Source organism: Catenulispora yoronensis (assembly GCF_039531695.1).
GTDB classification, from domain to species: domain Bacteria; phylum Actinomycetota; class Actinomycetes; order Streptomycetales; family Catenulisporaceae; genus Catenulispora; species Catenulispora yoronensis.
Genome location: NZ_BAAAQN010000075.1, coordinates 1 through 54,513 on the forward strand (window position 1 = coordinate 1; position 54,513 = coordinate 54,513).

The window sequence follows — 54,513 nt, forward strand, 5'->3', positions numbered from 1 at the left end:
GCGGGCGTCGGCGTGGGCGGCGCCGGCGGCCCGGGCGGCCCGGGCGGCCCGGGCGGTGCGAGTGCCGCGGGTGCCGCGGGCGTGCCGATCGGAGCGGGCGGGCCGGGTGGACCCGGCGGGCAGGCCGGGTCGGGCGGGCGGCCTGGCGCCCCGGGCAATGGCGTGGCCAACGGCTACGGTGCCCAGGGCTCGGCGATGGAGGCGCCGTGGCGGCCTTCCGTCGACCTCGGCGCGACGGGTCGCAGCGGCCCGGGGGCTGCTGGGGGGCCGGGTGGCGCGGGCGGTCCGGGCGGTCTGGGCGGTCTGGGAGGTCCGGGAGGTCTGGGCGGGCGCGGCCCCGGGGGGCCGCCGGTCCAGTGGACGAAGAAGGAGCTCAAGGACCCGATCGGCCGTCGTCTGATGCGGGCGGTGGTCGGGCTGGTGCTGGTCGGCGCGGTGGTCGGGGCGGCGGCGGTGGTCGGGCTGAAGATGCGGGACAAGAAGCCCACGACGCCGGTGCGGATCACCGGGATCTCGGTCCACAACCAGAATCCGGTGCAGCCCACCGGGATCTGCGACACCACGGTCGACATGGTCGCGGCGTTCACGACGAACGGCGGCACGGGCACCGTGCGCTACGAGTGGGAGATCCCGGCGAACAACAACCAGACGCAGAAGGTGGCCGGGTCGCAGCCGATCAGTGGCACGTCGCCGCTGATCCACCTGGACTGGCGGCTGCATCTGAAGGCCAGCGGGACGGTGACCGCGAAGTTCCGGATCACCAACCCGGAGGAGGTCATGGCGCCGGGGACGGACAGCGCGAGCTCGGGCGACTTGAAGTATCAGTGCCCGTAGCTGGAGCTGGAGCTGGAGCGCAGAGGTAGAGGTTGGGTGCGGCTTGGCCACCGCACCCCGTCACCGCACTCTGATGACCGCGTACATCCCCTCCGCCGCGTGGTATCCGCACTGGAACGGATAGTCGCCGGGCTGCGTCAGCTTCAGGCTCATCGTGGTCTGGTCGCCTCCGGCCAGCTGCGGGATGCCGGCGGCGGACTCGCCGGGGCGGGGGCTGCCGTCCTCGGACAGGGTGTGCGGCACCGTGCCGGTGTTGCGGAACGTGATCTCGACCGTGCCGGGCGCCGCCTCGATGATCGAGGGGTGGTACCGCAGTGAGTCGTCGGCGGTGACGGTGATCCGCTGGATGCCGTCGGCGCCGAGGACGGCGCGGCCGGTGCCGCCGCTGCCGATGTCGGCGGGGAGCGCGGCGGCCGAGGCCGTGGCGGCGGTCGCGGGTCCTGACTGGGAGGTCGACCCCGGCTCCAGCAGGGCCTGCCCGAGGTAGCCGCTGCCGGAGGCGGCCGGGAGCATCGCGAACAGGGCGCTGGTCTCGTGCTTGGTGAAGCGGTTCAACGCGTCCATGTTCTTGGTCAGCCGCTGCTGGACCGGGATGAAGCCGGTGGTCGGATCGGCCTGCCAGGCCAGGAACAGCAGGCCGGCGTCCGGCTTGCCATCGGGGGTGAGCCCGTCGTGGTAGCTCAGGCCGCGGCGCAGCATCGCGGCGCCGCCGTTGGTGGCCGGGGCGGCCAGGCGGATGTGGGCGTCGCCGCGGACGGCGAGCGAGCCGTCGGGGTTCTGGGCTGCGAGGTTCACCGGGGTGTGCTCGGCGCCGCCGGAGAGCGGGGCACCGGTGTCCTTGCGCCGTCCGATGACCTTCTCCTGCTCGGCGGTGGTCTGCGCGTCCCAGGAGTCCAGCAGCATCCTGATACGGCGGAAGACCAGGTAGGAGCCGCCGCGCAGCCAGGCGGCGTCGGCGTCCGCGGCGACGTAGACCTTGCGTTCGAAGTCCGGCTGCGCGGCGGTCGGGTTGTTGGTGCCGTCGAGCTGGCCCATCAGGTTGCGGCCGGTCGAGGCCGGGTCGGGGGCGGAGCCCGGGGCGCGGGTGAAGCCGGACATGCTCCAGCGCGGCTTGGCGGTGCCGTCGGCGATCCGGGTCAGCGTCCGCAGGGCGTGGAAGACGACCAGCGCGTCGTCGGCGGCCAGGACCACGCCCAGATCGCCGTCGCCGCGGGCGGCGTCGAGCTGCTCGGTGCCGAACGTCGGGAGCGGCGCGAGCTGGGCCGGCCGGGCCGCCGGGTCCACGCCGGCCTTGCCGAACAGCGAGGGGCCGAAGCCGATCGTGACGGTCAGCGAGCACGGGCCGCTGCCCTGGGCGACGCCGTCGTCGGTGGTGGGCGCGCGCCCGGCGGTGAGGTCGGCGACGGCCGCGGTCCACGCCTTCATCAGGGCTTTGAGCTGCTCGCGGGTGGCACCGTCGACGAGGTCGAAGGCGGCGACGGTGCCGTGGGCCTGCTGCCGCGCCGGGACCGAGATGCCCGCCTGGTGCGGGAACGGCACGGCGACGGTGGCCAGGCCGAGCTCGGCGACCAGGTCGCCGACCGGGGCGGCGGCCTGGCGGCGGTCGTCGAGGAGCAGCGCGGCGCCGGCGGCTCCGGCCGCGACGCCGCCGACGCTGGTGGCGCCGGTGGTGAGGAAGGAGCGGCGGCTGGGGCCGGAGGGTGCTGTGGTTGGCGATGGCTTCGCACCAGAACCAGAACCAGAACCAGAAGCAGAACCAGAAGCAGAAGCAGAAGCATCAGAGCCAGAGCCAGAAGCATCAGAGCCAGAGCCAGAGCCAGAGCCAGAGCCAGAGCCAGAGCCAGAGCCAGAGCCAGAGCCAGAGTCGGAACCGGAACCGGAGCCAGGACCGGAGCCAGAGCCAGAGCCAGAGTCGGAACCGGAACCGGAGCCAGGACCGGAGCCAGAGCCAGAGCCGGAGCCGGAGCCGGGACCGGAGCCAGAGCCGGAGCCAGAACCGGAACCAGGACCGGAGCCAGAGCCAGAGCCAGAGCCAGAGCCGGGACCGGAGCCAGAACCGGAACCAGGACCGGAGCCAGAGCCAGAGCCGGAATCAGTGCCAGCGCCAGCGCCAGAGCTCAAGCTAGAGCCCGAACTGAAGCTGGAATCGGAGCTAGTCTCCGACCCTGCCGCCGAACCCGGCGCCGCCACCACCCGCCCTGGCCGCGTCTGCCGCAGATACACCGGCAGCGCCGCCGCCAGTCCGAACCCGACGCCCGTGATCACCAGCACCAGCACCTGCGCGAGCGTGATCCCCCAGGCGAAGGGTGCCGTCGAGCTCCACAGCACGCTGAGGTCCGGTACTCCGCTCGCTGCCGCGATGAGTAGGCCGGCGCCGGCGGCTAGCCAGCGGGCGCCGACTGAGTTGCGGCGTCGGGCCAGCAGGCATACCGCTCCCAGTGCCGCTGTCCATGCCGCGAGCTGGACCGCGTTGCCCTTGAAGAAGGCTGCGACCGGCCCGTCGGCGACGTCGGCTGCGATGCCGGCTGAGTGCAGCACATCTGCTGCGACCAGGCCCAGCGTTACCCACAGCGTCCAGCCGCGTAGGCACAGCCAGAGCGCCACCCCGGCTGCCAGTACCACGCCGGTCAGCCGCAGTGCCTTCGACGGTCCCGGTTGCCAGCGGAGCTTGCCGTCGGCGGTGATGGTCTGGCCGTCGTGGTGGAGGGTGATGCGCCAGGTGCTGATGTCGTGGGGCTTGGCCGGTGCGGATTTCACCGCGGGTGGTGGGGTGGTCGACATCCAGTGGATGCGGTGGTCGTGCCATCGGTAGATCGGGGTGTCGGCGACCTTTTTCCAGATTGGGGTCGCGTTGGGGTCTACGCCTGTCGGGACTGGGGATTTGGCCCAGCGGTCGTTGTTCAGGTAGGTCGCGGGGGAGTTCGTGTTCGTGTAGGTGCCGGTGGGTCCTACCTTCAGGTAGGGCTCGCCGACGTAGCCGTCTACCACGACGTCGGTGCCGGAGTGGTTCTCGACTTCGAGTTTGGCGCCGTTCTCGACCACCTTCAGGGTCAGGCCGGGGACTGACGGGGTGAGGGGGCCCAGGGTGGTGACGTAGTTCGAGGCGCCGGAGCCGCCCACGGTGTGGGCGGAGGCCGCGCCCGCCGTCGGGCCGGCGAGGGTCGCGAAGGCGAGTGCGGCCACGGCGGTCAGGCGGCGGGCGGTGGTGCGGAGCATCACAGGGTTCTCGCTTACTTGCTCACGTCGAGGTCTACTTGCTCACGTCGGCGTCTACTTGCTCACGTCGACGTTCAGGATGACGGTGGCCTGGTCGATGTCGGTGGTCCGGACCGTCACCAGGACCTGCCACTTGCCGGCCATCGGCAGGACCGCGCCGGCGCCGGTGTAGTGGCCTGGGCCGGTGACGTCGAGCTTGACCGGCAGTGGTCCGAGCTGCTGGGCCGGTAGCGCCAGTGAGGCGGTGACCTCGGGGACCGACTCCGCCGCGCCGTTCTTGTCCAGGACGTAGATGTGCAGTGTGTCCTGGCCGACGCCGGCCGGGTCCAGGGTGATGTTGACGGTGCCGGAGCCGTTCGCGGAGCCGGTGTCGAACGGGGAGGTGGCGCTCGCCGGCTTGGCCTTCTGCGGGGTGTCGGCGGCCGGCTGCGACTCCACCAGCAGCGCCGTCACCGCCAGCACCACGACCGCCAGGCCGAACTCGGCCGCGACCGAGCGGCGCAGGCGGGCCAGGTCCGGCGTGGTGGCGGCCAGGATGCGGCGGGCCAGGAAGCCCAGGGACAGCAGGACCAGGAAGATGCTGGACTTGATGATCAGCAGCCGGCCGTAGTCGGTGTTGAACAGCGAGTCCCAGTGCCGGACCTGCCGCCAGCCCTGGTACACGCCGGTGGTTGCCAGCACGCAGACCGCGACGAAGGCCGTCGTGGAGAAGCGCCGGACCACGGTGAGCCGCTCGTCGGGTTCGAGCTCGCCGGCGCCGCCGAGGATGGCGACGGTCAGCGCGGTCAGGCCGCCGACCCAGGTGGCCATCGCCAGCAGGTGCAGGACGTCGGCGGGCAGCGCCAGCGCCACCTGGGAGCCGGTGCCGGAGTGGTCGGCGATCGACCAGGTCACCGCGAGTGCCACGGCCAGGGCCGCGGCCAGTGCGCCGACCACCTGCCGGGTGCGGACCACGGCCTCGGTGAGGCGGGTCGCGATCCAGGACACCAGCACCCCGACGCCGCCGAGCAGGATCAGGCGCCAGGCCAGCGCGCGGCCCAGGCGGGTGTGGAGGGTGGCGCGCAGCACGTCGACGTCGAAGGCCCGGCCCAGGCCGAAGCCCCCGGCGTAAGGGCCCTGCAACAGCAGCGCGAAGACGGTCCCCACCAGCAGCACGAACCAGCCGCCGCCGATCAGGCGGCGCAGGCGGACGTCGCCGGCCAGCTTCGGCGCGAAGGCGATGAGCAGGAACGCGCCGCCGGCCATGGCGGCGAAGCCGAGGTAGGCCAGCCAGCGGGCGACGCCGAACAGCAGCCCGACGGTGCGGTCGCCGCTGGGCGCGGCCTCGGCGCCGCCGGAGTTCGGGGTGGAGCGGGTGCCGACGGAGAAGGTGAACGCGCCGCGCACCGGGTGCGAGTCCGCGGAGATGACGCGCCAGGAGACGACGTAGGTGCCGTCCTTCAGGCCGCCGCGCAGCGGTACCGAGGCGGTGTCCGGCTTGCCGTCCAGGTGCTCGGCCGAGCCGACCTCGGCCTGCGTGCCGTCGGGCGCGAACACGCGCAGCGCGCCGAGTTGCAGCTCGACGGGCTCGCTGAAGGTGATGCTGACGCGGTCCGGGGCGGTCTGGAGCAGGGAGTTGTCGGCCGGGGTGGTCGACACGACGGTGGCGTGCGCCGAGGCGGCCGGTGCGGCGGCGACCGCCCAGAGGCACAGGGCCGTGGTGAGGAGGGCTATGAGGCGGTGGCGGAATCGGCGCTTGCGAACAGAGCCGGCCGCCATGCCCGTACGTCTTGCCGCAACAGGTCTCACTGCCATCGCCGCCTTCACCGGTCCATACCGCCTTCAGAGTCTCCGGACGTCGCAGGACAGATCTCGATCGCCGGTGTGCCCGCCATCCCCGCCATCCCTGCCGTCGCCGCCATCCCTGCCGTCACTGCCCGGCACCGCCTTCGTCGTCCCCGGGCGCCGCGGCGCCGATCCCGATCACCGGCGCGTCGACCGTGATCGGCTCCGACTTCGCGAACCGGAAGGTCAGCCGCACCGTCGTGCCGGGCTTCAGAGGGCCCGGGTCGTCGATCATCAGGTGGTTGGCGCCGGGGGAGAAGTCCAGGCGGCCGCGGGCCGGGATCGGGGCCGCGGCCAGCGCCACCATCTTCGGGCCGTTCGTGGTGTGCATCGACGCCTGCCCGGCCGAGGCGGTGACCGCGGTCAGGGTGTCGTCGGCGCGGCCGGAGTTGCCGATGCTGAAGTAGGCCGCGGCCTCGGCCGGGTTCGCCGGTTCGCGGACGTAGGCGTCCCGGACCGCGAGCTTCGCCGTGCCCGCCGCCGCGTCGCCGCCCGACCACAGCAGCAGGGCCGCGCCCGCCGCCAGGACCGCCACCGGGGCCGCGACCGCGCCGACCTTCAGCGCCGGCCTCATGTCAGCAGCGCGATGTCGTGGGCGATGTCCTTCGCGGTCACGCCGGAAAGCCACACCACGTGCGCCACGCCGTCGGTGCCGAAGGCGTTGACCTGGGTGCCGTGGTCGACCTCGATCTTGCCGTCGGCGCCCTTCTTCGGCGGTTCGACCGGCGTCGCGGCCAGCCTCGCGGCGTCGTCCACCTGCTGCACCGTGCCGGTCAGGCCGATGAAGGAGGGGTCGAACTTGGACAGCCAGTCCTTGATCACCGGGCCGGTGTCGCGCTCCGGGTCGGTGGTGACGAACACCACCTGCACCTTGGCGCGCTTGTCCGCCGGGGTCAGGCGCAGCGCGGCGGCCACGTCGGCCATCGTGGTGGGGCACTCGTCGGGGCAGTGCGTGTAGCCGAAGTAGACCAGCGTCACCTTGCCCGCGGCGTGCGCCTTCAGGTCGTACGGCTTGCCGTCGACGTCGGTCAGCGTCACCGGCGGGATCGGCGTGGGGATGCCCAGCTCGGTGCCCTTGTACTTGGACGCCGGCTGCTGGACGTTGGAGACCGAGGCGACCTCCTGGGACGGGCTGGCGCAGGCGGCGCTGAACACGGCCAGCGCCCCGGCGGCCGCGGCCGCCGGGACGAGGCGCGCGATCCGGGCGGATCGCAGCATCATGGTTGTTCTCTTTCCGGAGTGACGTGCGGGATCAGGACCCGCTGGGGTGCTTGCGGCGCAGGGCCACGATCGCGGTGCCGAAGCCCAGCACGCCGACCACGAGGCCGGCGATGCCCAGGATCCGGGCCGTGCTGTCGCTGTCGTCGGCCTTGGCGGAGTCCGAGGACCCCGACAGGGCCACCGACGGCGAGGAGGACGGGGCCGACGGTGCCGCCGCCGACGGGGAGGCCGCCGCTCCGGCGGACCCGGTGGCCCCGGCCGGCGTCAGGTGCAGCACCGGCGCCGGGTGGTCGGCCTCCTGCCCGGCCGGCGGGACGTCGATCCAGCGCACGACGGTGCCGTCGGAGTAGGTCTGCAGCGCCTTGAACACGATCTGGTCGGTGTCCGTCGGCAGCGGCCCGAGCGAGACGTCGAACTCCTGGAACTGGCCCGGGTCGATCTTGCCCCCGGTCCAGACGATCTTCGTCACCGCCTGCGTGACGTCGCCGTCGTCGGTCTTGATCGGAGTGGCCAGGGCGCTGGTCGTGGCGGTCGCGGTCCAGCCCGGCACCGGCTTCACCGACACCGAGGCGATCGGGTGGTCGGTCGGCAGGTCGACCTCGACCGAGGTGGTGGACTGGTCCTTCTCCTCGTTCGGCACGCGGAAGGACACCTTGGTGTAGGCGCCCTGCTGCGCCGTGTTCGGGTTCACGGTGACGTGCGCGGAGGCCACCGCGGCCGCGGCCACGAGCGAGACGGCGGCGGTGGACAGCAGCACGGCGGTACGGCGCGCGCTGGAAGTCAGCTTCTTGGTCATGCTCATTCCAGGGTGAGGTCACGCGGACGCGCGTGACGGATCGATGACGGTCTGCGGCCGCACCGGTCCGGAACACAGCGCCGAGCGGGCCCGCGCATCACGGCGGACCCCGGTCCCGGGGGTGTGTCAGACGGCTGCGGCGGCGGTCATCGGCGGCCCGCGCCGGGCCAGGTCGAAGCGCAGAAGGCGGCCCGGTCCGAGGAGCCGGTCGGGGCCGGCGACGGCGGTCGCGGCCGGCCGGCGCGGCGGCGTCCAGCAGCCCGGCACCAGCGCGGCGGCCAGCAGCACCAGCGGGGTGATCAGGGCCAGCGCGAGCGCCCGGCCCAGCGACCACACGGCCGCCTCGCCGCGCCGCAGCCACCACGCGGCGGCCAGCGCGGCACCCGCGTGCGCGGCCCACATGCCGACCGTCATCGAGTGCTGCGACGGCGGCATGCCGGCGACGTGCGCCATCGCCTGGGCGACGCCGGAGGGCTCGTCGTGCCCGCACCACCAGTAGCCGCGGGCCGGCATGGCCATGGCCATCGGAGTGGCGTCGGCGGCCAGCTGCTGGGCGAACCCGAACAGGTGGTGCAGTCCGAACTGGACGATCCCCATCAGCACGAGGATCGTCGGGAGGCCGCATTCGCGCCGGGTGAACAGCTGCGCCAGCAGGAACACCGCCAGCCCGCCGACGAACACCGCCCACAGCGGGATGCTGCTCCTGGAGAAGGCGTCGTGCCCGAGGGCGCCGACCAGCACGCAGAGCGCCGCGAAGACCGCTGCGCGGGCTTCGCGCAGGGGCGGCGTCTGGACTGCCGCGGTGGCGGCGGCGTCGGCGGTGACAGGCATGGCATCAGACATGGTGCCAGGTGACCGGATTGTGCGCTGCGGTGGGGGTGCGGTCCGCGAACGGTGTGGCGGGCAGGAGCGGGGCACCGCGAGCGCGCCGGTGCCGGGCGGGGAGGAGGAACCCCAGGTGAGGGGATTGCGACGAGGCCGATGATCCTTGGCGGATAAACGTTGGTTTACCAACCCTGAGTGCCTGTTCCGATCCCGACCGTGCAAACACCTAGCGCGTGAACCGCGACAGTCCGCGAACCGTTGGCCCTATGCGCCCGCGCCCAGCCGCCGGTCCAGCTTCGCCACCGCGCGCCGCGTCGCCAGCCCCATCCCCGGCGCCATCGACCGCACCAGCGCCGCCGTCGCCAGGTTCGCGTCGAGCGCTATCGTCCAGATCAGCCGGGTGCCGCGCGCCGTCTCCAGCACGGCCCACTGCTCGGCCATGGCGCGGATGCCGGGCACCGTCGTGCGCTCGATCCGGTAGGCGAAGCGGGCCGGATCGTCCCAGGCGATGACCTGCTCGTGGAAGGCGACGTTGCCCACCAGGCGCACCCGCCGCCGGATCCCCACACCGTGCGGCCCGGGGCCGTGCTCGGCGGCGGACACCGCGCCGTACCAGTGCGGCAGCGCCTCGATGTCGCGGGCGACGGCGTCGAACACGGTCTTGGGCGGGGCCTGCAGCGTGCCGGCGAACGCCAGGCGCACGGGCGCCGCGTCCAGGAAGTCCAGGCCGACCGGGCGTGTGGTGAACATGGGCCTCAGCTTATGCGGCTGACCAGGAGCGCCCGGTCGTCGCCGGCGTAGGAGTCCCCGGGCAGGCGCATGAGGTGCCGGCACACGGTCTCCGGCGTCTCGGCGCACATCAGCTGCGCGGCCACGCGCAGCCGCTCCATGCCGTCCTCGATGTCGTCGCCGGGCTTCTCGATCAGGCCGTCGGTGTAGAGCACCAGGGTGTCCCCGGTGACCAGCGCGAACTCGGCGACCGGCCGCTGGTCGGTCTCGCGCACGCCCAGCGGCAGGCCCTTGGCCTGGTCCAGCCAGTCCGCGAGCAGCACACCGCCGCGGTCGGCGAGCAGAAGCGGCGGCGGATGCCCGGCCACGCTGTAGCGCACGGTGCCGCTGGAGCGCTCCAGTACCAGGACGCACGCGGTCGCGGTGGTCTCGTTCGGGAGGTAGGCCGAGACGAAGCGGTCCAGGCGATGCAGGATCTCGGCCGGGTCGGCGGTGTGCAGGGCGTAGGCGCGCAGGGCGTTGCGCAGCTGCGCCATCACCACCGCCTCGCCGAACCCGTGCCCGGCCACGTCGCCGATCACCCAGGCCACCGTGCCCGGCGTGGGCTCGAACACGTCGTACCAGTCGCCCCCGACGTTGTGGTGCCGGGCGGCCGGGATGTACTCGGCGGCCGTGGTCAGGCCTTTGACCTCCAGGATCGACGGCAGCAGCGAGCGCTGGAGGCGCTCGACGATGCGGGCGTCGTCGTCCTTGGGGGTACGGAGCTTGGGGCGTCCGGGCCCGGATGCCGCCGGCGTCGCTTCCTGCCCGTGCACGTCACCTCCTGGGTCCACGGGGGAGAATCATGATCACGCATGGAAATCCCAGTTCATCGCTGATCCCGGGCCCCGATTTTCATTGTGCAGGATCGACGCGGTGGCGCGCCGTGGCGCACGCCGTGATGAGACACGGCGCACTCCGCACGTCGCCGCCTGTCGCACTCAGAGTATTCCCCCGGTGACGCACTACGTAGTACGCCCAGGGGATTTCGTTTCGGAACGGCCCCGATTCTTACCGCGTTCACAGGCGTGGGAAGCTGGTGCGCGATGAAGTACCGGTTCCTCCTGCGCCCCTCCTGGCTCGCCGCGATCGCCGCGCTGAGCGTGCTCACCGTGGCCTTCGTCAGCCTGGGGAGCTGGCAGTTCTCGCGGGCGCACCGCAGCCACCGGCTCAGCGCCCAGGAGCTCGCCGCCCGGGTCACCCCGGTCCCGCTCGCGCAGCTGCTCAAGGACGGTTCCCCGGCCGACGGCGACGCGTTGGGCCATGCGGTGACCGTCGCGGGCGTGCTGGACGGCGCGCACCAGCTGCTGGTCCCGGACCGGCGGCTGCCGGACGGCCGGGTCGGCTACCTGGTGATCGCGCCGCTGAAGGCGGCGGACGGGACCGCGGTGGTCGTCAGCCGGGGCTGGACGGCGGACCCGCTGGCCCCGCCCCCGGTGCCGGACGGCCCGGTGACGGTGAGCGGCTGGCTGGCCGCCGCCGAGCCCGCCGACAGCGCCTCGGCGAAGGCCGAGGACGAGGCGGCGCGGGACGCGGCGCACCGGATCGCGACGGTCGATGTCGCGACGCTGTTGAACAAGTGGCCGTACACGTCGCTGGACCTGGTGTACGTCAACGCGCTGAGCGTGACGCCGGCGGACTCCGGCGCGGTCGCGGCGGGCCTCGCGCCGGTTCCGGCGCCGGTGCCGCCGAACAAGTCGTCGTGGTACGTGCTGAACCTCGGCTACACCTTGCAGTGGTGGCTGTTCGGGATCGTCGGGCTCTGGTGGTTCGGCAGCTATGTGCGGCGCCTCGCGAATCCGGTCGAGCCGGACGACGAGGACGAGGACGACGACGATGAGGACGAGAACGAGAACGAGATGGCCGCCGAGGACGACGCCGACAACGAGTACCAGGGCGACGCCGACCCGGGGATCACTCAGCCGCAGCCGTCTCCACCTGCGGTTCGCTAGCCTCCACCGGCTCGCTCTGGGCGGCCTTCGCGGCCTTGGCCGCCTGCCGCGCCTTCTTCGCCGCCGTCCGCTCCTGCGCCTCGGCCAGCAGCCGCTGCGTGTCCCGGACGACGATCCGCTCGTAGTAGAAGGCCAGGAACGGCACCACGCCCACGAGCATGATCAGGATGGTCCGGACCGGCTTGTAGCGGGCCCGCAGGCACAGGTCCAGGGCCACGATCAGGTAGACCATGTAGCCGTAGCCGTGGACGATGCTGACCGGCTTCTCCAGGGTCTTGTTGTGGGCCCACAGCTGCAGGGGGATGACCACGAAGGTGAGCAGCAGCAGCATGGTGCCGGTGAACAGCGCCATCACGCGGTAGCGGGTGATGGCGCCGGAGGTCAGCGTAGTCATCGTGGAGGCCTGTCCTGTTCCTGCCGATCGGGTGGCCGCTGTGCGGTTCCCCGCGAGCCTACCCGGCGGGTCTCGCCGCGCCCGAAGGCGGTCGCCACCGCGGCGGTCAGGGCGGCCGCCCCGGCGAGCGCGGCGAGCACCGGGCGGTACGCCGCGTCCGATCCCGGCAGCGCCACCAGCGCGACGGCGCCGGCGGTCAGCGCGGCCGTCCCGGCCAGCAGCGGAGGCGAGGCCAGACGCCGCAGCGTCGCGAGCGGGACGGTGACCGCGTCGATGAGCAGCAGGTAGCCGCACAGCAGCGCGGCGTCGACCGCGACCGCCCACAGCGGCGGCTGCTTGGTCGCCACCAGGGTCACGTACAGCGCGATCAGCAGGGTGTTGCGATGGACGGCGGCCAGCCGGTGCACCCGCATCGCGGCCACCACCGGGCGGCCGGCGTAGGGCTGCGCCAGGCCGGCGAACACCAGCGTGCAGAACACGAGCACCTCGACGTCCGTGCTCGACGGCGGCCAGTCCCAGAACGGGAGCCCGCTGCCCATCACCGCCATGGCGACGCCGTACAGGGCCCAGAACAGGCGGTTGGTGAGCACGCCTCCGGGCGCGGCGCCCGGACTCATCGGACCCTCCCGGCCAGCTGTGTCCGCGCCAGCGGCGCCAGCGCCAGATCCAGCGGGTCGACCCCGTCCCAGGACACCACGGGCACCCCCAACTCGCCGAGTACGAACCGCACCGCCTGGCGGTCCAGGCGCCAGACCCGGAGTGCCAGGGCGTCCAGGTGGTCGGCCTTCGGGCCGCCCCGGCCGCCGGAGCCGTAGCGGGCGCCGGAGCCGGACCGGCCGGCGCCCCTCATGGTGCCGCCCGGCTCGGGCTCGTGCGCCAGCACGTCCACGACCACCACCGGGTGGCCGCGGTCGGCCAGGTCCCGGATCGACTCCACGACCACCGGGTCCAGCAGCGGGCTGAACACGTACACCAGGGCGCCGCGCGGCAGCACCCGGGTGGGCAGGCGTCGCAGGCCGCCGGTCTCGTAGGTGAAGTCCTTGCGCAGGTCCATGACGGTCTGCGCGATGCGGTACAGGTGGGCGTTCCCCGATCCGGGGGAGAGCCACTGCACCCGCCCGGACAGCGTCACGACGCCGATCCGGTCGTGCGCCTTCAGGTAGGCCTGGGCCAGTCCGGCCGCGCCGCGCACCGCGATGTCGAGGGTCGAGCGCGGACGCAGGTCCTCGGTGACCGGGGGCTGCGGCAGGTCCGACAGGGCGTCGATGAGGACGACCGCCTCGGTGGCGCGTTCGGCCTCGAAGGTGTTCACCTGGAGCTCGCGCCGCCGGGTGGTGGCCGGCCAGTTGATGCGGCGCTGGCGGTCGCCGAAGACGTAGGGGCGCACGGCGATGAACTCGACGCCCTCGCCGGGGGTGCGGGCCGAGTGCTCGCCGAAGCGGTCCGGGAAGCGGTGCGGCAGCAGCACGGTGTCGTCCGGCGCCGGGACCGGGAACGCCTCGACCTCGCCGAGGTCGGCGTGCAGGGCGGCGACGCGCAGGCCGGCGGTGTCGTGGACGTCGATCGCCACCGCGCCCAGCGACCAGCGGCCCCAGCGCGGCACGAGCAGGCGCACGGTGATCACCGCGCCGGCCAGCTCCAGCGATTCCAGCCGCACGCCGGACGGGGCCGGCAGCGGGCCGAACTCGACGTCCTCCCGCGCGTGCGGTGCCAGGTACTCCTGGCGGGTCCAGCCGGCCGCGGCGTCGGCGGCCAGGCGGATGGTCGCGGTCAGCGTCTCGCCCTCGAAGCAGCGCCGGTCCGGCACGTCCACCTCGGCCCGGATCCGCGTGGGATGCGAGCCGCCGTTCACCGCCAGCATCAGCAGCGGCCCGGCCGCCAGCGGCACACACCACCAGGCGCCGAACACGACCGCCGGGATCAGCGCGCAGACGACGGCGGTCAGCAGGCGCATGGCCCGCTGGGACGGACGCCAGGTGACCGCGGGGGCCGGGGCCGGGTCCGGGGTCTGAGCCGGGTCGCGGCGGTCGGTGCCGAACCCGGAACCGGAACCGAGCCCGGAACCGGAGCCGAAGCCGGAGCCGAGCCCGGAGCCGAGCCCGGAACCGGAGCCGGAGCCGAGTCCGGAACCGAAGCCGGAACCAGGAGCGCCACTCACCGCCGCGTCGCGCCCTGGTTCGGGCCCTGGCTTCCGGCGGCGGCGCCGGCGGCACCGGCCGCGTCCTGCTGGCGGGGCAGAGTGCGGGGGGTCGGGGTGGCGGCGACCAGGGAGGCGATGACCTCGTCGGCCGACACCCGGCGGACCCACAGCTCCGGGCGCAGGCTGATGCGGTGGGCCAGGGCCGGCACCGCGACCGCCTTCACGTCCTCGGGCAGCACGTAGTCGCGGCCGGACAGCACCGCGCGGGCCCGGGCCAGCTGGACCAGGGCCAGGCCGCCGCGGGGGCTGGCGCCGACCTGGATCTGCGAGTTCGCGCGGGTCGCGTTGACCAGCGCCACCACGTAGTCCACGACGTCGGGCGCGACCTCGACGGTCTCGATCGAGGCCCGCATCGCCAGCAGGCCCGCGGCGTCCACCACGCGGTCCAGCTCGACCCGCTCGGCCCGGCGGTCCAGGCGGCGCAGCAGCATCGCGGCCTCGTCGGCCGGCGACAGGTAGCCCATGCGGACCCGGAGCAGGAACCGGTCGAGCTGGGCCTCCGGCAGCGCGTAGGTGCCCTCGTACTCGATCGGGTTGTCGGTGGCCAGCACCACGAAGGCCGGGTCCAGCCGGTGCGACTTGCCGTCCACCGACACCTGGCCCTCGGCCATCGCCTCCAGCAGCGCCGCCTGGGTCTTCGGGGGCGTGCGGTTGATCTCGTCGGCCAGCAGCAGCTGGGTGAACACCGGGCCGGGGCGGAAGACCATGTCGCCGTCGCGCTGGTCGTAGAACGGGGCGCCGGTGACGTCCGAGGGCAGCAGGTCCGGGGTGAACTGGATGCGGGTGAAGTCCAGGCCCAGCGCGGTGGCGAAGGACCGGGCCATCAGGGTCTTGCCCAGGCCCGGCAGGTCCTCGATCAGGACGTGGCCGCCGGCCAGCACGCCGAGCAGGACCAGCTCCAGGGCGGCGCGCTTGCCGACGACGGCCTTCTCCACCTCGTCCAGCACGGCGAGCGCCTGGCGACAGGCCTGCTCGGGGGTCAGCTCGTCGGTCATCCCGTCTCCTTCGATCCTTCGGTCGGTGCCGGTCGGCCGCTCACAGCCGCTCCAGCCGTTCGATCAACTCGGCCACGGCCCGCATCGGCGGGTCGGCGGCCCGCGCGCCGACCGCCGCTCCGGTTCCCGTTCCGATCCCCGTCCCGGCCCGCTCGCCAGTTAGCAGCGCCGGGTCCACCAGCGGCCAGACGTCGGTGCCCAGCAGCGCCGCCGCCGTGCCGGGGTCCCGGTAGAGGTTCACGCCGTGCCGTTCGGCCAGCCGGGCGGCGGCCAGCCGGGTCAGCTCCCGCCGCAGGCCGCGGTCGTAGCCGCCGGGCTCGCGCGACGTGCGCAGCATCGAGGTGTACCAGGCCACGCCGATGTAGTGGCGCTCCAGCACCCGCTCCCGCACGTCGTTGTTCATGCCGACGGTGCGGCCGGCGACGGTGTAGTAGGCGGCCAGGGCGATGGCGGCGACGCAGGCGCCGACCGCGAGCCCGAGCCACTGCGTGCCGAGCACGAGCCAGGTCGACGCGCCGACCACGAACGTCATCGTGGTCAGGGCCACCCCGACCGCGGTCCAGCGCCGGCGGGCCAGGGCCGCCTCCGCCACGCGCTCGCGCTCGGCCGCCTGCTGCGCTGCCGCCTGCCGGTCCGTGCTGTTCTGGCCGGCGCCGGCGTGGTTCAGCGTGCTCATCCCCGGCCTCCAGGCGCTGAAGCGGCGGCCGTGCTCGTGGCCGCGTTGCCCTCGGCCGCCTTGCCCTCGGCCGCGGCGCGCGCCGCCGCGGCCTCCTGGGCCTCGGCGGCGCGCACGCGCAGATGGTCGGCGATCGCGGTGAGCGCCGTGCGTGCCTGCTCCCGCTTGCCTTCGTCGATGGGATGCCGGGAGAACCGGGCCTCCCGGAACAGGTCGGTCAGCAGCCGGGCCGGCCCGTCCGGGATCAGGTGCCTGCCGGTGATCCGGGCCAGGAAGTCCTCGGGGGTGTCGGCCTCGCGCCGGCCGTTGCCCTCGGCGCTGAGCGCGTCCTCCATCGCGGCGTAGCAGGCGATCACCGCTTCGCGCGCGTCGCCCTGGTAGGCCAGGGCCCGGCTGCCGGCGGCCACCGCCTCGGCGAGCTGCTCCAGGGCGGCCTCGTCGAGTTCGTCGAACTCCATGACCAGCAGCGGGCCCTGGGGCATCCGCAGGCGGCGCAGCAGCTGGAAGAGGAAGTAGCCGACCAGGGCGAGGACCGCGGCGACGATCAGCAGGACCACGGCCTGGGCGATCAGGTCCTGCCAGCGCGAGTCCTTGTGCGGCGGCACATGGTGCTGGTCGAGGCCGGCCTTCCGGCTCATGCTCGGTGTGGAGGTGGCGGGGGTCAGGTCGGCGATCGTCGGGGCCGCGGGCGGCCCGGCCACCCGCCCGAAGAAGAACAGGCCCACCGGGGTCATCACGGCGGTGGTGGCGAGCAGCAGGGCGGTCGCGGTGCCGGCCCGGTGCAGCGGTCCGAAGCCGTTGTCGCGGTGCTTGGCGAAGGAGATGGCCACGGCCGCCAGCGCGACCGCGGCCCCGAGCGCGACCAGCGGCCGCAGGTCCTTGCCGGCGCCGGCGGCGGGCCCGGAGTCCAGCCCGCCGACCCGGCGGGACGCCACGCCCAGGCCGGCGACGGCGACGACCACGATCGCGGTGGGCAGCCACCGCCTGGTGTTCCCGGTCATACGGCGATGCCGCCGGTGGTGGTCTGCTCGGCGGTGCGCTCGGCCCGGATCCGGGCCGCCTGCCGGGCCAGCGCCCGCTCCAGGCCGCGGTCCAGCTGGCCGCCGACCTCGCGCACGTGCGCGATCTCGGCCAGCGCGGCGTCCCGCACCTCGCCGGGGATGTCCCGCAGGTTCTCCGGCAGCGCCTTCATGGCCCCCCACAGCGACAGGTCGTCCATGCTCAGCGCCAGCTCGCCGTGCTTGCGCATCAGGTCCATCAGGTGGCGCCGGCGCAGGTGCGCCAGGGTGTTCGCGGTCTTCAGGGCCGCCGCCCAGATCAGCAGGTTCAGCACCGGCACCGCGATCAGCCAGGTGGCGAAGTGGATGTTGTCGCCGGTCAGCCAGCCGGGCCGGTGGTGCATGCGGTTCGCCGAGTGCTCGATCCGCTGCTCGATCCAGGCCGGGACGGCCATCACGGCCAGGGTGCCCAGGCTGGTCAGGGCGAACGGGATGCCGACGTAGGCGCCCCAGCGCGGCCAGGTGGTGGTGGCCTGGAGCCGGTGGCGCAGCCGCATGAACGGGCACGGGAACAGCACCGAGGCCAGGTTCCCGGCGGCGATCGGGGCCAGCGGCAGCTCGGCGATGATCGGCCAGTTGTGCTTGACCCAGTGGTGGTCCTTGGTCAGCAGGATCACCAGGCCGGCCACCCCGAAGGCGTATCCGGCCTCGAAGACGTAGAGGACCTGGTTGCGGACCCGCAGCAGGCGCGCCGGGTCGCCGCCGGCCGACAGCACCTTGATGGTCCACTCCGGCTCGGCGGCCAGCTGGTTGGTCAGCGAGGCGTCGGCGACGGCGGTCAGGACGATGGTGACGATCAGCGTGAGCGGATCGCGGACCCGCGTGCCGATCGGATCCCAGTACAGGAACGCGCCGGTGGCCAGGCCCAGACCCATCGAGGCGAGCATCCCGAACATCCAGTCCGGCCACACCCGCAGAACGCGCCAGAACTCCCTGGGCAGGGTGACCTTGAGGGCCAGGTCCTCCGACGGCTCGCTCGCGGCCGTCACGACGGCCTCGGTCATGGTGTGGCTCCCCCCTGTCGCACGCGGTTCCGCCAGGCTGCAAGCGGTCTCGCCAAGGGAGGATAACTCTTCCAGGGGAGTTACGGACGGTCGAGCAGCGGCGCCGTGGGGTAACCCGCCTGGCAGATTCCGACAAAGCACGCGGATCGGGTCGCGGTCAGGCTGGGTCCGAACACTCGTCCCGTCGGCGCAGGAGGATGCATGGTCACGGTCCGCGATGTGATGACCGAGGCACCCAAGTCGGTGCTGGAATCGGACAACCTGGTGCACGTGGCCCGGGTGCTGCGCGACGAGGACGTCGGCTGCGTGCCGGTGGTCGCCGACGACGGGCGCCTGCTCGGCATGCTCACCGACCGCGACCTGGTGGTGGAGGCGATGGCGTCGAACGACGACCCGACCGTGCGGCAGGCCGGGGAGCTGATGCGCGGCGATCTGCACACCGTCGACGCCGACGGCTCGGTGGCCAACGCCGTGGAGACGATGGGGCGCCAGCGGGTGCGGCGGCTGCCGGTGGTGTCGGCCGGGCGCCTGGTCGGCGTGGTGAGCATCGCGGATTTGGCCAAGAATTTGCCCTCGGCCGCCGTCGGCGAGCTGATGGCGCTGATCTCGAAGACCGGCCACAAGGACAAGCTGCCGTAGCGAGCGGCGCTCTCCTCTATAGGAAGGTCCGGCACAGGCGGGGCGGATCCGGACCCGGGCCCGCGGCGGTCCCCTGCACCGCCGCCGGCCCGGGAGACTGCTACTTCTTGTTCAGGCCCACCGAGGTCAGCCAGGCCTTGGCCACGTCCGCCGGGTCCTTCTTCTCGGTCGCGACCTGCTCCAGGAGCCCGGTCAGGGTCGGGGTGTCGAGCTTGGCGGACACCGCGTTCAGCGCGTCGACGCCGGCCGCCGGCAGGTTCTTCTTCGACACCAGCGGCACCACGTTCTGCACGCCGAACAGGTGCTGGTCGTCCTTGAGCACCACGAAGCCGTTGGTCTTGATGGCCGGGGTGGTGCTGTAGAGGTCGACGATGTCGGCGTCGCCGTGCTGGAGCGCGGAGACGGTCTGCGGCCCGGAGTTGTCCAGCGCCTTGAAGTCCTTGAAGTCCAGGTTGTAGACGCTCTTGAGGCCGACCAGGCCCTGCTGGCGGGTCTTGAACTCCGGCGCCGAGCCCAGGACCAGGTCCTTGGCGTAGGGGGCCAGGTCCGAGATCTGCTTCAGGTTGTCCTTGGTGGCCAGCGCCGTGGTCACCACCAGCGAGTCGTTGTCCTCGGCGGCGGCCGGCGCCAGGATCTGCAGGTTGCTCGGCAGCTTGGCGGTGATCGCCTGGTCGACGGCGTCGGTGGTGGCCGAGGTGTTGGTCTTGTCCAGGAACGCCAGCAGCGCGCCGTTGTACTCGGGGACCACGGTGATCGCGTCGGACTTCAGCTGCTGATACAGCACATCCCGCTGGCCCACATTCGGTTTGCGGTCCACGGATATGCCCTTGGCCTCCAGTGCCTGGGCGTAGATCTCCATCAGCAGGGCGTTCTCCGGGAACGCCGCCGAGCCGACGACGACCTTGGACCCGCTCTTGGAGCTCGAGCACGCGCTCAGCGCGCCGGTCGCGGCCAGGGCCACCGCGAGCGCGGCGCCGGCTACGCGGGTCTTGGAACCGGTGGTACGAAGCATCATTTATTTCCCCTCCAGAATCGGACTCACCGAACCTACTAACCGCCGCCGACATCGGCATGTTTCTCCGACCGCGATTCGAGACCGTTCCGTGACCGGAACGTCGCAGGCGACGTAGTCGCCTTATACGGAACGGCCGCAGTGGCGGACGTCACTGCGGCCGCACCGTCGCCGCGGCTGCCCCGGTGGGCGCGCGCTCACGGCACAGCCGGTTTCCCGCCGGGCTCGGTCGGCAGTCCCTCGGCCGCCCAGGCCCGGTAGCCGCCGATCAGATCGGTGGCCTTCAGCAGGCCCAGCCGCCGCAGGTCGCGCGCGGCGAGGCTGGAGGCGTAGCTCTCGTTGCAGAACACGATGACCACGCGCTCGGCGTCGACGCCGGGCAGCCGCCACTCGCTGTCGGGGGCCAGGCGCCACTCCAGGTGGATGCGCTCGACCGGGACCGCGCCCGGGATCTCGCCTTCGGCGGCCCGGTTCACGTGCGGCCGGATGTCGACGAGCAGCGCGCCTTCCTGGCGCAGGCGTTCGGCCTCCCGCGGCGTGACCCGCTCCAGTTCGGAGCGGGCCTCGGCCAGGAACGCGTCCACCGAGCTCGGACCACTGTCTCCGGACACGGAGCTCAAACCACTTCCTCCAGGCTCGTGTACTCCCGCGTGGGGAGCAGCGGCGGCGAATAGGCGTGCACGGTCGCGGCGGGCAGCACACCCGCGTTGCGCACCACGTGCGCGCGGTCGCCGCCGAAGCCGAGGCCCTGGCCGACGTGCAGGGTCCGGGTGCCGATCGGCGCGCCGGGGTAGCGGTGCTCCTCCAGGACCTCGCCGGTCAGCACCGTGAACGAGCCGGCGGCGCCGCCGTGGTCGTGCGGGTGCGTGCCCTGGCCGGGCAGCCAGCTCAGCAGCCAGACCTCGACGCCGCGGGTCAGGGCCAGCCGGGTCCACCAGCGCTGCGGCTCGGTGTAGCGGACCAGCTCGCGCAGCCGCTCGGCGTGGTCCTGGGCCAGGGTCCGGGTCAGGTCCCTGAGCTGGGTCGGCGTCCAGAGCGGACGGCCGGGCTGGACGAGGTCGTGCAGGAAGGGCTCGGCCAGGTCGAGCTCGGGGAGGGTGATGTCAGACGGCGCGGCTTCGAACGGTGCGGTCGCAGGCATGGGTGCTCCAGGGTCCGGGATGTGCGGTCGGGGTCGGCAGGGACCCCGGACACATGCAGGACGCCACGCGCAGCAAGTCGACCGGGCGGTCGGACCAGGCGAGGAGCGGAGTGGACATGCCGCAGATGCTGACACGGGCGGCTTGAGCGACGTCGGAGCCGTCCGCGATCCGGGCGGCGGCCGTCTCATGTCGTATCAAGGAATGGGAACGAGGTGGTCCGAAATGTGGACATCGGTGCCGCGGTCCCGTCGCTTGCGACCCGCCCACCGACCACCTACCGCAGTCCGACCGATTTCAACCAGTCGTCGGCGACCACGTCGATGTCCTTCTTCTCGTTCGTGATCTTGGCCATCATCGCCACCAGCGCCGCCGTGTCCAGTTTGGCCGACACCGTGTTGAGCGTCTCGGTCGCGACCGCTGTCATACTGCCCCGATACGCCAGCGGTGTCACGTTCTGCGCGCTGAAGACCTGCTCGGGATCGGTGAGCACGGTGAAGCCGTGGGTGATCAGGTTCGGGTCGGTGGTGAACAGCGTCGCCACCTGGACCGAGTCGTCGACCAGGGCTTTGACGGTGATCGGCCCGGCGGTGTCCAGGGACGCGAAGTCCTTGAACGTCAGGCCGTACTTCTCCTTCAGGCCGGGCAGGCCCTGGTAGCGGGTCTTGAACTCCGGCGGCCCGCCGATGGTCATCGACGCCGCGTACGGAGCCAGGTCCGCGATCGACGTCAGGTGGTTCTTCGCGGCCGTCTGCCCGGTCGTCACCAGCGCGTTCTTGTCCTCGGCCGGCGAGGAGTCGAGGATCTCCATCGAGGGTGGCAGCTTCGCCTTCAGCTCGGCGTTGACCTCCACGGTCGTCGTGGCCCGCGACTTGGAGTCCAGATAGCCCAGCAGGGCGCCGTTGTACTCCGGCAGCACCGAGATCGAGCCTGCCTGGACCTGCTGGTAGAGCACCTCGCGGCTGCCGACGTTGAACTTGGTGGCGACCTTGACGCCCTTGGCGCTCAGGGCCGAGGCGTAGATGTCGGCCAGCAGCACGTTCTCCGGGAAGTTGGCGGATCCCACGGTGACCTGCCCCTTCTTCGGACCCGGTTGCAGCGGGTTGCCGCTGGTGCAGGCGGTGACGGTCAGGGCCGCGACCGGCAGGAGGGCGGCGGTCTTTCGCATGGGTCTTCCTTTGCGCCGGCCCCCCTGCGTGTATCAAGTGGTGAGTACCCGATAGGTGCTAGGCGGAGGCCCGCTCCCGTGATTGCAGGCCGGGAGAGATCAGGACCCGGCGCAGCACGGCGAAGAACACGAGGTTGAGGATGGCCGCGACGACGATCAGGATCGCGCCCCCGGCGACCATGCCGTAGTCGGTGGTGGCCAGCCCGTCGATGATGTAGCGCCCGAGCCCGCCGAACGACGAGTACGCCGCGATGGCCGTGTTCGCCACGGCGTTGACCGCCGCGAACTGGAACCCGGTGAGGATCAGCGGCATCGCCGCCGGCACCTCGGCCCGCCACAGCACCTGCCAGGGCCGCAGGCCCATGCCCTGCGCCGCGTCGGTCAGCCGGGGATCGACGTTGCGCACCCCCTCGTAGGTGTTCAGCAGGATCGGCGGCACCGTCAGCGCCACCAGCGGGATCATCACGGCGCGGAACTTCACCCCTATGACCACCACCAGCAGCACCACCAGGCCCAGCGTCGGCAGCGCCCGGGCGATGTTCGCCAGCGAGGTCACCACCAGGCCCCCGCGCTTGGTGTGGCCGGTCAGCAGCCCCAGCGGGAAGGCGATCAGGGCCCCGATGAGCACCGCCTCGACGGAGTACTCGAAGTGCTCCAGGAACCGGGTCGGGATCCCGTCGGACCCGTGCCAGTTGCTCGCCGTGGTGAGCCAGCCCCAGGCGTCACTCAGGACGTTCACCGCGACCTCCGCTGGTTCCACGGCGTGAGCAGCCGCTGCGTGATGACGAGCAACAGATCGCAGATCAGGGCCAGCGCGACGATGCAGATGATGCCGGTGACCGCCAGGTCCGACCGGTTCAGCTGGGCCGCGGCCGTGAACAGCGCGCCGAAGGCGCCGACGCCGATCACCGTGCCGACGCTGACCATGCTGATGTTGCCCACGGTCGCCACCCGCAGGCCGGCCATGATCGGGGGGACCGCCAGGGGGAGGTCCACGGAGACGAGGCGGCGCGCGCCGGTGTAGCCCATGGCGACGGCGGCCAGCCGCACGTCCTCGGGGATGCCGCGCACGCCGTCCACGATGTTCGGCACCAGCGCGGCCAGGCTGTAGAAGGCCAGCGGGATGATGACCGTGGTCTGCGTCAGCCCGGTGGAGGGCACCAGCAGCACGAACAGGGCGATCGAGGGCAGCGAGTAGATCACCGTCAGCGTCGCCACCACCGGCGGGTAGATCCGCGGGTACCGGACGCACAGCAGCGCCAGCGGCACCGCGACGATCAGGCCGAACAGCACCGAGGACAGGGCCATGGTGAGCTGCTGCTGGATCAGCGACCCGTAGGTCCCCAGGTAGCTGGGGATGTGCGGGAACAGATTCATCGGCTGCTCTCCGGGCTGCTCCCGTCCTGCGCCGCCCGGATCGCCGGCACCAACTCCTCCACCGAGGCGACGCCGACCACCGCGCCGTGGGCGTCCACGCCGACCGCGCGGCTGGACGGCGAGAGCACGGCGGAGTCCAGCGCCGCGCGCAGGGACTCGGCCTCGACGGTGAAGGTGTGGCCGTAGGAGACGAGGTCGCCGGCCGCGACCTTGCCCAGGTCGCCGTCCGCCGGGACGTGGTCCGCGAGCAGCCACCCGACCGGTTTGCGCTCGGTGTCGACGACCAGCAGCCACGGCTGCGCGGACCGGCGGGCCAGCACCTCCTGCGCCGGGGTGTCGATCGCCACCACCGGCTCCGGCCGCAGCGGCACCGCGCCGGAGGAGAAGAAGGACAGGCGCCGCACCCCGCGGTCCACGCCGAGGAAGCCCTCGACGAACTCGTTCTTGGGTTTGGCCAGCAGCTCCGACGGCGAGTCGAACTGCTCCAGCACCCCGCCGGTGTTGAGCACCGCGACCTTGTCGCCGAGCAGGATCGCCTCGTCGATGTCGTGGGTGACGAACAGGATGGTCTTCTCCAGCTCGGACTGGAGCCGCAGCAACTCGGTCTGCAGGTCCTTGCGCACCACCGGGTCCACCGCGCTGAACGGCTCGTCCATCAGCAGCACCGGCGGATCGGCGACCAGCGCCCGCGCCACGCCCACCCGCTGCTGCTGGCCGCCCGAGAGCTGGTAGGGATAGCGCTGGGCGTGCTCCGCCTCCAGGCCCACGGTCAGCAGCAGCTCCATCGACTTCTCCCGGGCCCGCTCCTTGGACCAGCCCAGGAGCCGCGGCACGGTCATGATGTTCGCCAGCACCGTCCGGTGCGGGAACAGGCCGGCGTTCTGGATGACGTATCCGATGCCCCGGCGCAGCTCCGGCGCGGGCTTGGACTTCACGTCGACGCCGTCGATCAGGATGCTGCCGCTGGTGGGGTCGATCATGCGGTTGACCATCCGCAGCAGCGTCGTCTTCCCCGACCCGGAGGGTCCCACCAGTACCGTGATCCGGCCGCTGTCCGCGGTCAGGTCCGTGGCGGCGACCGCCACCGTCCCGTCCGGGTACGTCTTACCGACCTGCTGGAAGGAAATCACTCCGCGAGCCTAGCCGGTCGCGGTGACGTCGGTGTGGCGCGGCACGTCGCCGAGGGGTCTGGTGGGGGACTGGGAATCGGTGGTTTCGTCAGGAGTCGCCTTCAGGGCTGGAGCAGCAGGCGGGAGCGCTGCTCGTCGTCGAGGGCTCTGGCTTCTGCCCGGGCCGCGGCCGCCAGCTGCGTGTTGTCGAGTTCGTCGTGGGCCAGGGCCAGCGTGTGCAGCGTGGCCACGAGATTCTGCCGGTAGGTGTCCGGAAGGCCGCGATAGATCTCCACTGCTTCGTTGATGGGGATCAGCCGTGCGTGCGGACCGAGGCGGCCGGCCATCGTGCGGAGGGTCGCGGCGAGCACGGGCTGGTAGGCGTCGGGCTCGTCCGCGGCCAGCTGTCGGCTCAGCGCGATCGACTGCTCGATGGCCGACAGGGCCTCGGCCCACTGGCCCATGGCATGGTGCAGCTCCGCGAGCGTGGCCAGACAGGTGGCCAGCTGGGGCCGGAACTCGTCCGGCTGGGCATGGGCCAGGTGCCGGTAGAGGTTGGCCGCTTCCTGCAATATGGGAATGGTCTCCGGGTCGTTGGGCGCGGTGGCCCGGGTGGCCGTCGCGAACAGGTGTGCGGCCAGATCGGAGGTGTGCGCGTCCGAGTCCAATCGGGCCAGCTGCCGGTAGAGCCGCTCCGCCTCCGCGGTGGCGACGGCGGCCTTCTCGGTCTGCCCGATGGCATCGCACCAGTTGCCCAGCAACGACAGGCACGATGCCAGTTGGCTGCGATACGCGCGCGGATGGCTCGCCGTCAGCTGCTGATAGCGCTCGACAGCCTCCTCCAACGCCGCCAGGCCTTCCCGCCGACCCCGCTCCGCCGAGCGCATAGCGACGATGTGCAGGCAGTTGGCCAGATCAGCACTGTGCGCCGTGGGATTGTCCACAGCCAGCTGCCGATAAAGCCGGACGGCCTCCTCGGCCGTCGCCAGGGCCCGGTCGGACTGCCCGACCGCGTCGAGATGCTCGGCCAACAACAACAGACAGGCGGCCAGATCCCCGCGGTGGGCGTGCGGATCGCCGGCAGCCAGCCGCCGCAGGCACTCCGCCGCCTCCTCGATCGCCGCCGAATGGTCCACCTCCCTGCCGTCGGCGTGCAACTGCTGGCCGTACAGGAGCAGGCACGACGCCAGATCCATCTGATAGCTGTGCGCAGCGGGGCCGGAGGCCAGCCAGCGAAGAATCCCCACGGTCTCCCGGGCCAGATCCAGGGTCGCCGGCGAGGGCTGGTCCGGATCCACACGCGACAGCAGTTCTATGAGATTCGCGGCCAGATCCGGACGGAACGCGTTCGGATGCTTGTCCGCCAGCCGCCGATGACACGTAGTGGCCTTCTGCAACGCCGCCAGCGCCTGCTGATCCTGGCCCGCGGCGTCGTACCGCTTGGCCAGCAGATACAACGAGGCGGCCAGATCGGGCAGATACTTCTCGGAGTCGCTCTGGGCCAGCGACCGCCTCAGCATCGCTGCCTCCTCGACAGCCGCCAGCGCGGCGGCATTCCGCCCAGCACGCGTCGCATGGATCGCCAACGTATGAAGACCGGTCGCCAACTCCGCGGTGTACTGGTCCGGACTGGCGCTGGCCAGCCGCCGATAGACGTTGACGGCCTCATCGACGGCCAGCAACGCATCCGCCGGACGCCCCAACGCCTCACACCGCGTGGCGAGCAGATTCAACGTCACGGCCAGCTCGGCGCTGTACAGCTCCGGCCGCGTACTCGCCAGCTGCCGATACGTCGCCACAGCCTGCTCCGTGGCAGCCAGCCCCTTGACCGTCATGCAGTTGGCGTCGTAGCAGTTGGCGACCGACCGCAGCGCATCGGCCAGATCAGGCAGATACCCCCGCTGAACCCCGGCCAGCCGCTGGTAGACACCCACAGCCTCCTCACTCGCGGCCAACGCGTCAGCCGGCAGATTCTCCGCATCGCACTGAACGGCGAACGCCCCCAGCGCAATGGCCAACGCCTTGCTCGTGGCCTCGGCATACGGCGCGGTCAACGTACCGTTGTCGGCCAGCCGCACAACCTGGTCCCGACAATGCCCGACCAGCTGCTCATGGATCCGCAACGCCGCGGACGCCCACGGATTCCGCTGCCGGGCCGTGAACACCGCGGCGGTCAGCATTCCCAGCATCCCGACCCGGACCACCCGTCGCACGATGCCACCCAGCGGCATGCCCTGATGACGCCGGCGTCCCAGCAGAATCCGACGTCCGACACCACGGTCGACGAGGCCGGTACGACGGCGATAGCGATTGAAGTCAAAGCCTTTATTCCTCCGACCAAATAAGCTCCGTCGGTAGGCGGAACTCCAGGAGGGTACTGCATATACGAAGCGGGTCCACGACCGTTATCGGCCCGTGGCGCAGAATTAACGCGAATGGATTATCCCGCCATGGTGCGCTACGGGAAGTTGACCATGAACCACCACCGAAGCGAGGAAGCGTACCACCTACGAGAGTGTCGCAAAGTTGCGATAACCGGGAGAGCTGAAAAGGACGGCCGCTGATGATTCACGACAGCAAGACCCGGTCAGATCAACTTCAACCCCACCGGACACCAATAAGACCTCTGATTTTCGGCAGAACCTCACAGATTCATCAGAGGTCTCGGCCCCATGCATTGTCTATCCATAGGCCTACCGCAATGATCCCGAATTCTCGACCCGTGATCTTGCACACTAAGCGCGAGCCGGAAAAGGATCAATGCGAACCGGCAGCCAAAGCCCTGAGGCCGCCGCCCCCCGCCCCCGAGACCTTCAGTCCTCTGCCTGGGGTTTTGGTTTGTTCTCCTCGGTCACGTCGGCAGGGCTTTGCCTACAGTGCCGTCGACCGGGTGTCAAGTTCATGCACGCTCAACCGCGGCCCAAAAGCCCTCACCGCAGCGGCATGGACTTGACACCCGGGCGGCGGTGCTGTACCCGTAGGGCTGCCGACGTGACCGAGGAGAACAAACCCCCACCTCACCAACCGCCAGCGCAGGGACTAGCAGGACCCACCTATGGAGCAGCGCCAGTTCTCCGAGGGATCAGAGGCCCTCGCCGGAGGCGCCGCCTTACCCAGCTCTTGACTTTGATCTTGGTTCTCTGATTAGAACCTGTTGCAGTCTCAAGCCCCCCAGCCTATCTTTCGCCCCATGCGAACCCCCCTGTCGACCACCCTGGGCCTGGAGTTCCCCCTTTTCGCCTTCAGCCACTGCCGAGACGTCGTCGCCGCCGTCTCCCGAGCCGGCGGCCTCGGGGTACTCGGCGCCGTCTACTTCACGCCCGAGGAGCTGGAGACCGAGCTCCGTTGGATCGACGACCACGTCGACGGCAAGCCCTACGGCGTGGACGTCGTCATGCCGGCCAGCATTTCGCCCTCGGTAACGGAGGTCTCCTCAAAGGACTCCGCACGCACCTCCATGGAGGAGACACTCCAGTCCTACATCCCCTCCCGCCACCGCGAGTTCGTAGCCGACATCCTCGACAAGTACGAAGTCCCAGCCCTCCCGCCCGACGCCGACCACAGCCACCAGCTGCTCGGCTGGACCGACGCCACAGCCCGGCCGCAGGTCGAAGTGGCGCTGGAGCACCCCATCGCTCTGCTCGCCAGTGCGTTGGGCCCCCTCCCCACCGACATCGTCGAGCTCGCGCACCGCAACGGCGTCCGCACCGCCGGCTTGGCCTCCTCCGCGCACCACGCGCGCAAGCAGGTCGAGTCCGGTGTCGACATCATCGTCGCGCAGGGCACCGAGGCGGGCGGCCACACCGGGGAGATCTCGACCATGGTGCTGATCCCGGAGGTCGTGGACGCGGTCGGCGACACGCCGGTGCTCGCGGCGGGCGGGATCGGGAACGGTCGGCAAATGGCGGCCGCCATGGCGTTGGGGGCGCAGGGGGCGTGGACCGGCTCGATCTGGCTCACCGTCGCCGAGGCGGACACCGATCCGCGCGTGGTGCCCAAGCTGCTGGCCGCCTCCTCCCGTGACACGGTCCGGTCCCGGGCGCTGACCGGCAAGCCCGCGCGGCAGCTGCGCACTGAGTGGACCGACGCCTGGGAAGGCTCGGATTCACCCGGGCCGCTGCCGATGCCGCTCCAGTACATGCTCGTCTCGGAGGCGCATCGCCGGATCTCCCGCGCCGGACGGACCGAGTTGATGGGGATGCCGGTCGGCCAGATCGTCGGCGCCATGAACACCGTGCGGCCGGTGCGGGAGGTCGTCTACCAGCTGATCGAGGAGTACGCGGCGGCGGTCGACCGCCTCAACGCCATCACCGAGGCCTGACCTGCCGCGGGTGCGTTCAGGACTGCGAACGGCCGTAAGGGGCACTGACGAAAAAACTTCCACATCCGCCGATAACCGTGCGGTCACCGCCTGTCACACCGTACTCTGCGAACTGGCACCGGATGGCCGATCGGCCCCGGCGCCCCAACCGGTCGCGCCGAGGGCAGACGCGACCGGGACACCGGGGTCTCTTTCCGCGCTCTAGAGGCCCCGGTGTCGGCAAATCCCATGCCCCTCCACACCCTGGCGACCTCTACACCTCGGCGACCTTCACGCCCCGGCGACCCCGGCGCCCCGGCGACCTCCACCACCCTCCCCAGCCGCTTCGACGCCCCAGCGACCTCCGCGTGCCAGCGACTCCCACGCGCACGTGCACATGCCCGCCTCCGCCTCCGCCCCCGTCCCCACCCCATCGGCACATTCCACGCAGCGATCAACCCCAGCAGCCGACCACCACCATCCCTAAGCTGCGCCCATGCTGATCGAACATCGCGGCGCGCGCCCCGAGATCCACGAATCCGCCTACGTGGCCCCCAGCGCAGTGCTCTGCGGCGCCGTGCGCATCGGCGAGCGAGCCCGCATCCTGCACGGCGCGGTCCTCACCGCCGAGGACGGCGAGGTCCACATCGGCGTCGACACCGTCGTCATGGAGAACGCGCTGATCCGCGGCCGCTCCGCGCATCCCGCCCGGATCGGCGACGGGGTCCTGGTCGGCCCGCATGCCCACGTCAACGGCGCGCGCGTCGAGGACGAGGTCTTCGTCGCCACCGGCGCCTCCCTCTTCCCGGGCTCGGTCGCCGAGATCGGCTCCGAGCTGCGCATCAACAGCGTCCTGCAGATCAACTCGCGGCTGGTCGCGGGTATGGCCCTGCCCATCGGGTGGGTCGGGGTCGGCGACCCCGCCGAGCTGTTCCCGCCGGAGCGCCACGACGACATCTGGCGCATCCAGCGCGAGCTCGACTTCTCCGGCACCGTCTACGGGGTGCCGCGCACCATGTCGATGCGCGACCTGATGCGCCGCCAGGCCGACTACTACGGCGAGCACCGCCACGACCGCGTCATCGGTGATCACCCGTCCCCGAACGAGAACTCGTTCTAGTTACACCCCCGCAACCCCTTGCAGCCTCTCAGGGCCCGTGTTCTACTCCACTACTGACTACTGACGATCCATCAGATGGAGAGAACAGGGGCCGCGCATGGCTGGGCTGGGTTTCTGGAGACTCGCACAGGAGAACCCCGACTGGACCGCCGTCATCGAGGAAGCCGGCGCCGAGTACAGCGCCGGCGAGGTCCTGGCGGCCGCCAACCAGACCGTCCACGCGCTGCGCGCCCTCGGCCTGCGCGACGGCGACGGTCTCACCCTCCTGATGCCGAACCTGGTGGAGATGGTCGAGATCTACGCCGCCGCGCTCCAGGCCGGCTGGTACTACACCCCGATCAACTTCCACCTCACCGGCCCCGAGATTGCCTACATCGTCGACGACGCCGAGGCCAAGGCCTTCTTCTGCCACGTCCGGTTCGCCGACATCGGCCTGGCCGCCGTCGCCGAGCTCGAACGGGACGGCCGGGGCCTGCCGAAGGAGGCGCTGATCAGCGTCGGCGGCGACATCCCCGGCTTCACCCCGATCGCCGAGTTCCGCGCCGGCCGGCCCACGACCCCGCCGGAGAACCGGAGCTTCGGCACCGCGATGCACTACACGTCCGGCACCACCGGCAAGCCGAAGGGCGTGCGCCGCGCGCTGTCCGGCCAGGACCCGGACGTCATGGCCGAGTACGGCACCGTGCTCCCCGGCTTCTTCGGCATCACCCCGGGCGGGGGCGGCGTCCACCTCGTCACGTCCCCGAACTACCACACCGCCGTCACCCAGTTCGGCGGCAACGCGCTGCAGATGGGCCACACCCTCGCGCTGATCGACAAGTGGACCCCCGAGGGCACGCTGGAGATGATCCAGCGCACCAAGGCCACCCACACGCACATGGTCCCGACCCAGTTCCACCGCATGCTGAACCTTCCCGACGAGGTCAAGCAGCGCTACGACGTCTCCTCGATGAAGGTCGCCATCCACGCTGCCGCGCCGTGCCCGCAGCACATCAAGCGCGCGATGCTCGACTGGTGGGGCCCGGTCATCTACGAGTACTACGCCGCGACCGAGGGCGGCGGCACCATCGCCACCCCCGAGGACTGGATCGCGCACCCCGGCACGGTCGGCAAGGCCTGGCCGATCGCCGAGGTCAAGGCCTTCGACGACGACGGGCAGGAGGTCCCGACCGGCACCCCGGGCACCGTCTACATGAAGATGGCCGTCGGCGACTTCGAATACAAGGGCGACAAGGAGAAGACCCAGGCCAACCGGCATGCCGGGTTCTTCACCGTCGGCGACATCGGCTACTTCGACGAGGACGGCTTCCTCTACCTCTGCGACCGCAAGATCGACATGATCATCTCCGGCGGCGTCAACATCTACCCGGCCGAGATCGAGGGCGAGCTGCTGCGCCACCCGGCGGTCGGCGACGTCGCCGTGTTCGGCATCCCGGACGAGGACTGGGGCGAGCAGATCAAGGCGGTCGTCGAGCTCAACGAGGGCCACACCCCCTCCGACGCGCTCGGCGCGGAGATCATCGCCTCGCTCGACGGCCGGCTGGCCCGCCTGAAGTGGCCCAAGTCCGTCGACTTCACCGACCAGCTGCCGCGCGAGCCCAACGGCAAGCTGTTCAAACGACGGCTGCGCGACCCGTACTGGGCCGGGCACGACACGGCGATCTGAGGCGCGGCGATGAGCAGGCAGGCGACGCAGGCGACACAGGCGACACAGGCGGGCCCGGGCCCGGACCCGAACCCGGACACCCGCGCCCGCCACGTCCTGGAGTTCCCCGGCGGCTACACCCGCTCCACCGGCCCGGTGATCGGCCGCTTCCTGACCGGCCTGCGCGCCGGCCGGGTCCTGGGCGTCCGGACCGCCGACGGCAGGGTGCTGGTTCCCCCGACCGAGTACGACCCGCTCACCGCCGCCGCGCTCGGCGGCGCCGACGAGGACTGGACCGAGGTCGGCCCGGCCGCCACCGTGACCACCTGGACCTGGGTCGACGACCCGCGCCCGGACCACCCGCTGGACCGCCCCTTCGCCTGGGCCCTGATCCGTCCCGACGGCGCCGACAGCGCCCTGCTGCACGCCGTGGACGCCGGATCGAAGGCGGCGATGGCGACCGGCATGCGCGTCCACCCGACCTGGCGCGCCGACCGTGTCGGCTCCATCAAGGACCTCGCCTGCTTCGTCCCGGGGGAGGGGCCCGCCGAAGTGCCGGCGCTCGCCGCCGAGCGCGAGGCGGACGACCCGGTCACCATGATCACCGTCCCGAGCCGCCTGGAGTACCGCCTGCGCCCCGGCACCGTCTGGAACCGCTTCATCGACGGCATGGCCGAGGGCCGCATCCGCGGCACCCGCTGCACCACCTGCGGCAAGGTCTACGTCCCGCCCCGCGCGGCCTGCCCGGCCGACGGCCTGCCCGCGACCGAGTGGGTCGACCTGCCCGACACCGGGGTCCTCACCACCTTCGCCGTCAACAACGTGCCCGCCGCGGGCGCCCCCGAGGTGCCGTTCATCTCCGGCTACGTCCTGCTCGACGGCGCCGACATCGCCATGCTGGTCCTCGTCTCCGACGTGCCGTGGCAGGACGTCCGGCTCGGCATGCGGGTCCGGGCGGTCTGGGTCCCGGAGGCCGAGCGCACCCGGTCGGTCAAGAACCTGCGGTGGTTCGCGCCGACCGGCGAGCCCGACGTGCCCTTCGACCGGTTTGAGGAGTACGTGTGACCCGGGACGTGGCGGTCGTCGCCTTCGCGCAGAGCGAGCACAGCTTCTCCGACCTCGGCTGGACCGAGGCGGACCTGGTGATGCCGCTGGTCAACCAGGTCCTCGCGGCCACCGGCCTGCGGCGCTCCGAGATCGGCTTCACCTGCTCGGGGTCCAACGACTATCTGGTCGGCACGCCCTTCTCCTTCGTGGCCGCGCTCGACACCATCGGTGCCTGGCCGCCGATCTCCGAGAGCCACGTCGAGCAGGACGCCGCCTGGGCCCTCTACGAGGCCTGGATCCGGCTCCAGCACGGCGACCTCGACACCGCGCTGGTCTACGGCTTCGGCAAGGGCACCGTCGGCGACCACGCCGGGATCAGCTCCCTGTCCTACGACCCCTACTACCTCGCCCCGCTGATGCCCGGCGACGTCGGCATGGCGGGCCTCCAGGCCCGCGCGCTCAAGGACGCCGGCTTCGCCGTCGACCCGGACCCGACGCCGCCGCCCCCGACCGACGGCGCCGCCGCGGTGATCCTGGCCGCCGGCGACGTGGCCCGGCGCGTGTGCGCGCGCCCGGCATGGATCCGCGGCATCGACCACCGCATCGAGCCGCACGGCCTCGGCACCCGCGACCTGACCCGCAGCGCCTCGGCCCGGCAGGCCGCCGGCAACGCCGGAGTCGGCGCCGGACCGGTGGAGTTCGCTGAACTGCACACCCGGTTCGAGCACGAGGAAGCGCTGCTGCGGCAAGAACTGGGGCTGCCCGACGCCTGCGTCGTGAACGCCTCCGGCGGCCCGCGCAAGGCCGACCCGGTGATGGCCACCGGCCTGATCCGGATCGGCGAGGCGGCGGCGCGGATCCACGACGGCGGCGCGCGCCGCACCGTCGCCCATGCCGCCTCCGGCCCCTGCTTGCAGCACAACCTGGTCTGCGTGCTCGAAGCGGAGCCGGGAGCAGTCGAGCCCGAGCCCTCCGACACCGCCAGTGCCCCCGAACCCGCCCGACCGGCCCCGCACCCCGAACCCGCCCGACCGGCCGAGGAGGACTGAAATGGGCAACCGCTGCGCCGTCATCGGCGTCGGGCAGACCGAGTACCGCGCCAAGCGCGCCGACGTGTCCCTGGCCGGCCTGGTCCGGGAGGCGGCACTGCGCGCGCTGGAGGACGCCGGCCTGACCTTCGCCGACATCGACTCCGTGGTCGTGGGCAAGGCCCCGGACATGTTCGAGGGCGTCGTCACCCCCGAGCTCTACCTGGCCGACGCCCTCGGCGCGGCCGGCAAGCCGATGCTGCGGGTGCACACCGCCGGCTCGGTCGGCGGCTCGACGGCGCTGGTCGGGGCCTCGCAGGTGCAGGCCGGGCGGCACGACCGGGTGCTGGTGGTGGCCTTCGAGAAGCAGTCGGAGTCCAACGCCACCTGGGCGCTGTCCACCCACTCGCCGTTCTCGGCCTCGCTGGTGGTCGGGGCCGGCGGCTATTTCGCCCCCTATATCCGCGCTTATATCCGCCGTTCCGGCGCACCCGGGAACATCGGGATGATGGTCGCGGTCAAGGACAGAATCAATGCCCTGCGCAATCCATATGCGCATTTGAAGCTGCCGGACATCGATCTTGCGATGGTCGAGAAATCCATGATGCTGTGGGATCCGATCCGCTATCTGGAGACCTGTCCTTCCTCGGACGGCGCGGTGGCGATGGTGCTCGGCTCGGAGCGCGCCGCCGAGGCCGCCGCCGCGGCCACCGGCCGACGGCCGGCCTGGGTGCACGGGGCGGCGATGCGCTCGGAGCCGATGGGCATGGCCGGGCGGGACAGCGTGGACCCCCGGGCCGGGCGGGACTGCGCCGCCGACGTCTACCGGCAGGCCGGGGTCACCGAGCCGCGGCGCCAGTTCGCCGCCGCCGAGGTGTATGTCCCGTTCTCGTGGTACGAGCCGATGTGGCTGGAGAACCTCGGATTCGCCGACAAGGGCGCGGGCTGGAAGCTGACCGAGTCCGGGGCCACCGCGTTCGAGGGCGACATCCCGTGGAACCCGTCGGGGGGCGTGCTGTCCTCCAACCCGATCGGGGCCTCGGGCATGATCCGCTTCGCCGAGGCCGCGCAGCAGGTGCGCGGACAGGCCGGCGAGCATCAGGTGCCCGCCGCCGCCGAAAGCGCGGGACTGGCGTTGGGACACGCCTACGGCGGCGGGTCGCAATTCTTTGCAATGTGGGCGGTAGGCGTTGCAAAACCGTAACAATGCCGAGGTGCCGAAGATGAAAATTTTGCATTCTCGGCGCCCCCATATGCCGCACTAGGCACCATGTCCGGCGTGGCCGCCGGGTGCGGATCCAGAAGGGTATTGCGGTGCCCGCTCACTCGGCGTAACGTCGCGGTCCACACCGGCGGCGCGGGGCGGATCGAGGCCGTCGACCTGGGCTGAAGTGCGGTGGGGCGGCGTGGCGACGGTCGAATACATCAAGGCGAGTTGTTCCTACCCGGACAACAAACGCAAGGCGGTTGACAACCTGACGTTGTCGGTCGCGGACGGCGAGTTCCTGGTTCTCCTGGGACCGTCCGGCTGCGGCAAGACCACGGCCTTGCGGATGCTGGCCGGGCTCGAACCGCTACAGGGCGGGGAGATCCTGGTCGACGGCGAGGACATCGACGGGCTGCCCCCGGGCGAGCGCGATCTGGCGATGGTCTTCCAGAACTACGCGCTGTTCCCGCACATGACGGTGGCGCGGAACCTGGGCTTCCGCATGGAGCTCGCCGGAGCGCCGCCGTCCGCGGTCTCCCGCCGGGTCCGGCGGGTCGCGGCCGAACTGGGCCTGAGCGATCGCCTGGACCGGCTCCCGCGCACCCTGTCCGGCGGTGAGCAGCAGCGCGTGGCCATCGGACGGGCGATGGTCCGCGAACCGCGGGTGTTCCTGATGGACGAGCCGCTGGGCGCGCTGGACGCCAAGCTGCGCGCCTCGGCGCGCGCCCGCATCGCCGAGATGCAGCGCAAGACCGGGACCACGACCTTGTACGTGACGCACGACCAGGTCGAGGCGATGGCGATGGGGGACCGCATCGCCATCATGAACCGCGGAATGCTCCAGCAGGTGGATTCACCTCGGCAGTTGTATGACCGGCCGGCGAACGAATTCGTCGCGGGCTTCGTCGGCTCCCCGGCGATGAACCTGGTGCCCGGCACCTACAAGCACGGCTGGGCCCTGATCGGCGAGGCCGACGTCTTCGAGATCCCGGTCGAGGTGGCCAAGCCGCTGACCTCGTCCTCGGTGCTGGTCGGCTTCCGTCCCGAGCACGCGACGATCACCGCTCCCGGCACCGGCATCTACGCCACCGTCGGCGTCGTGGAACTCCTCGGCCACACCGCCTACGCGCACTGCGAAATGGGCGTCGGCCGCGGCCGACGGACCTTGATCGTGCGCTGCGAGATGGACGCGGCGCCGCCGCCGGGAGCGCATGTCGGCGTGATGCCGGACCCGCGCGAGATCCACCTGTTCGACGGGGAGACCGGGATGCGGGTCGGGCGGTAGGTCGCGGATCGGCCGAGCGAAGTCGGGTGCTGCCCGGGCGTGATCGCCCGGGCAGCACTTTTTGTTCGCTGCCCTCACGCCCTTCTTCACGACTGGCTGGGCACCCTCGGCGCGGCCTCCTCCAGGTCGCTGCCCGCGATCGGCACCGACCGGCCCAGCGCCCCGGCCACCGCGATCAGGCTGAGCAGCGCGGCCGCGCCCAGCGAGAGCATGGTGCCGGCGGCGTGCGGGCGGACGGACATCAGCCAGATCGCCCAGACGGCGGCGATGGCGGTGATCCGGGCGCTGGCGAGCAGGATCGGGTCGTGCACCAGCGCCGCGAGGTGCGGCGGCAGCGGCCCGGCGGGCGCCGCGTCGGCCGCGTCGAGCAGCCGGGTGGCGGGGCGGCCGCTGAAGCCGCCGCCGACCACCGAGATCGCCACCACGATGCCGATGGACGCCACCACCCACGCGTCGCCGAAGCGGAACCGCGGATCGTGGGCCACCAGCGCCAGCCCGCAGCCGGTCATCAGCAGCGTCGCCAGCGGCATCATCACGGGCAGCACCCGCGCCGGGCGGACCGCCAGGCGCAGTTCGGCGACGGTGGTCGCGCGGCTGGCGGCGGCGACCGAGTAGACCTCCAGCCCGATCCCGGCGACCAGGACCACGACCCCGATCACGTGTCCGAACAGGAGCAAGGCGTCGACCATGACGGAACCCCCAGACTGCTCACAGACTGCTTACGCCTTCGTACGAGACTCCCCAAATACTTACTAATAGGACAAAATGTCCTTCTTCAGGGTAGGGTGGCGCGCCGACCGGGCGCCAGCGCCCGAACGGGTGAAAGGTCCGGAGGCCGGGTCACACAGTCGCCTGATAAACCTTCCGCAGCGTCTCGTGGACGGTCCACCGGGTCTGCGCGCCCTCGCTCAGCACCGCGACGTCGCCCGGACCCACCTCCAACACCGTCCCGTCCGCGAACTCGACGGTCGCCCGGCCCGACACCACCACGAACACCTCGTCGGCCTCGGTGTCCGTGACCACGCCGGGCGTCATCTCCCAGATCCCGCGCGCCACCCTTCCGTCCTCCGACTCGGACAGGACCACCTCGGAGACCCGCGGCTCACCGGCGACGATTTGCGCCGGGTCGAGCTCGCCCGGCTCCAGGACGGCGTCGGCGACATGGAGGGCGAATCCGGGCACGATGGTGCGATCTTCAGGCATGCGCGGCAGCCTAGCCACGACGAACCTCGCCGCCCACGCAACCGGTGTCACCGCTATCGGGTAGAAATTGACACTGTGGAGGCGCGGGAGCAGACGAACACGGAGGGAAGGCCGGGCGACAAGCCGACCGAGGTTCCGTTGCTGGACGCCCCCGAGCCGCCCGAGGCCGATCCCGCCGATCCGTCCGGTTCGGCAGGGGCAGCAGATCCGGCAGGGGCAGCGGGTCCGGCAGCCGCCGCCCGCCAGGCCGCGCGCCGCTCGGCCCGCGCCTCGGCCCGCGAGGCCCGGCCCAAGGCGTCCCGCGAACCGGCGGCGGAGCTGCCCTATGCCCAGGTCGTGCTCTCTTTGGAGCTCAGCCACCTGGACCGGGTCTTCGACTACCTGGTACCGGCGGAGCTGGACGCCGAAGCGCAGCCCGGGGTCCGGGTCCGCGTCCGCTTCGCGGGCCAGCTCGTCGACGGCTTCGTGATCGGCCGCAAGCCCGAGTCCACCTTCGCGGGCCGGTTCGAGTGGCTCCAGAAGATCGTCTCGCCGCTGCCGGTGCTGACCCCGGAGGTGCTCGACCTCGCCCGCACGGTCGCCGACCGCTATGCCGGCACCCTGGCCGACGTGCTGCGCCTGGCCGTCCCGCCGCGCCACGCGGCCGCTGAGAAGACTCCTGCGAAGGCCCCGGACCCGGGTCCCGAGAAGGCTGTCGACGGCGCGCCGTGGGGCGCCTACGGCGGTGGCCGCGAGTTCATAAAGGCCCTGCAACGCAAGACCGCGCCGAAGCTGCCGCGCGCGGTCTGGACCTGCCTGCCCGCCACCGACTGGGCCACGGCCCTCGCCACCGCCATGCACGCCGTGGCGACCGACGCCGTCGTGTTCCCCGAGCCGGACCCGGCGACGGTCGCGGCCGAGGGCGGCCGGGATCCCGAGCTGCCCGACGCGGAGGCCGTGGACGATCCGGCCAGCCCCGACCTGCCTCCGGACCTGACCGACCCGGCGCTCCCGGATCTCGTGGCGGACTTCACCGACCCCGCGCTCCCGGACTTCGTCCCGGATCTCACCGATCCGGCGCTGCCGGACCCGGACCTGCCGAGCGACTACGACATCGACCCCGAGAACCTTCGCGGGCTGGACGACGACGATGACGACGAAGACGACGATGACGACGCCGATGACGACGATCCGGATTCGGCGACGGACGCCGTTGGCGGCTCAGGCGCAGCTCCAGCCGTAACCGCAGCCACCGGGACCGGTGCGGGCCCAGCCGCCGGGACAGGCCCAGCCACCGGCACAGGCCCAGCTACCGGCATCGGCGCGGATGCCGGGTCCGGCGGCCCCCGCGTCACCGTCCCGCTCACCGCCGCCGCCCTGGCCACGGTGGTGTCAGCCTTCACCGACGCTCCGGCGCTCCCCGGGTCCGCGGCCCTACCCGCGTCCCCCGAACCGGCCGCCGATCGTCCCGCCGCCCCCGATCCTCGCGAGCCGCTCCACGTCCCCGGCCGCGGTGCCCTGGTCATCGTCCCCGACCACCGCGACCTGGCCCGCCTCGACGCCGCCCTGACCCGCGTCGCCGGGCCCGGCCGGCACGTCGTCCTCTCCGAGGAACTCGGCCCTGCCAAGCGTTATCAGAACTGGCTCGCGGTGCTGCGCGGCGACGTGCGCATGGTGATCGGAACCCGCTCGGCGATGTTCGCGCCGGTCGCCGACCTCGGCCTGGTCGCTGTTTGGGACGACGGCGACGACCTCCACGCCGAACCGCGCGCGCCCTACCCGCACGTCCGCGAAGTGCTGCTGCTCCGGGCCCACGCCACCGGCGCCGCCGCGCTCATCGGCGGCTACGCCTGCACCGCCGAGGGCGCACAGCTGGTCGAGACCCGCTGGGCCTATCCGCTCATCGCCTTCCGCTCCACCGTGCGCGCGAAGTCGCCGCTGATCCGGACTTCCGGCGAGGAGCTGGAGAAGGAACGCGACCCGGCCGCCGCCGCGGCGCGTCTGCCGAACCTCGCCTGGCGCACCGCGCGCGCCGCGCTCGACGACGGCCCGGTCCTCATCCAGGTCCCGCGCGGCGGCTACGCGCCTTCTCTGGCGTGCGTCCGCTGCCGCAAGCATGCCCGCTGCGTGCACTGCCACGGGCCGCTGGAGCTGACTTCGGGGCACGCGATGGCCTCGTGCCTGTGGTGCGGACGGCCGGCCGGCGGCTGGCGGTGCGACGGGGTCCTGAACGACCGGCCCTGCGGCGGCGACCGCTTCCGGATGCTCGCCGTCGGCGTCCAGCGCACCGCCGAGGAGCTCGGCCGCGCCTTCGCCAATGTGAAAGTCGTCTCATCGGCCGGGAACGCGGTGCTGTCCCAGGTCTCCGACAAGCCCGCGCTGGTGGTCGCCACGCCCGGCGCCGAGCCGGTGGCCGACGGCGGCTACGCCGCCGCGCTGCTGCTGGACGGCTGGTCGCTGCTGGCCCGGCGGGACCTGCGGGCCGGGGAGGAGGCGCTGCGGCGCTGGCTCAACGCCGCCGCGCTGGTCCGGCCCGGCGGCGAGGGCGGCAAGGTGGTGGTGATGGCCGAGCCCGGGCTCGCGCCGGTGCAGGCGCTGGTGCGCTGGGACCCGGTGTGGCACGCCCGGCGGGAGCTCACCGACCGGGGTGAGCTGCATTACCCGCCGCTGGCCCGGGTCGCCGAGCTCACCGGCACGCCGTCGGCCGTCGCCGAGGAGCTGCGCCTGCTGCGGCTGCCGGAAGCGGCCGAGGTGCTCGGGCCGGTGGCCGTCGAGGTGCCGCGCGCCGACGACCGGTCGGTGCAGAAGGCCGCTGAGAAGGCGGCCGAGAAGGCCGCCGCCAGACGTCCCGACCGGCTCGGCCGGGGCGAGCGGCCGGACCGCGCCGACCAGGCCCGGGAGGCCGCCAAGGGGCAGTCGCAGCAGCAGCCGCAGCTGCTGCACCGGGCGTTGGTCCGCGTGCCGCGCCGGCTCGGCGGCGACCTGGCGGCCGCCGTGCGGGAGGCGCAGGGGGTCCGCAGCGCCAACAAGGCCGAGGACTGGGTCCGGGTCCGGATCGACCCGGTGCGGATCGGCTGAGGCCGCCGCCGGCACCCGCGCTGTCGACGGTCGCCGCCGCCCAGGGAGCGGAAATTCCACCAGGATTCCGGCCCCGGACCGCCCCCGGAGCTGCCCGAACCCCGGGTTGCGCGCCCCGGATCGGCTCCGCCACGCTCCGCCACCGCCCGGACCGTCCGTACACTAATAGCCGAATCCCCGTTAACCCACGAACGGAGCGCGTCCCTTGACCGTCCAGGCGATCCGCATCTTCGGCGACCCGGTCCTGACCACCCCGGCGACCGCGGTCGCCGACTTCGACAAGGAGCTGCGCACCCTTGTCAAGGACCTCACCGACACGATGCTGGACGCGCCCGGCACCGGGCTGGCCGCCCCGCAGATCGGCGTCGGCCTGCGGGTCTTCACCTGGAACGTGGACGGCGAGCTCGGCCACCTGGTGAACCCGAGCCTGGACCTGTCCGACGAGGAGCAGGACGGCGACGAGGGCTGCCTGTCCATCCCGGACCTGGCCTTCCCCTGCAAGCGCGCGCTGCGCGTGGTCGCCAAGGGCTGGACCATGCACGGCGAGCCGGTCGTGGTGGAGGGCAGCGAGCTGCTGGCCCGCTGCATCCAGCACGAGACCGACCACCTGGACGGCGTGCTGTTCATCGACCGCCTGGACCGCGAGTGGCGCAAGAAGGCGATGCGCGCCATCCGGCTGGCCGACTGGGCCGGGCAGGACCAGCCCGAACCTGTGGTGAAGGTCTCCCCGCACGCCACCTTCGGACGGGCGATCTGACGATGCGCGTCCTGTTCGCCGGAACCCCCGAGCCCGCGCTGCCGGCCCTGCGGGCGCTGCTGGACTCCCGCCACGAGGTGGTCGCTGTCCTGACCCGCCCGGACGCCCGCTCCGGGCGCGGCCGCCGGCTGGAGGCCTCCCCGGTCGCCCGGCTGGCCGAGGAGGCCGGGGTCGAGGTGCTGCGGCCCGAGAAGGTCCGGGACCCCGAGTTTCTGGCCCGGCTGACCGAGATCGCCCCGGACTGCTGCCCGATCGTCGCCTACGGCGGCCTGATCCCCAAGCCGGCACTCGACGTGCCCCGGCACGGCTGGGTCAACCTGCACTTCTCGCTGCTGCCGGCCTGGCGCGGCGCGGCCCCGGTGCAGCAGTCGGTCCTGCACGGCGACGAGATCACCGGCGCCTCCACCTTCCTGCTGGAGGAGGGCCTGGACACCGGCCCGGTCTTCGGCACCGTCACCGACGAGATCCGGCGCACCGACACCAGCGGCGACCTGCTGGCCCGGCTGGCCGAGTCCGGCGCCCGGCTGCTGGCCGCCACCCTGGACGCCATCGAGGACGGCACCGCCCGCCCGGTCCCGCAGCCCGCCGACGGCGTCAGCCTGGCGCCCAAGCTGACGGCCACCGACGCCCGCGTCGACTGGACGGCCCCCGCGCTGCGCGTCGACCGGCTGGTCCGGGCCTGCACCCCGGCGCCCGGCGCCTGGACCGTGCTGCCGGGCCGGGACGGCGAGGAGGACCTGCGGGTCAAGATCTTCCCGGTCACCGCGCTGCCCGGGACCTGCGACGTCCCGCCGGGCCGGATCGTCCAGGACTCGCGAGGATTGACCGTGGGCACCGGCAGCGGCCACACCGTGCGGCTCGGCGACGTCCAGCCGCAGGGCAAGCGGCGGATGGCGGCCGCCGACTGGGCCCGTGGGCTGCGCCTGACCGGCGACGAGACCTTCGTCTGAGCCTGCCCGACGCCCCGCCCGACGCCCCGCCCGACGCCCCGCCCGACGCCCCGGCCGCGCCCCGGCCGACAACCGAACATCACAACGGAACAGAGAGCGACCCCATGGCACCGCGCACGATGTCCATCTCCCACGCCGATCCGGCGCGCGCCGCCGCGTTCGAAGCGCTGGAGGCGGTGCGCACCCGGGACGCCTACGCGAACCTGCTGCTGCCGCGCATCCTGCGCGACCGCGGCCTGACCGGCCGCGACGCCGCCTTCACCACCGAGCTGGTCTACGGCACGCTGCGCGGCCTGGGCACCTACGACGCGGTCGTCGCCGCCTGCGTGGACCGCTCCCTGGACGCCGTCGACCCCGAGGTGCTGGACGCGCTGCGGCTGGGCACGCACCAGCTGCTGGCCATGGACGTGCCGCCGCACGCCGCCGTCTCCACGACGGTGGAGCTGGTGCGCTCGGTCTCCAACGAGGGCGCCTCCCGGTTCGCCAACGCCATCCTGCGCCGCGTCGGCCAGCGGGACCTGGAGCAGTGGATCGACCGGATCGCCCCGGACCCGCAGGACGACCCGGAGGGCTACCTCGCGGTGTCGCGCTCGCACCCGAGGTGGATCGTCTCGGCGCTGTGGGACTCGCTCCAGGCGCACCGTGGCGCGCAGCGCGCGCACCAGGACATCGGCGAGCTGCTGGCCGCCGACAACGCGCGGCCCGGCGTGACCCTGGTGACCCGGCCCGGCCTGGCCGCGGTCGGCGAACTCACCGGGCTCGGGGCGCTGGCCGGGCGGTACTCGCCGTATGCCGCGTACCTGGCCGGCGGCGATCCCGCGGCGCTCGCGCCGGTCCGCGAGGGGCGCGTGGGGGTGCAGGACGAGGGCAGCCAGCTGGTGGCGGCCGCGCTGGCCGCCGCGCCGCTGGAGGGCCCCGACGAGCGGTGGCTGGACATGTGCGCCGGGCCCGGCGGGAAGGCCGCTCTGCTGGCCGGGCTGGCGCTGGAGCGCGGCGCGTCGCTGCTGGCGAACGAGATCGCGCCGCACCGGGCCGAGCTGGTGCGCAGGTCGCTGCGCGGGTACGGCGACCGGTTGGCCGCGGTCGGGGAGGCAGGTGCTGTCGGTGCTGCCGGATCAGCCGGTTCAGCCGGTGTTGCCGGTTCGGTCGGCGGCGTCGCCGCTGCTCCCGGTGAGCAGGCGGAGGCGGCGGCCCTGGACGTGGCCGCTCTGGCGGACTCGGCCGACGAACTCGTCATCGGCGACGCGCTCGGTACCGGCTCCGACGACGCGGCGGTCACCCGGTTCCAGCCCGGTTCGGGCACGCTCCAGGTGATCGCGGCCGACGCCATCCGCGCGCCGTGGAAGAACGCGTCCTTCGACCGGGTGATGCTCGACGCGCCGTGCACCGGCCTGGGCGCGCTGCGGCGGCGTCCGGAGTCGCGGTGGCGGCGCGGGCCGGAGGACCTGGAGCGGCTGACGCGGGTGCAGCGGCGGCTGCTGTCGTCGGCGCTGGACTCGGTGCGGCCCGGCGGGCTGGTCGCGTATGTGACCTGCTCCCCGCACCTGGAGGAGACACGAGACGTGGTCCGCCAGGTGGTGAAGGCGCGGCGGGACGTGGAGCGGATCGACGCCCGGCCGCTGCTGCCCGGACTGCCGGAGCTCGGCGGCGGACCCGACGTCCAGCTTTGGCCGCATCTGCATGGGACCGACGCTATGTATCTGGCGCTTCTGCGCCGTTCCTGAGGTCGATCGCCACCGGTCGCTGTCTCGGTTCTGTCACAAGATCGAAGCACTGTCCCGAGCCACGTAACTTTTCCGGCCTCCGACGCTGTCTGGGGGAGTAGCAGGGGTGCTACTGGCGGAGGGGTGGGTGGGCGTGTGTCGGCTTTCAGACGTGCGAGCTGGTGGGTTCCATGTGGCGCGGCGACTATGGCGGTCGTGGCGGCGGCATGGTTGGCGATGCCGCAGGGCTCTCCTTCGCGGAGTGCTGCGTTAGGGGCGCGAGCCGCGGTCGCCGAGGCGGCGATGACCGGCCGAGCCGCCGACGGGACAGCCGTCCCGCCGGCGGCGGCTGCGCCTTCGCGCGCCGAGGGCGTCGCCTTGGGCGAGCCGACCGCGCCTGGTTCCGCGGTCTATACGGTCGTCCTGAAAAGTGACGACACAGGGCACTCATGGAGCGGCACTGAGAAGATCGCTTTTACGAATCCGGGCAAGGCCGCGATCACTGAGTTCTGGATCCGGCTGTGGGGCAACGGCGACGCTGGATGCGGGGGAGTGCCGCCGGAGCGTATGACCGATCTGGTCGGCGGCCGTATAGCGGAGACCACGCAGAACTGCACGGCGTATCGCATAGAGCTCGATACGCCGCTGGCGTCCGGCGCGCAGGGCGAGGTGAGCTTCACCCTTGCAATCGACGTACCGGTACGGCGCGACCGGTTCGGCGTGAACGGCGTCGACACATACCTGGGCAACGCTTTAGCGGTTCTGGCAGTGAAGGATGAGAACGGCTGGGAACTGCCGCCCTACGTGGACTTCGGGGAGAGCTACTACTCGCTGACCGCGGACTATGACGTGACCCTGGACCACCCCGCCGCGTTGCAGGTGCCGTCGAGCGGGACGGTCGCGGGGGAGACGCCTACAGGCGATCGAGTGAGCACTCACATAGTCGCGAACAAGGTGCGGGACTTCTCCTGGTCGGCGGGCGCCTACCACCACGACACAGTGGTCACCGCGGCCGGAGTGACTGTGGATGCCTACTGGCCGAACTCGGAGAGCGACTCCAACTGCCGCGAGCTGATGCGCTATGCGGCCAGCGCGCTGGACTCCTACGGCGAGCGCTTCGGTGCGTATCCGTACCCGCGGTTCACCATCGTGTTCGACGAGTTCGGCTCCGCGTTCGACGGCATGGAGTATCCGAACTACGTCCTGGCCTCCGCCTACCGGGGCGCGGTGGCGCACGAGGTCGCGCACCAGTGGTGGTTCGGCCTGGTCGGCGACGACCAGTACCGCCACCCCTGGCTGGACGAGGCCTTCGCCGAGTACAGCGCCGAGCAGTTCGAGGGCGGCGGCTCCCCGGCCCACGGCTGCGACTGGGTCGCGGCCGACGAACGGATGGACGTCTCGATGGACGTCTTCGAGAAGGCCGGGGACCCGCTCTACCACGACGCGGTCTACCACGAGGGCACCTGCATGCTCTACGACCTCGAACGCACTATCGGCCGCACCGCCATGGACCAGCTCCTGCGCGGCCTGGTGAGCCAGTACGAGTACGGCGTCGTGCGGCCCGCCGACGTGCGCGCGCTGGCCGCGAGCGTCAGCGGCCAGGACCTGACGGCGTTCTGGCAGCGGTGGCGGAACACCGCCGGATGAGGCCCGGCGTTGAATCCGGGGCCCTTCACCCATGACAATGCTCTGTCATGGCATATGGGGTACGGCCGGTCGCCGTGGTGACCGGGGTCGGACGGCGGGCCGGGATCGGCGCGGCGATCGTCGAGAAGCTGGCCGGACAGGGCTGGGACGTCGGATTCACCTACTGGCGGCCCTACGACGACCGGATGACGTGGGGGAGGGACGACGAGGCGCGCGCCGCCATCACCGAGGCGGCGCAGGCGCGCGGGGCCCGGGTGGTGGCGGTGGAGGCGGACCTGGCGTCGGTGGAGGCGCCCGGGAAGGTGTTCGCCGAGGTGCGGGCCGGGCTGGGCGGCGTGCGGGCGCTGGTGATGGCGCACGCCGAGTCGGTGGACTCGGCGATCCTGGACACCTCGGTGGAGAGCTGGGACCGGCACTTCGCGGTCAACGCGCGGGCGTCGTGGCTGCTGGTCCGGCAGTTCGCGCAGGACTTCGCCGATCCGTTCGGCAGCGGCCGGATCGTCGCCCTGACCAGCGACCACACCGCCGGGAACCTGCCGTACGGCGCCAGCAAGGGCGCGCTGGACCGCGTGGTGCTCGCGGCCGCCCTGGAGCTGCGCGGCCTGGGAGTCACGGCGAACGTCGTGAACCCGGGCCCGGTGCAGACCGGGTGGATGGACGACGCGTTCCAGGCGGAGATCCGGGAGCGCACGCCGCTGGGGCGCGACGGCGTGCCCGGCGACAGCGCCGACCTGATCGCGTTCCTGCTCTCGGCCGCCGGCGGCTGGGTCAACGGCCAGCTGCTGCACAGCGACGGGGGGTTCAGCGCCGCCCGGTGAGGATCTCCACCGCCTGCTCCCGCATCTCCACCTTCCGGACCTTCCCGGTGACCGTCATCGGGAAGCCGTCCACCAGGTGCACATAGCGCGGGATCTTGTAGTGGGCCAGGCGCCCCTGGCAGAACTCGCGGACGGCCTCGGGGTCCAGCGCGGCGGCGCCGGGGCGCAGCCGGATCCAAGCCATCAGCTCCTCGCCGTACTTCTCGTCGGGGACGCCGATGACCTGGACGTCCTCGATGTCGGGGTGCTTGTGGAGGAACTCCTCGACCTCGCGCGGATAGACGTTCTCGCCGCCCCGGATCACCATGTCCTTGATGCGGCCGACGATGGAGACATAGCCGTCGGAGTCCATCTGGGCGAGGTCGCCGGTGTGCATCCAGCCGTCCGCGTCCACCGGTTCGGCGGTGCGTTCGGGCTCGTTCCAGTAGCCGAGCATGACGCTGTAGCCGCGGGTGCACAGCTCCCCGGGGGTGCCGGTGGGCACGGTCTCGCCGGACTCGGGGTCGACGACCTTGATCTCCACGTGCGGATGGACCCGGCCCACCGTCGCCACCCGGCGCTCCAGGCTGTCGTCCCGGCGGGTCTGGGTGCTGACCGGGCTGGTCTCGGTCATGCCGTAGGCGATGGTCACGTCGGCCATGCCCATCTTGTCGATCACCCGCTTCATCACCTCCACCGGGCAGGGGGAGCCGGCCATCACTCCGGTGCGCAGGGAGCTGAGATCGTAGGCGGTGTCCGAGCGCTCCAGCAGCGCCAGTTCGGCGATGAACATGGTCGGGACGCCGTACAGGACCGTGCAGCGCTCCTCGGCGACGGCCCTCAGCGTGTCGGCGGGGTCGAACAGCGCGCCGGGCAGGACGACGCAGGCGCCGTGGCTGGTGGCGCCGAGATTGCCCATCACCATGCCGAAGCAGTGGTAGAGCGGAACCGGCAGGCAGACCCGGTCCTCGTGGGTCCAGCCCTGGACCTCGGCGACCTGGTGGCCGTTGCCCAGCACGTTGCGGTGCGACAGGGTCGCGCCCTTGGGGAAGCCGGTGGTGCCGGAGGTGTACTGGATGTCGATCGGGTCGTCGGGGCTCAGGCCCGCCTCGCGCGCGGCCAGGTCCTCGGCCGGGACCTCGGCGCCGCGCTCCAGGAACGCCGTCCAGCCCGGGGTGCCGAAGTAGACCACGTCGCGCAGGTCCGGGCAGGCCGGGCGGACCGCGTCCACCATGGCCACGTAGTCGCTGGTCTTCACCTGCGTCGCGGTGAACAGCAGGCAGGCGCCCGACTGTTTGAGCGTGAAGCCGATCTCGTGCTCGCGGTAGGCCGGGTTGAGGTTCACCAGGATCGCGCCGACCCGCGCCGTCGCGTACTGCACCAGAACCCATTCGGCGCAGTTCGGCGCCCAGACGCCGACCCGGTCGCCCGGCGCGACCTCGGCCGCCAGCAGCGCCCGGGCCAGGTCGCAGACCGCGGCGTCGAACTCGCGGTAGGTCCAGCGGCGGCCGGTCGCGCACTCCACGAGCGCGTCCCGGTCCGGGTGCGCCGCGGCCACCCGGGCCAGGTTGGCCCCGATGGTCTCCTCCGGGAGCGGCGGTGAGTCCGGTCCTTTGCGGTGGGACCGCTGGTCGATCGTGCGGACCGCGCCGCTGCCGGCGTCGTCGGCGTTCATGCCATCCCACCTGCGCTTTCTCAGACCTCGTCGTCAGCACCGAAGCGTACTGGCGGGTACGGCCCGCGTCGATGGGCCGCCGGGGACGGGGAAGCCCGGTCTGTCAGAATCGTCGGCATGAGCTCCGTCCAGATCTCCCCGTCCATCCTGTCCGCCGACTTCTCGCGGCTGGCCCAGGAGGTCGCCGCGGTCCCGTCGGCCGACTGGATCCACGTCGACGTGATGGACAACCACTTCGTGCCCAACCTGACGCTCGGCCTGCCGGTGGTGGAGGCGCTGGTCAAGACCTCGCCGCGGCCGCTGGACTGCCACCTGATGATCGAGGACCCGGACCGGTGGGCGCCCGGCTACGCCGAGGCCGGCGCCGGCAGCGTCACCTTCCACGTGGAGGCCGCGCGGGCGCCGATCCGGCTGGCGCGCGCGATCCGGTCGGCGGGGGCGCGCGCCGGGATGGCGCTGAAGCCGGCCACGCCGATCGAGCCCTACGAGGACCTGCTCCCGGAGCTGGACATGATCCTGGTGATGACCGTCGAGCCCGGATTCGGCGGCCAGAAGTTCCTGGACGTGGTGCTGCCCAAGATCCGGCGGACCCGGCAGCTGATCGACCGGCACGGCGGCGAGGTCTGGCTCCAGATCGACGGCGGCGTGTCGGCGGAGACCATCGAGCGCTGCGCCGCGGCCGGCGCCGACGTGTTCGTGGCCGGGTCGGCCGTGTACGGCGCCGAGGACCCGGACGCCGCGATCCGCAAGCTGCGCGAGCAGGCCGAGATCGCCGGGGCCAAGCAGGCCTGAGGCGCCCCGGCCGGGGCCTGCGCCCTTCCGCCTAAAACTAGAACGTGTTACATTCCGGCCCGGAGTCAAGGTGATGCGCGCCACGCCCGCCCGGGGCGGGAATGAAACGCGTGGCACACTGGTTTCGAACGACGAACGCGTGCTCCGGGGTCGGTGAAATTCCGAACCGGCGGTGACAGTCCGCGAACCGTTCGTTCGCCTCGGCGAACGAACGGCCGATCCGGTGGAATTCCGGGACCGACGGTTAAAGTCCGGATGGGAGGCTGCACGCGACGGGCGTGCCGCCTCGCTGTGCCCAGGGCCCACCAGGCCAGGGCTGTGAGGCCGGAGCCGTCCCGTCGCGGCGTTCGCGACGGCACCCGCCGGGTCGGCGGGGATCATGCCGTGGCGCGCCGCCTCCCTCATGACGCACCCCCCTTCCCGGAGCCCGGGTTCAGGCCGCGAGCCGACCGGGCGCGCGGAAGAGGCGGATATAGGGGAGTACACGGTGTTCACTGGCATCGTCGAAGAACTCGGCCGGGTCGTGGCCCTGGAGACCGAGGGCGACTCCGCGCGGCTGCGCGTGGCGGGCCCGCTGGTCACGTCGGACGCCGAGCACGGATCGTCCATCGCCGTCAACGGCGTCTGTCTCACGGTGATCGAGGACGGCAGGCAGGCCGCGGCGGCCGGCGAGTTCACCGCCGACGTGATGGCCGAGACCCTGATCCGGTCCAACCTCGGCGGCCTGCGGCCCGGCGACCCGGTCAACCTGGAGCGGCCGATGCAGCTCGGCGCGCGCCTGGGCGGGCACCTGGTGCAGGGCCACGTCGACGGCGTCGGCACGGTCCTGGAGCGCACCCCGGCCGAGCACTGGGAGGTGGTGCGCGTCTCCCTGCCCTCCGACCTGGCCCGCTACGTCGTGGACAAGGGCTCGATCACCGTCGACGGCATCTCGCTGACCGTGGTCGAGGCCGACGCCGACAGCTTCACCGTCAGCCTGATCCCCACCACGCTGGAGCTCACCACGCTGGGCCGCAAGCAGCCCGGCGCGCCGGTGAACCTCGAGGTGGACGTCATCGCCAAGTACACCGAGCGCCTGCTGGGCCTGGACGGCAAGAGCGCCGGGCAGCCGCAGGGCACTGAGGCCGAAGTCGAGGCCGGGACCGCGGTCCAGGCCGAAGTCGAGGCCGCGGCCGGCGCCGGCATCGGCGCGCAGCGGGTGTGAGCGCGATGTTCCACTGGGCCAACGCGGTCGCGTTCCACTTGTTCGGGGAAACCGTCAAGTGGTCCGACCTGCTGGGCAACCTGCTCGGGCTGCTGACGGTGGCGCTGGCCACCCGGCGCTCGATGTGGGCCTGGCCGGTGCAGATAGCGGGCTGCGTGCTGCTGTTCGGCGCGTTCGTGTCGGCGCACCTCGGCGGCACGGCCGCGCGGCAGGTGGCGCTGATCGGGATGGCCGCCTACGGCTGGGCGCGGTGGAACGCCGTGCGCCGGAACGAGCACGACATCGCCATCCGCTGGGCCTCCTGGGCCGAGCGGGCGCTGCTCGTGGCCGCGCTGGGCGTCGGCACCGCCGTCTTCGCCCAGGTGCTCCAGCACTACAACGCGTCCTGGTCCCCGTGGCCGGACGCCTACATCTTCATCGGGTCGCTGGTCGCCACCGTGGCGCAGGCGCGGGGGTACGTCGAGTTCTGGTTCGTCTGGGTCGCGGTGGACGTCGTCGGCGTCCCGCTGGCCTTCTCCAACGGCCTGCCGGTCTCCGGCCTGGTCTACGTCTTCTACTTCTTGATAGTCGTCGCGGGGCTGCGCCAGTGGATGGCCCGGGCGCGAGCCCCCCGCGAGGGTGCGCCGTCGGCGCAGCCCGCCGTTCTGAAGGAGGTCACGGTATGAGCACCGTGGAGTCGGTTGTCGCACCCGAGGCCGAGCCGATCGTGCTGGACGGCATCGAGCGGGCGCTGAGCGAGCTCGCGGCCGGCCGGCCGATCGTCGTGGTCGACGACGAGGACCGGGAGAACGAGGGCGATCTGATCTTCGCCGCCTCGCTGGCCACGCCCGAGGTGGTGGGCTTCACCGTCCGCTACTCCTCCGGGGTGATCTGCGTGCCGCTGCCGGCCGACGAGGCCGACCGGCTGAACCTGCCGCCGATGACCGCGATCAACCAGGACCGCAAGGGCACCGCCTACACGGTGTCGGTGGACGCCCGCGACGGCGTCAGCACCGGCATCTCGGCCGCCGACCGGGCCCGCACCATCCGCCTGCTGGCCGATCCGGGCACCACCGCCGAGGACCTGACCCGGCCCGGCCACGTCTTCCCGCTGCGCGCCAACCCCGGCGGCGTGCTGGTGCGGCCCGGGCACACCGAGGCCTCGATCGACCTGTGCCGGCTGGCCGGGCTGCCGCTGGCGGCCGGGATCTGCGAGGTCGTCGAGGAGGACGGCTCGATGTCCCGCCTGCCGCAGCTGGCGCGGTTCGCCAAGGAGCACGGCCTGGCGCTGATCTCGATCGCCGACCTGATCGCCTACCGGCGCCGCACCGAGAAAAGCGTCAGCAAGGTCGCCGAAACCCGGCTGCCCACCGCCTTCGGCGACTTCAACGCCGTCGGCTACGTCTCCGACGTGGACGGCGCCGAGCACGTCGCGCTGGTCCGCGGCGACCTCGGCGACGGCGAGGACGTGCTGGTGCGGGTCCACTCCGAGTGCCTGACCGGCGACATCTTCGGCTCCCAGCGCTGCGACTGCGGCCCGCAGCTGCACGCGGCGCTGCGCGCGGTGGAGCGGGAGGGCCGCGGCGTCGTCCTCTACATGCGCGGGCACGAGGGCCGCGGCATCGGCCTGATGCACAAGCTGCGCGCCTACGAGCTGCAGGAGCTCGGCCACGACACCGTCGACGCCAACCTGGAGCTGGGCCTGCCCGCCGACGCCCGGGACTACGGCACCGGCGCGCAGATCCTGGCCGACCTCGGCGTGCGCTCGATGCGGCTGCTGACCAACAACCCGGCCAAGCGCAGCGCGCTGGAGGGCTTCGGCCTGCGGGTGTCCGGCCGGGTGCCGCTGCCGGTGAACGTCACCGCCGACAACATCCGCTACCTGCGGACCAAGCGCGACCGGATGGGCCACGAGCTGCCGGGCCTGGACGAGCAGGCGGCCGAGCACCTGGCCGCCGCGGTCGGCTGAAGGCCGGGCCGCGACCGGCCCGGCGTTGAGACCCGGCCCCGCCCGAGGGGCCGGGTCTGGAAGACTTGCCAGGCGCGCCGCGCCCCTACGCGCGGCGGCCACTGACGCACAAGGAGTGAGTAGAACGTGAGCGGAGCGGGAGCGCCGGCCATCACCATCGAGGGCGGCGCGGACCTGAAGGTCGCGGTGGTGGCCGCGCAATGGCACACCCAGGTCATGGACGGGCTGGTGTCCGGCGCCGAGAAGGCGCTGGCCGAGATCGGCGCGGCGCACGACCTGTTCCGCGTCCCGGGCTCCTTCGAGCTGCCGGTGGCGGCCAAGGCCCTGGCCGCCGGCTACGACGCCGTGGTCGCCCTCGGCGTGGTGATCCGCGGCGGCACGCCGCACTTCGAGTACGTCTGCGCGGCGGCCACCGACGGCCTGAACCGGGTGGCCATCGACACCGGCGTCCCGGTCGGCTTCGGCCTGCTGACCTGCGACACCGAGGAGCAGGCGCTGGACCGCGCGGGCCTGCCGGGCTCGCGCGAGGACAAGGGCCGCGAGGCCGTCGAGGCGGCGGTGGCCACCGCGCTGGTGCTGAAGCAGATCGGTGCGGCGCGGTGAACGCCTCGCCCACCGCCGACGAGCCCGTGGAGGTCCGCGTGGGAACCGCCGTCCCGATCACCGCGAAGACGTTCGAGACCCTGTTCGGCGAGCTGGCCGCCAAGGCCGAGCGCGGCGAGGAGGGCTCGCGCACCGTCGAGCTGCTGGGCCTGGGCGTCCACGCCATCGGCAAGAAGATCGTCGAGGAGGCCGCCGAGGTCTGGATGGCCGCCGAGTACGAGGACGGCGACCGCACGGCCGAGGAGATCTCCCAGCTGCTGTACCACGTGCAGGTCGTGATGCTGGCCCGCGGCCTGACCCTGGACGACGTGTACAAGCATCTGTGACGAACAGGTGAGCCAGGGCCCTGCCGTCGGCGGGGCCCGCCGTCATCCCAGCGAGTGAACAACCCGGCGTCCGCCCACCGCGGTGGTCGATACTTGCCCCGGGAGATTCATCAACCACAGGTAACTGAGAGGTCACACGTCATGCTGCGCATCGCCCTGCCGAACAAGGGATCGCTTTCGGAGGCGGCCACGGCGATGCTGCATGAGGCCGGCTACCGGCCGCGCAAGGACGGCAAGGAGCTGATGGTCGTCGACCCGGCCAACAACGCCGAGCTGTTCTTCCTGCGGCCCCGCGACATCGCCACCTACGTCGGCTCCGGCCGCCTGGACGTCGGCATCACCGGCCGCGACCTCCTGCTCGACTCCGGCGCCGGCGCCGAGGCGATCATGGACCTGGGCTTCGCCCGCTCCACCTTCCGCTTCGCCGCCCTCCCGGCCACCGTGGAGCAGGTGACCAAGGCCCAGGGCGTCACCGGCCTGGCCGGCCTGCGCATCGCCTCGGCCTACCCGGGCGTCGTCCGCGACCACCTCGCCGCCGCCGGCGTCACCGCCGAGGTCGTGAAGCTCGACGGAGCCGTCGAGGTGTCCATCGCCCTGGGCGTGGCCGACGTGGTCGCCGACGTCGTGGAGACCGGCACCACCCTGCGCCACGCCGGCCTGGAAGTCTTCGGCGACCCGATCCTCACCTCCGAAGCCCAGCTCATCCGCCGCGCCGGCGCCGAGGACAACCCGGCGGTCGAACAGTTCGTCCGCCGCCTCCGAGGCGTGATCACCGCCCGCGAATACGTCCTGATGGACTACGACATCCGCGCCGAGCACGTCGACGAAGCCGTCCGCATCACCCCCGGCATCGAATCCCCGACCGTCTCCCCCCTCCACGACCGAGGCTGGGTGGCGGTCCGCTCCATGGTCCGCCGAGGCGAGGCCCAACGCATGATGGACGACTTGTGGGATCTGGGCGCGAGAGGAATCCTCGTCACCGATATCCTCGCGTGTCGGGTTTAGGCAAGGGTTCGACGAACCCGGGATGAAACGGACCAGCGCGCAGGTGACGGACAACAACCACGACCGCCCCCCGGACCTCGCCATCCCCCCACTCCCCGCGACCTTCCGCCCCACCCGCACCCGACTGGCGGTATTCACCGTCAGCTCGATCCTGATCGCCACCCTGGCCGTAGTCGCCGCGATACTCCCCGCCACAGGCCCCACCGCCTGGTCCACCCCCGAACGCGTAGCCTTCGCCGCAATCGGCCCCCTGATCTCCTCCGGCCTCTACCTCCTGGCCCGCCCCCGAATCACCGCCGACGACCAAGGCCTGACAGTGGTCAACACAGTGCGGACCCACCACCTGGAATGGGCAGAGATCGTCCGGGTCAACCTACGCCCAGGCGACCCCTGGGTCCTCCTCGACCTGGACAACGGCGAAGTACTACCCGCGATGGGCATCCAGGCCTCCGGCGGCAAGCCAGCACGGCGCGCGGCGGCGGAGCTGCGAGCACTGGTGGATGAGCGAACGCGAACGGAGCGCGACGACTGAGGTCGGGACCGGCGGCGGCCAGCAACCGATCACCTCACACTGGCCGCCTCCACAACCGGCAGCGGCCAGCAAAAACAGATGGTCATCGCGACCGGTCGCCCTGCCACCTCCACAACCGGCGGCGGCCAGCAGAACGGATCACCATCACAACTGGCCGCCGGGCCGACATCACAACCGGCGACGGCCAGCATTGCCGCACCATCATCGTGACCGGCCGCCTCGCCACCTCCACAACCGGCAGCGGCCAGCAGAACGGATCACCATCACAACTGGCTGCCCGGGCCGAAATCACTACCGGCGGCGGCCAGCAAAACCGGTGGTCATCGCGACCGGGTGCCCCGCTTTTTGCCAAAGTTAGGTCTTCGGTTCCGGTCTTTCCGATGCTCCTATGTCAAGGTGTGGGGGTTGGTTGTGTGGTGTTTTGGTGGGTGAGGATGCGGTGGATTTCGTTGGCTATGTAGCGTTTGAGGCAGCG

Annotated in this window: 49 protein-coding genes, 1 pseudogene and 1 riboswitch; of the genes and pseudogenes, 24 read left to right on the top strand and 26 right to left on the bottom strand. The window is 72.1% G+C overall.

The genetic code is table 11. From position 1 onward, the window contains the following. A pseudogene (locus tag ABD481_RS40165) lies at window positions 1-834 on the top strand (hypothetical protein); the annotation flags it as partial. 60 nt (window positions 835-894) lie between these two features. Here the strand turns inward: ABD481_RS40165 and ABD481_RS40170 are convergent. The 8 genes from ABD481_RS40170 to ABD481_RS40205 all read right to left on the bottom strand — a co-directional run bounded on the left by ABD481_RS40170 (window position 895) and on the right by ABD481_RS40205 (window position 10,260). After that, window positions 895-4,050, bottom strand: a complete 3,156-nt coding sequence (locus tag ABD481_RS40170; protein ID WP_344671142.1) for a Dyp-type peroxidase — start codon at window positions 4,048-4,050, stop codon at window positions 895-897. Window positions 4,051-4,104: 54 nt separating this feature from the next. Beyond that, window positions 4,105-5,808 carry a copper resistance protein CopC gene (locus tag ABD481_RS40175; protein ID WP_344671143.1) on the bottom strand — a complete coding sequence of 568 codons (1,704 nt, stop codon included), beginning with the start codon at window positions 5,806-5,808 and terminating at the stop codon, window positions 4,105-4,107. Between the two features lie 151 nt (window positions 5,809-5,959). After that, window positions 5,960-6,448 (bottom strand): copper chaperone PCu(A)C, encoded by a 489-nt coding sequence (locus ABD481_RS40180; RefSeq protein ID WP_344671144.1) that lies wholly within the window; start codon window positions 6,446-6,448, stop codon window positions 5,960-5,962. Next, window positions 6,445-7,095: an SCO family protein gene (locus tag ABD481_RS40185; protein WP_344671145.1), complete on the bottom strand. Its 651-nt coding sequence runs from the start codon at window positions 7,093-7,095 to the stop codon at window positions 6,445-6,447. Before ABD481_RS40185 ends, ABD481_RS40180 begins: the two co-directional genes overlap by 4 nt. Window positions 7,096-7,126: 31 nt before the next feature. Beyond that, window positions 7,127-7,891 (bottom strand): YcnI family copper-binding membrane protein, encoded by a 765-nt coding sequence (locus ABD481_RS40190; RefSeq protein ID WP_344671146.1) that lies wholly within the window; start codon window positions 7,889-7,891, stop codon window positions 7,127-7,129. A 126-nt stretch (window positions 7,892-8,017) separates the two neighbouring features. Beyond that, window positions 8,018-8,734 (bottom strand): hypothetical protein, encoded by a 717-nt coding sequence (locus ABD481_RS40195; protein ID WP_344671147.1) that lies wholly within the window; start codon window positions 8,732-8,734, stop codon window positions 8,018-8,020. 246 nt (window positions 8,735-8,980) lie between these two features. Next, complete coding sequence (locus ABD481_RS40200; RefSeq protein ID WP_344671148.1) at window positions 8,981-9,466, bottom strand: SRPBCC family protein; 486 nt, start codon at window positions 9,464-9,466, stop codon at window positions 8,981-8,983. A 5-nt stretch (window positions 9,467-9,471) separates the two neighbouring features. Then, entirely contained in the window at window positions 9,472-10,260 is a 789-nt protein-coding gene (locus ABD481_RS40205; RefSeq protein ID WP_344671149.1) for a PP2C family protein-serine/threonine phosphatase, read from the bottom strand. 270 nt (window positions 10,261-10,530) lie between these two features. On the opposite strand from ABD481_RS40205, the gene ABD481_RS40210 reads away from it, so the two are divergent. Beyond that, the gene (locus ABD481_RS40210) at window positions 10,531-11,436 is read left to right on the top strand and encodes an SURF1 family protein (RefSeq protein ID WP_344671150.1); all 906 of its coding nucleotides are present in this window, start codon (window positions 10,531-10,533) and stop codon (window positions 11,434-11,436) included. Here the strand turns inward: ABD481_RS40210 and ABD481_RS40215 are convergent. Genes ABD481_RS40215 through ABD481_RS40245 form a run of 7 tightly spaced genes read right to left on the bottom strand, consistent with a single transcriptional unit; the run spans window position 11,399 to window position 17,763 of the window. Further along, window positions 11,399-11,830 carry a DUF3817 domain-containing protein gene (locus ABD481_RS40215; RefSeq protein ID WP_344671151.1) on the bottom strand — a complete coding sequence of 144 codons (432 nt, stop codon included), beginning with the start codon at window positions 11,828-11,830 and terminating at the stop codon, window positions 11,399-11,401. The genes ABD481_RS40210 and ABD481_RS40215 overlap by 38 nt on opposite strands. Then, window positions 11,827-12,447, bottom strand: a complete 621-nt coding sequence (locus tag ABD481_RS40220; protein WP_344671152.1) for a hypothetical protein — start codon at window positions 12,445-12,447, stop codon at window positions 11,827-11,829. Before ABD481_RS40220 ends, ABD481_RS40215 begins: the two co-directional genes overlap by 4 nt. Beyond that, window positions 12,444-13,988 (bottom strand): DUF58 domain-containing protein, encoded by a 1,545-nt coding sequence (locus ABD481_RS40225; RefSeq protein WP_344671153.1) that lies wholly within the window; start codon window positions 13,986-13,988, stop codon window positions 12,444-12,446. Before ABD481_RS40225 ends, ABD481_RS40220 begins: the two co-directional genes overlap by 4 nt. Next, window positions 13,985-15,025, bottom strand: coding sequence for an AAA family ATPase (locus ABD481_RS40230; protein WP_344671154.1), 1,041 nt, complete (start codon window positions 15,023-15,025; stop codon window positions 13,985-13,987). Before ABD481_RS40230 ends, ABD481_RS40225 begins: the two co-directional genes overlap by 4 nt. Window positions 15,026-15,065: 40 nt before the next feature. Further along, entirely contained in the window at window positions 15,066-15,701 is a 636-nt protein-coding gene (locus ABD481_RS40235) for a hypothetical protein (RefSeq protein WP_344671155.1), read from the bottom strand. Further along, the gene (locus ABD481_RS40240) at window positions 15,698-16,702 is read right to left on the bottom strand and encodes a DUF4129 domain-containing protein (RefSeq protein WP_344671156.1); all 1,005 of its coding nucleotides are present in this window, start codon (window positions 16,700-16,702) and stop codon (window positions 15,698-15,700) included. Before ABD481_RS40240 ends, ABD481_RS40235 begins: the two co-directional genes overlap by 4 nt. Further along, entirely contained in the window at window positions 16,699-17,763 is a 1,065-nt protein-coding gene (locus ABD481_RS40245; RefSeq protein WP_344671157.1) for a hypothetical protein, read from the bottom strand. The genes ABD481_RS40240 and ABD481_RS40245 overlap by 4 nt, the downstream gene beginning before the upstream one ends. Window positions 17,764-17,964: 201 nt before the next feature. Between ABD481_RS40245 and ABD481_RS40250 the strand changes: the two genes are divergently transcribed. Then, entirely contained in the window at window positions 17,965-18,402 is a 438-nt protein-coding gene (locus ABD481_RS40250; protein WP_344671158.1) for a CBS domain-containing protein, read from the top strand. Between the two features lie 100 nt (window positions 18,403-18,502). Here the strand turns inward: ABD481_RS40250 and ABD481_RS40255 are convergent, their stop codons facing one another. From ABD481_RS40255 to ABD481_RS40290, 8 genes are all read right to left on the bottom strand, one after another. Beyond that, complete coding sequence (locus ABD481_RS40255) at window positions 18,503-19,417, bottom strand: ABC transporter substrate-binding protein (RefSeq protein ID WP_344671159.1); 915 nt, start codon at window positions 19,415-19,417, stop codon at window positions 18,503-18,505. 194 nt (window positions 19,418-19,611) lie between these two features. Further along, window positions 19,612-20,034 carry a rhodanese-like domain-containing protein gene (locus ABD481_RS40260; protein WP_344671160.1) on the bottom strand — a complete coding sequence of 141 codons (423 nt, stop codon included), beginning with the start codon at window positions 20,032-20,034 and terminating at the stop codon, window positions 19,612-19,614. Further along, window positions 20,031-20,555 carry a cysteine dioxygenase gene (locus ABD481_RS40265; protein WP_344671161.1) on the bottom strand — a complete coding sequence of 175 codons (525 nt, stop codon included), beginning with the start codon at window positions 20,553-20,555 and terminating at the stop codon, window positions 20,031-20,033. The genes ABD481_RS40260 and ABD481_RS40265 overlap by 4 nt, the downstream gene beginning before the upstream one ends. A 275-nt stretch (window positions 20,556-20,830) precedes the next feature. Then, window positions 20,831-21,721 (bottom strand): ABC transporter substrate-binding protein, encoded by an 891-nt coding sequence (locus ABD481_RS40270; protein ID WP_344671162.1) that lies wholly within the window; start codon window positions 21,719-21,721, stop codon window positions 20,831-20,833. 58 nt (window positions 21,722-21,779) lie between these two features. After that, a complete protein-coding gene (locus tag ABD481_RS40275) occupies window positions 21,780-22,460 on the bottom strand; it encodes an ABC transporter permease (RefSeq protein WP_344671163.1) in 681 nt (226 codons plus the stop codon). Beyond that, window positions 22,457-23,098, bottom strand: coding sequence for an ABC transporter permease (locus ABD481_RS40280; RefSeq protein ID WP_344671164.1), 642 nt, complete (start codon window positions 23,096-23,098; stop codon window positions 22,457-22,459). Before ABD481_RS40280 ends, ABD481_RS40275 begins: the two co-directional genes overlap by 4 nt. Then, a complete protein-coding gene (locus tag ABD481_RS40285) occupies window positions 23,095-24,228 on the bottom strand; it encodes an ABC transporter ATP-binding protein (protein ID WP_344671165.1) in 1,134 nt (377 codons plus the stop codon). Before ABD481_RS40285 ends, ABD481_RS40280 begins: the two co-directional genes overlap by 4 nt. Window positions 24,229-24,329: 101 nt before the next feature. Beyond that, window positions 24,330-26,438, bottom strand: coding sequence for a hypothetical protein (locus ABD481_RS40290; RefSeq protein ID WP_344671166.1), 2,109 nt, complete (start codon window positions 26,436-26,438; stop codon window positions 24,330-24,332). A 959-nt stretch (window positions 26,439-27,397) separates the two neighbouring features. On the opposite strand from ABD481_RS40290, the gene ABD481_RS40295 reads away from it, so the two are divergent. From ABD481_RS40295 to ABD481_RS40325, 7 genes are all read left to right on the top strand, one after another. After that, window positions 27,398-28,528, top strand: coding sequence for an NAD(P)H-dependent flavin oxidoreductase (locus ABD481_RS40295; protein ID WP_344671167.1), 1,131 nt, complete (start codon window positions 27,398-27,400; stop codon window positions 28,526-28,528). Between the two features lie 475 nt (window positions 28,529-29,003). Beyond that, window positions 29,004-29,627 carry a gamma carbonic anhydrase family protein gene (locus ABD481_RS40300; RefSeq protein WP_344671168.1) on the top strand — a complete coding sequence of 208 codons (624 nt, stop codon included), beginning with the start codon at window positions 29,004-29,006 and terminating at the stop codon, window positions 29,625-29,627. 97 nt (window positions 29,628-29,724) lie between these two features. After that, window positions 29,725-31,293: an acyl-CoA synthetase gene (locus tag ABD481_RS40305; protein WP_344671169.1), complete on the top strand. Its 1,569-nt coding sequence runs from the start codon at window positions 29,725-29,727 to the stop codon at window positions 31,291-31,293. A gap of 9 nt (window positions 31,294-31,302) precedes the next feature. Next, the gene (locus ABD481_RS40310; protein ID WP_344671170.1) at window positions 31,303-32,337 is read left to right on the top strand and encodes a Zn-ribbon domain-containing OB-fold protein; all 1,035 of its coding nucleotides are present in this window, start codon (window positions 31,303-31,305) and stop codon (window positions 32,335-32,337) included. Continuing rightward, complete coding sequence (locus ABD481_RS40315; RefSeq protein ID WP_344671171.1) at window positions 32,334-33,368, top strand: lipid-transfer protein; 1,035 nt, start codon at window positions 32,334-32,336, stop codon at window positions 33,366-33,368. The genes ABD481_RS40310 and ABD481_RS40315 overlap by 4 nt, the downstream gene beginning before the upstream one ends. 1 nt (window position 33,369) lies before the next feature. After that, the gene (locus ABD481_RS40320) at window positions 33,370-34,551 is read left to right on the top strand and encodes a thiolase domain-containing protein (protein ID WP_344671172.1); all 1,182 of its coding nucleotides are present in this window, start codon (window positions 33,370-33,372) and stop codon (window positions 34,549-34,551) included. 202 nt (window positions 34,552-34,753) lie between these two features. Next, on the top strand, window positions 34,754-35,839 hold the full coding sequence (locus tag ABD481_RS40325) for an ABC transporter ATP-binding protein (RefSeq protein ID WP_344671173.1): 1,086 nt from the start codon (window positions 34,754-34,756) through the stop codon (window positions 35,837-35,839). An 86-nt stretch (window positions 35,840-35,925) separates the two neighbouring features. Here the strand turns inward: ABD481_RS40325 and ABD481_RS40330 are convergent, their stop codons facing one another. After that, window positions 35,926-36,528 carry a hypothetical protein gene (locus ABD481_RS40330; RefSeq protein WP_344671174.1) on the bottom strand — a complete coding sequence of 201 codons (603 nt, stop codon included), beginning with the start codon at window positions 36,526-36,528 and terminating at the stop codon, window positions 35,926-35,928. Between the two features lie 151 nt (window positions 36,529-36,679). Next, complete coding sequence (locus ABD481_RS40335) at window positions 36,680-37,042, bottom strand: cupin domain-containing protein (RefSeq protein ID WP_344671175.1); 363 nt, start codon at window positions 37,040-37,042, stop codon at window positions 36,680-36,682. Window positions 37,043-37,117: 75 nt separating this feature from the next. Between ABD481_RS40335 and ABD481_RS40340 the strand changes: the two genes are divergently transcribed. From ABD481_RS40340 to ABD481_RS40365, 6 genes are all read left to right on the top strand, one after another. Continuing rightward, window positions 37,118-40,099: a primosomal protein N' family DNA-binding protein gene (locus ABD481_RS40340; protein ID WP_344671176.1), complete on the top strand. Its 2,982-nt coding sequence runs from the start codon at window positions 37,118-37,120 to the stop codon at window positions 40,097-40,099. Between the two features lie 205 nt (window positions 40,100-40,304). Then, window positions 40,305-40,856, top strand: coding sequence for a peptide deformylase (gene def, locus ABD481_RS40345; protein ID WP_344671177.1), 552 nt, complete (start codon window positions 40,305-40,307; stop codon window positions 40,854-40,856). A gap of 2 nt (window positions 40,857-40,858) precedes the next feature. After that, a complete protein-coding gene (gene fmt / locus ABD481_RS40350) occupies window positions 40,859-41,806 on the top strand; it encodes a methionyl-tRNA formyltransferase (RefSeq protein ID WP_344671178.1) in 948 nt (315 codons plus the stop codon). 104 nt (window positions 41,807-41,910) lie between these two features. Beyond that, on the top strand, window positions 41,911-43,530 hold the full coding sequence (locus ABD481_RS40355; RefSeq protein WP_344671179.1) for an RsmB/NOP family class I SAM-dependent RNA methyltransferase: 1,620 nt from the start codon (window positions 41,911-41,913) through the stop codon (window positions 43,528-43,530). A gap of 282 nt (window positions 43,531-43,812) precedes the next feature. Further along, window positions 43,813-45,156 (top strand): M1 family metallopeptidase, encoded by a 1,344-nt coding sequence (locus ABD481_RS40360; RefSeq protein ID WP_344671180.1) that lies wholly within the window; start codon window positions 43,813-43,815, stop codon window positions 45,154-45,156. Between the two features lie 47 nt (window positions 45,157-45,203). Continuing rightward, window positions 45,204-45,974 (top strand): SDR family oxidoreductase, encoded by a 771-nt coding sequence (locus ABD481_RS40365; RefSeq protein ID WP_344671181.1) that lies wholly within the window; start codon window positions 45,204-45,206, stop codon window positions 45,972-45,974. Here ABD481_RS40365 and ABD481_RS40370 read toward each other — a convergent pair. Then, window positions 45,958-47,628, bottom strand: coding sequence for an AMP-binding protein (locus ABD481_RS40370; protein ID WP_344671182.1), 1,671 nt, complete (start codon window positions 47,626-47,628; stop codon window positions 45,958-45,960). The two genes, ABD481_RS40365 and ABD481_RS40370, sit on opposite strands and share 17 nt — an antisense overlap. Window positions 47,629-47,745: 117 nt before the next feature. Between ABD481_RS40370 and rpe the strand changes: the two genes are divergently transcribed. The 8 genes from rpe to ABD481_RS40410 all read left to right on the top strand — a co-directional run bounded on the left by rpe (window position 47,746) and on the right by ABD481_RS40410 (window position 54,038). After that, window positions 47,746-48,420, top strand: a complete 675-nt coding sequence (gene rpe / locus ABD481_RS40375) for a ribulose-phosphate 3-epimerase (RefSeq protein WP_344671183.1) — start codon at window positions 47,746-47,748, stop codon at window positions 48,418-48,420. A 135-nt stretch (window positions 48,421-48,555) separates the two neighbouring features. Next, window positions 48,556-48,693: riboswitch (FMN riboswitch) on the top strand. 214 nt (window positions 48,694-48,907) lie between these two features. Then, entirely contained in the window at window positions 48,908-49,624 is a 717-nt protein-coding gene (locus ABD481_RS40380; protein ID WP_344671184.1) for a riboflavin synthase, read from the top strand. Between the two features lie 5 nt (window positions 49,625-49,629). Next, window positions 49,630-50,289: a nicotinamide riboside transporter PnuC gene (pnuC, locus tag ABD481_RS40385; protein WP_344671189.1), complete on the top strand. Its 660-nt coding sequence runs from the start codon at window positions 49,630-49,632 to the stop codon at window positions 50,287-50,289. After that, the gene (locus ABD481_RS40390; RefSeq protein WP_344671185.1) at window positions 50,286-51,572 is read left to right on the top strand and encodes a bifunctional 3,4-dihydroxy-2-butanone-4-phosphate synthase/GTP cyclohydrolase II; all 1,287 of its coding nucleotides are present in this window, start codon (window positions 50,286-50,288) and stop codon (window positions 51,570-51,572) included. Before pnuC ends, ABD481_RS40390 begins: the two co-directional genes overlap by 4 nt. Window positions 51,573-51,698: 126 nt before the next feature. Next, window positions 51,699-52,175 (top strand): 6,7-dimethyl-8-ribityllumazine synthase, encoded by a 477-nt coding sequence (gene ribH / locus ABD481_RS40395; RefSeq protein ID WP_344671186.1) that lies wholly within the window; start codon window positions 51,699-51,701, stop codon window positions 52,173-52,175. A gap of 56 nt (window positions 52,176-52,231) precedes the next feature. Further along, window positions 52,232-52,501 (top strand): phosphoribosyl-ATP diphosphatase, encoded by a 270-nt coding sequence (locus ABD481_RS40400; protein ID WP_344671190.1) that lies wholly within the window; start codon window positions 52,232-52,234, stop codon window positions 52,499-52,501. Window positions 52,502-52,642: 141 nt separating this feature from the next. Continuing rightward, a complete protein-coding gene (gene hisG, locus ABD481_RS40405) occupies window positions 52,643-53,506 on the top strand; it encodes an ATP phosphoribosyltransferase (protein WP_344671187.1) in 864 nt (287 codons plus the stop codon). Between the two features lie 22 nt (window positions 53,507-53,528). Further along, on the top strand, window positions 53,529-54,038 hold the full coding sequence (locus ABD481_RS40410; protein WP_344671188.1) for a PH domain-containing protein: 510 nt from the start codon (window positions 53,529-53,531) through the stop codon (window positions 54,036-54,038). The last annotated feature ends 475 nt before the right edge of the window (window positions 54,039-54,513 follow it).

Bases quoted from the DNA above. Each gene is read 5' to 3' on its own strand.
- ABD481_RS40170 (WP_344671142.1), bottom strand. From the start codon at position 4,050: ATGCTCCGCACCACCGCCCGCCGCCTGACCGCCGTGGCCGCACTCGCC.
- ABD481_RS40175 (WP_344671143.1), bottom strand. From the start codon at position 5,808: ATGGCGGCCGGCTCTGTTCGCAAGCGCCGATTCCGCCACCGCCTCATA.
- ABD481_RS40180 (WP_344671144.1), bottom strand. From the start codon at position 6,448: ATGAGGCCGGCGCTGAAGGTCGGCGCGGTCGCGGCCCCGGTGGCGGTC.
- ABD481_RS40185 (WP_344671145.1), bottom strand. From the start codon at position 7,095: ATGATGCTGCGATCCGCCCGGATCGCGCGCCTCGTCCCGGCGGCCGCG.
- ABD481_RS40190 (WP_344671146.1), bottom strand. From the start codon at position 7,891: ATGACCAAGAAGCTGACTTCCAGCGCGCGCCGTACCGCCGTGCTGCTG.
- ABD481_RS40195 (WP_344671147.1), bottom strand. From the start codon at position 8,734: ATGTCTGATGCCATGCCTGTCACCGCCGACGCCGCCGCCACCGCGGCA.
- ABD481_RS40200 (WP_344671148.1), bottom strand. From the start codon at position 9,466: ATGTTCACCACACGCCCGGTCGGCCTGGACTTCCTGGACGCGGCGCCC.
- ABD481_RS40210 (WP_344671150.1), top strand. From the start codon at position 10,531: ATGAAGTACCGGTTCCTCCTGCGCCCCTCCTGGCTCGCCGCGATCGCC.
- ABD481_RS40215 (WP_344671151.1), bottom strand. From the start codon at position 11,830: ATGACTACGCTGACCTCCGGCGCCATCACCCGCTACCGCGTGATGGCG.
- ABD481_RS40220 (WP_344671152.1), bottom strand. From the start codon at position 12,447: ATGAGTCCGGGCGCCGCGCCCGGAGGCGTGCTCACCAACCGCCTGTTC.
- ABD481_RS40230 (WP_344671154.1), bottom strand. From the start codon at position 15,025: ATGACCGACGAGCTGACCCCCGAGCAGGCCTGTCGCCAGGCGCTCGCC.
- ABD481_RS40235 (WP_344671155.1), bottom strand. From the start codon at position 15,701: ATGAGCACGCTGAACCACGCCGGCGCCGGCCAGAACAGCACGGACCGG.
- ABD481_RS40240 (WP_344671156.1), bottom strand. From the start codon at position 16,702: ATGACCGGGAACACCAGGCGGTGGCTGCCCACCGCGATCGTGGTCGTC.
- ABD481_RS40245 (WP_344671157.1), bottom strand. From the start codon at position 17,763: ATGACCGAGGCCGTCGTGACGGCCGCGAGCGAGCCGTCGGAGGACCTG.
- ABD481_RS40250 (WP_344671158.1), top strand. From the start codon at position 17,965: ATGGTCACGGTCCGCGATGTGATGACCGAGGCACCCAAGTCGGTGCTG.
- ABD481_RS40255 (WP_344671159.1), bottom strand. From the start codon at position 19,417: ATGATGCTTCGTACCACCGGTTCCAAGACCCGCGTAGCCGGCGCCGCG.
- ABD481_RS40265 (WP_344671161.1), bottom strand. From the start codon at position 20,555: ATGCCTGCGACCGCACCGTTCGAAGCCGCGCCGTCTGACATCACCCTC.
- ABD481_RS40270 (WP_344671162.1), bottom strand. From the start codon at position 21,721: ATGCGAAAGACCGCCGCCCTCCTGCCGGTCGCGGCCCTGACCGTCACC.
- ABD481_RS40280 (WP_344671164.1), bottom strand. From the start codon at position 23,098: ATGAATCTGTTCCCGCACATCCCCAGCTACCTGGGGACCTACGGGTCG.
- ABD481_RS40290 (WP_344671166.1), bottom strand. From the start codon at position 26,438: ATGCCGCTGGGTGGCATCGTGCGACGGGTGGTCCGGGTCGGGATGCTG.
- ABD481_RS40295 (WP_344671167.1), top strand. From the start codon at position 27,398: ATGCGAACCCCCCTGTCGACCACCCTGGGCCTGGAGTTCCCCCTTTTC.
- ABD481_RS40300 (WP_344671168.1), top strand. From the start codon at position 29,004: ATGCTGATCGAACATCGCGGCGCGCGCCCCGAGATCCACGAATCCGCC.
- ABD481_RS40305 (WP_344671169.1), top strand. From the start codon at position 29,725: ATGGCTGGGCTGGGTTTCTGGAGACTCGCACAGGAGAACCCCGACTGG.
- ABD481_RS40310 (WP_344671170.1), top strand. From the start codon at position 31,303: ATGAGCAGGCAGGCGACGCAGGCGACACAGGCGACACAGGCGGGCCCG.
- ABD481_RS40320 (WP_344671172.1), top strand. From the start codon at position 33,370: ATGGGCAACCGCTGCGCCGTCATCGGCGTCGGGCAGACCGAGTACCGC.
- ABD481_RS40330 (WP_344671174.1), bottom strand. From the start codon at position 36,528: ATGGTCGACGCCTTGCTCCTGTTCGGACACGTGATCGGGGTCGTGGTC.
- ABD481_RS40335 (WP_344671175.1), bottom strand. From the start codon at position 37,042: ATGCCTGAAGATCGCACCATCGTGCCCGGATTCGCCCTCCATGTCGCC.
- fmt (WP_344671178.1), top strand. From the start codon at position 40,859: ATGCGCGTCCTGTTCGCCGGAACCCCCGAGCCCGCGCTGCCGGCCCTG.
- ABD481_RS40355 (WP_344671179.1), top strand. From the start codon at position 41,911: ATGGCACCGCGCACGATGTCCATCTCCCACGCCGATCCGGCGCGCGCC.
- ABD481_RS40360 (WP_344671180.1), top strand. From the start codon at position 43,813: ATGACCGGCCGAGCCGCCGACGGGACAGCCGTCCCGCCGGCGGCGGCT.
- ABD481_RS40365 (WP_344671181.1), top strand. From the start codon at position 45,204: ATGGCATATGGGGTACGGCCGGTCGCCGTGGTGACCGGGGTCGGACGG.
- ABD481_RS40370 (WP_344671182.1), bottom strand. From the start codon at position 47,628: ATGAACGCCGACGACGCCGGCAGCGGCGCGGTCCGCACGATCGACCAG.
- rpe (WP_344671183.1), top strand. From the start codon at position 47,746: ATGAGCTCCGTCCAGATCTCCCCGTCCATCCTGTCCGCCGACTTCTCG.
- pnuC (WP_344671189.1), top strand. From the start codon at position 49,630: ATGTTCCACTGGGCCAACGCGGTCGCGTTCCACTTGTTCGGGGAAACC.
- ABD481_RS40390 (WP_344671185.1), top strand. From the start codon at position 50,286: ATGAGCACCGTGGAGTCGGTTGTCGCACCCGAGGCCGAGCCGATCGTG.
- hisG (WP_344671187.1), top strand. From the start codon at position 52,643: ATGCTGCGCATCGCCCTGCCGAACAAGGGATCGCTTTCGGAGGCGGCC.
- ABD481_RS40410 (WP_344671188.1), top strand. From the start codon at position 53,529: ATGAAACGGACCAGCGCGCAGGTGACGGACAACAACCACGACCGCCCC.